Source organism: Mycolicibacterium elephantis DSM 44368 (genome assembly GCF_004014805.1).
In the GTDB taxonomy this organism is placed as follows: Bacteria; Actinomycetota; Actinomycetes; order Mycobacteriales; family Mycobacteriaceae; genus Mycobacterium; species Mycobacterium elephantis.
This window is the reverse complement of record NZ_ATDN01000022.1, coordinates 1-57,671: the sequence shown is the minus strand read 5'-3', so window position 1 is coordinate 57,671 and position 57,671 is coordinate 1. Positions and strand designations below refer to the sequence as shown.

General features: G+C 67.9%; 46 protein-coding genes and 3 pseudogenes (1 of these 49 running past the window's edge). 12 read left to right on the top strand and 37 right to left on the bottom strand.

Features of this window, described 5'->3' with window-relative positions:
• The 4 genes from MELE44368_RS15950 to MELE44368_RS15930 form a co-directional block, all read right to left on the bottom strand.
• A protein-coding gene (locus MELE44368_RS15950; RefSeq protein ID WP_128109371.1) for an NAD(P)/FAD-dependent oxidoreductase crosses the window boundary here: on the bottom strand, positions 1 to 738 show its 5' portion. 435 nt of this gene lie to the left of the window's left edge; the window shows 738 of its 1,173 coding nt (coding positions 1-738); the start codon lies at positions 736 to 738; its stop codon lies beyond the left edge, outside the window.
• A 65-nt stretch (positions 739 to 803) separates the two neighbouring features.
• Complete coding sequence (locus MELE44368_RS15945; RefSeq protein WP_206613781.1) at positions 804 to 1,658, bottom strand: mycofactocin-coupled SDR family oxidoreductase; 855 nt, start codon at positions 1,656 to 1,658, stop codon at positions 804 to 806.
• 76 nt (positions 1,659 to 1,734) lie between these two features.
• Entirely contained in the window at positions 1,735 to 2,895 is a 1,161-nt protein-coding gene (locus MELE44368_RS15940) for an arginine deiminase (RefSeq protein WP_241566649.1), read from the bottom strand.
• Positions 2,896 to 3,435: 540 nt separating this feature from the next.
• On the bottom strand, positions 3,436 to 4,263 hold the full coding sequence (locus MELE44368_RS15930) for an SHOCT domain-containing protein (RefSeq protein ID WP_128109369.1): 828 nt from the start codon (positions 4,261 to 4,263) through the stop codon (positions 3,436 to 3,438).
• 72 nt (positions 4,264 to 4,335) lie between these two features.
• Here MELE44368_RS15930 and MELE44368_RS15925 point away from each other — a divergent pair, with 72 nt between their 5' ends.
• Complete coding sequence (locus MELE44368_RS15925) at positions 4,336 to 5,727, top strand: MFS transporter (RefSeq protein ID WP_046750831.1); 1,392 nt, start codon at positions 4,336 to 4,338, stop codon at positions 5,725 to 5,727.
• Here MELE44368_RS15925 and MELE44368_RS15920 read toward each other — a convergent pair.
• The 8 genes from MELE44368_RS15920 to MELE44368_RS15885 all read right to left on the bottom strand — a co-directional run bounded on the left by MELE44368_RS15920 (position 5,693) and on the right by MELE44368_RS15885 (position 13,086).
• Positions 5,693 to 6,538 (bottom strand): cutinase family protein, encoded by an 846-nt coding sequence (locus MELE44368_RS15920; RefSeq protein ID WP_046750832.1) that lies wholly within the window; start codon positions 6,536 to 6,538, stop codon positions 5,693 to 5,695. The two genes, MELE44368_RS15925 and MELE44368_RS15920, sit on opposite strands and share 35 nt — an antisense overlap.
• Positions 6,539 to 6,686: 148 nt before the next feature.
• On the bottom strand, positions 6,687 to 7,877 hold the full coding sequence (gene tuf, locus MELE44368_RS15915; RefSeq protein WP_128109368.1) for an elongation factor Tu: 1,191 nt from the start codon (positions 7,875 to 7,877) through the stop codon (positions 6,687 to 6,689).
• 85 nt (positions 7,878 to 7,962) lie between these two features.
• Positions 7,963 to 10,068, bottom strand: coding sequence for an elongation factor G (fusA, locus tag MELE44368_RS15910; protein WP_128109367.1), 2,106 nt, complete (start codon positions 10,066 to 10,068; stop codon positions 7,963 to 7,965).
• 73 nt (positions 10,069 to 10,141) lie between these two features.
• Complete coding sequence (rpsG, locus tag MELE44368_RS15905; protein ID WP_128109366.1) at positions 10,142 to 10,612, bottom strand: 30S ribosomal protein S7; 471 nt, start codon at positions 10,610 to 10,612, stop codon at positions 10,142 to 10,144.
• Complete coding sequence (rpsL, locus tag MELE44368_RS15900) at positions 10,612 to 10,986, bottom strand: 30S ribosomal protein S12 (protein WP_128109365.1); 375 nt, start codon at positions 10,984 to 10,986, stop codon at positions 10,612 to 10,614. Before rpsL ends, rpsG begins: the two co-directional genes overlap by 1 nt.
• Positions 10,987 to 11,274: 288 nt before the next feature.
• Positions 11,275 to 11,883 carry a TetR/AcrR family transcriptional regulator gene (locus tag MELE44368_RS15895; protein WP_128109364.1) on the bottom strand — a complete coding sequence of 203 codons (609 nt, stop codon included), beginning with the start codon at positions 11,881 to 11,883 and terminating at the stop codon, positions 11,275 to 11,277.
• Positions 11,884 to 11,965: 82 nt separating this feature from the next.
• Positions 11,966 to 12,460, bottom strand: coding sequence for a DUF3558 domain-containing protein (locus MELE44368_RS15890; protein WP_241566647.1), 495 nt, complete (start codon positions 12,458 to 12,460; stop codon positions 11,966 to 11,968).
• Between the two features lie 92 nt (positions 12,461 to 12,552).
• The gene (locus tag MELE44368_RS15885; protein ID WP_128109362.1) at positions 12,553 to 13,086 is read right to left on the bottom strand and encodes a DUF3558 domain-containing protein; all 534 of its coding nucleotides are present in this window, start codon (positions 13,084 to 13,086) and stop codon (positions 12,553 to 12,555) included.
• 88 nt (positions 13,087 to 13,174) lie between these two features.
• Here MELE44368_RS15885 and MELE44368_RS15880 point away from each other — a divergent pair, with 88 nt between their 5' ends.
• A complete protein-coding gene (locus MELE44368_RS15880; RefSeq protein ID WP_128109361.1) occupies positions 13,175 to 13,549 on the top strand; it encodes a DUF3060 domain-containing protein in 375 nt (124 codons plus the stop codon).
• Positions 13,546 to 13,944 carry a DUF3060 domain-containing protein gene (locus tag MELE44368_RS15875; protein ID WP_128109360.1) on the top strand — a complete coding sequence of 133 codons (399 nt, stop codon included), beginning with the start codon at positions 13,546 to 13,548 and terminating at the stop codon, positions 13,942 to 13,944. The genes MELE44368_RS15880 and MELE44368_RS15875 overlap by 4 nt, the downstream gene beginning before the upstream one ends.
• 88 nt (positions 13,945 to 14,032) lie before the next feature.
• Here the strand turns inward: MELE44368_RS15875 and MELE44368_RS15870 are convergent, their stop codons facing one another.
• From MELE44368_RS15870 to MELE44368_RS15845, 6 genes are all read right to left on the bottom strand, one after another.
• Positions 14,033 to 14,797, bottom strand: coding sequence for a crotonase/enoyl-CoA hydratase family protein (locus tag MELE44368_RS15870; protein WP_128109359.1), 765 nt, complete (start codon positions 14,795 to 14,797; stop codon positions 14,033 to 14,035).
• The gene (locus MELE44368_RS15865) at positions 14,794 to 15,507 is read right to left on the bottom strand and encodes a PaaX family transcriptional regulator C-terminal domain-containing protein (protein ID WP_409366130.1); all 714 of its coding nucleotides are present in this window, start codon (positions 15,505 to 15,507) and stop codon (positions 14,794 to 14,796) included. The genes MELE44368_RS15870 and MELE44368_RS15865 overlap by 4 nt, the downstream gene beginning before the upstream one ends.
• 20 nt (positions 15,508 to 15,527) lie before the next feature.
• Positions 15,528 to 16,466, bottom strand: coding sequence for a crotonase/enoyl-CoA hydratase family protein (locus MELE44368_RS15860; protein ID WP_128109357.1), 939 nt, complete (start codon positions 16,464 to 16,466; stop codon positions 15,528 to 15,530).
• Between the two features lie 100 nt (positions 16,467 to 16,566).
• The gene (locus tag MELE44368_RS15855; protein WP_128109356.1) at positions 16,567 to 18,195 is read right to left on the bottom strand and encodes an acyl-CoA dehydrogenase family protein; all 1,629 of its coding nucleotides are present in this window, start codon (positions 18,193 to 18,195) and stop codon (positions 16,567 to 16,569) included.
• A gap of 50 nt (positions 18,196 to 18,245) precedes the next feature.
• Entirely contained in the window at positions 18,246 to 19,493 is a 1,248-nt protein-coding gene (locus MELE44368_RS15850; RefSeq protein WP_128109355.1) for a phosphatase PAP2 family protein, read from the bottom strand.
• Positions 19,494 to 19,565: 72 nt separating this feature from the next.
• On the bottom strand, positions 19,566 to 20,318 hold the full coding sequence (locus tag MELE44368_RS15845) for a deoxyribonuclease IV (RefSeq protein ID WP_128109354.1): 753 nt from the start codon (positions 20,316 to 20,318) through the stop codon (positions 19,566 to 19,568).
• A 182-nt stretch (positions 20,319 to 20,500) separates the two neighbouring features.
• Between MELE44368_RS15845 and MELE44368_RS15840 the strand changes: the two genes are divergently transcribed.
• The 5 genes from MELE44368_RS15840 (at position 20,501) to MELE44368_RS15820 (ending at position 25,032) form a co-directional block, all read left to right on the top strand.
• Positions 20,501 to 21,133, top strand: a complete 633-nt coding sequence (locus MELE44368_RS15840; protein ID WP_128109353.1) for a TetR/AcrR family transcriptional regulator — start codon at positions 20,501 to 20,503, stop codon at positions 21,131 to 21,133.
• A gap of 9 nt (positions 21,134 to 21,142) precedes the next feature.
• A complete protein-coding gene (locus MELE44368_RS15835; RefSeq protein ID WP_128109352.1) occupies positions 21,143 to 22,564 on the top strand; it encodes an FAD-dependent oxidoreductase in 1,422 nt (473 codons plus the stop codon).
• On the top strand, positions 22,561 to 23,517 hold the full coding sequence (locus MELE44368_RS15830) for a quinone oxidoreductase family protein (protein ID WP_128109351.1): 957 nt from the start codon (positions 22,561 to 22,563) through the stop codon (positions 23,515 to 23,517). The genes MELE44368_RS15835 and MELE44368_RS15830 overlap by 4 nt, the downstream gene beginning before the upstream one ends.
• A gap of 27 nt (positions 23,518 to 23,544) precedes the next feature.
• Complete coding sequence (locus MELE44368_RS15825) at positions 23,545 to 23,946, top strand: nitroreductase family deazaflavin-dependent oxidoreductase (RefSeq protein ID WP_128109350.1); 402 nt, start codon at positions 23,545 to 23,547, stop codon at positions 23,944 to 23,946.
• Positions 23,947 to 24,042: 96 nt separating this feature from the next.
• The gene (locus MELE44368_RS15820) at positions 24,043 to 25,032 is read left to right on the top strand and encodes a YihY/virulence factor BrkB family protein (protein WP_128109349.1); all 990 of its coding nucleotides are present in this window, start codon (positions 24,043 to 24,045) and stop codon (positions 25,030 to 25,032) included.
• Positions 25,033 to 25,116: 84 nt separating this feature from the next.
• On the opposite strand, the gene MELE44368_RS15815 is transcribed toward MELE44368_RS15820, so the two are convergent.
• From MELE44368_RS15815 to MELE44368_RS15765, 12 genes and pseudogenes are all read right to left on the bottom strand, one after another.
• A complete protein-coding gene (locus MELE44368_RS15815) occupies positions 25,117 to 26,007 on the bottom strand; it encodes a type IV toxin-antitoxin system AbiEi family antitoxin domain-containing protein (protein WP_128109348.1) in 891 nt (296 codons plus the stop codon).
• Positions 26,008 to 26,179: 172 nt separating this feature from the next.
• Complete coding sequence (locus tag MELE44368_RS15810) at positions 26,180 to 30,133, bottom strand: DNA-directed RNA polymerase subunit beta' (RefSeq protein WP_128109347.1); 3,954 nt, start codon at positions 30,131 to 30,133, stop codon at positions 26,180 to 26,182.
• Positions 30,134 to 30,169: 36 nt separating this feature from the next.
• Positions 30,170 to 33,655, bottom strand: a complete 3,486-nt coding sequence (gene rpoB, locus MELE44368_RS15805; protein WP_409366129.1) for a DNA-directed RNA polymerase subunit beta — start codon at positions 33,653 to 33,655, stop codon at positions 30,170 to 30,172.
• Positions 33,656 to 34,041: 386 nt separating this feature from the next.
• Positions 34,042 to 35,853, bottom strand: coding sequence for an alpha/beta fold hydrolase (locus MELE44368_RS15800; protein ID WP_128109345.1), 1,812 nt, complete (start codon positions 35,851 to 35,853; stop codon positions 34,042 to 34,044).
• A gap of 246 nt (positions 35,854 to 36,099) precedes the next feature.
• A complete protein-coding gene (locus MELE44368_RS15795; protein ID WP_128109344.1) occupies positions 36,100 to 37,890 on the bottom strand; it encodes a prolipoprotein diacylglyceryl transferase in 1,791 nt (596 codons plus the stop codon).
• Between the two features lie 114 nt (positions 37,891 to 38,004).
• Positions 38,005 to 40,197 (bottom strand): molybdopterin-dependent oxidoreductase, encoded by a 2,193-nt coding sequence (locus tag MELE44368_RS15790; RefSeq protein WP_128109343.1) that lies wholly within the window; start codon positions 40,195 to 40,197, stop codon positions 38,005 to 38,007.
• Between the two features lie 36 nt (positions 40,198 to 40,233).
• Positions 40,234 to 41,259 (bottom strand): ABC transporter ATP-binding protein, encoded by a 1,026-nt coding sequence (locus MELE44368_RS15785; RefSeq protein ID WP_128109342.1) that lies wholly within the window; start codon positions 41,257 to 41,259, stop codon positions 40,234 to 40,236.
• Between the two features lie 134 nt (positions 41,260 to 41,393).
• A pseudogene (locus MELE44368_RS27525) lies at positions 41,394 to 41,627 on the bottom strand (ABC transporter ATP-binding protein); the annotation flags it as partial.
• A pseudogene (locus MELE44368_RS15780) lies at positions 41,627 to 42,592 on the bottom strand (ABC transporter ATP-binding protein); the annotation flags it as partial. The pseudogenes MELE44368_RS15780 and MELE44368_RS27525, both read right to left, overlap by 1 nt.
• Before the next feature lie 182 nt (positions 42,593 to 42,774).
• Positions 42,775 to 43,170, bottom strand: coding sequence for a 50S ribosomal protein L7/L12 (gene rplL / locus MELE44368_RS15775; protein ID WP_064889621.1), 396 nt, complete (start codon positions 43,168 to 43,170; stop codon positions 42,775 to 42,777).
• A 44-nt stretch (positions 43,171 to 43,214) separates the two neighbouring features.
• Entirely contained in the window at positions 43,215 to 43,742 is a 528-nt protein-coding gene (rplJ, locus tag MELE44368_RS15770; protein WP_046754813.1) for a 50S ribosomal protein L10, read from the bottom strand.
• 224 nt (positions 43,743 to 43,966) lie between these two features.
• Positions 43,967 to 44,398 (bottom strand): anthrone oxygenase family protein, encoded by a 432-nt coding sequence (locus MELE44368_RS15765; protein WP_064889619.1) that lies wholly within the window; start codon positions 44,396 to 44,398, stop codon positions 43,967 to 43,969.
• Between the two features lie 71 nt (positions 44,399 to 44,469).
• On the opposite strand from MELE44368_RS15765, the gene MELE44368_RS15760 reads away from it, so the two are divergent.
• Positions 44,470 to 44,841: a winged helix-turn-helix transcriptional regulator gene (locus tag MELE44368_RS15760; protein ID WP_064889617.1), complete on the top strand. Its 372-nt coding sequence runs from the start codon at positions 44,470 to 44,472 to the stop codon at positions 44,839 to 44,841.
• 7 nt (positions 44,842 to 44,848) lie between these two features.
• Here the strand turns inward: MELE44368_RS15760 and MELE44368_RS15755 are convergent, their stop codons facing one another.
• From MELE44368_RS15755 to MELE44368_RS15740, 4 genes are all read right to left on the bottom strand, one after another.
• Positions 44,849 to 45,760: an ROK family protein gene (locus tag MELE44368_RS15755; protein ID WP_164890123.1), complete on the bottom strand. Its 912-nt coding sequence runs from the start codon at positions 45,758 to 45,760 to the stop codon at positions 44,849 to 44,851.
• Complete coding sequence (locus tag MELE44368_RS15750; RefSeq protein ID WP_128109341.1) at positions 45,760 to 46,305, bottom strand: DUF7158 domain-containing protein; 546 nt, start codon at positions 46,303 to 46,305, stop codon at positions 45,760 to 45,762. The genes MELE44368_RS15755 and MELE44368_RS15750 overlap by 1 nt, the downstream gene beginning before the upstream one ends.
• Positions 46,302 to 50,531, bottom strand: a complete 4,230-nt coding sequence (locus MELE44368_RS15745; RefSeq protein WP_128109340.1) for a glycoside hydrolase family 38 N-terminal domain-containing protein — start codon at positions 50,529 to 50,531, stop codon at positions 46,302 to 46,304. Before MELE44368_RS15745 ends, MELE44368_RS15750 begins: the two co-directional genes overlap by 4 nt.
• Positions 50,532 to 50,661: 130 nt before the next feature.
• Entirely contained in the window at positions 50,662 to 51,429 is a 768-nt protein-coding gene (locus MELE44368_RS15740) for an endonuclease/exonuclease/phosphatase family protein (protein WP_128109339.1), read from the bottom strand.
• 45 nt (positions 51,430 to 51,474) lie between these two features.
• Between MELE44368_RS15740 and MELE44368_RS15735 the strand changes: the two genes are divergently transcribed.
• Positions 51,475 to 52,029, top strand: a complete 555-nt coding sequence (locus MELE44368_RS15735; RefSeq protein WP_128109338.1) for a nucleotidyltransferase — start codon at positions 51,475 to 51,477, stop codon at positions 52,027 to 52,029.
• Between the two features lie 88 nt (positions 52,030 to 52,117).
• On the opposite strand, the gene MELE44368_RS15730 is transcribed toward MELE44368_RS15735, so the two are convergent.
• Together MELE44368_RS15730 and MELE44368_RS15725 are read right to left on the bottom strand one after the other, a co-directional pair.
• The gene (locus MELE44368_RS15730; protein ID WP_128109337.1) at positions 52,118 to 53,074 is read right to left on the bottom strand and encodes a helix-turn-helix transcriptional regulator; all 957 of its coding nucleotides are present in this window, start codon (positions 53,072 to 53,074) and stop codon (positions 52,118 to 52,120) included.
• Positions 53,075 to 53,094: 20 nt separating this feature from the next.
• Entirely contained in the window at positions 53,095 to 55,896 is a 2,802-nt protein-coding gene (locus MELE44368_RS15725; RefSeq protein WP_409366128.1) for a cation-translocating P-type ATPase, read from the bottom strand.
• Positions 55,897 to 55,974: 78 nt separating this feature from the next.
• Here MELE44368_RS15725 and MELE44368_RS15720 point away from each other — a divergent pair.
• Together MELE44368_RS15720 and MELE44368_RS15715 are read left to right on the top strand one after the other, a co-directional pair.
• Positions 55,975 to 56,489 (top strand): annotated as a pseudogene (locus tag MELE44368_RS15720) (DinB family protein).
• A gap of 6 nt (positions 56,490 to 56,495) precedes the next feature.
• The gene (locus tag MELE44368_RS15715; protein WP_128109335.1) at positions 56,496 to 57,092 is read left to right on the top strand and encodes a DinB family protein; all 597 of its coding nucleotides are present in this window, start codon (positions 56,496 to 56,498) and stop codon (positions 57,090 to 57,092) included.
• Here the strand turns inward: MELE44368_RS15715 and MELE44368_RS15710 are convergent.
• A complete protein-coding gene (locus MELE44368_RS15710; protein WP_128109334.1) occupies positions 57,089 to 57,442 on the bottom strand; it encodes a hypothetical protein in 354 nt (117 codons plus the stop codon). The two genes, MELE44368_RS15715 and MELE44368_RS15710, sit on opposite strands and share 4 nt — an antisense overlap.
• Positions 57,443 to 57,671 lie beyond the last annotated feature (229 nt).

Here is a 57,671-nt window from a genome sequence, read left to right as displayed (position 1 = left end):
CAGCCAGTCGGTGGCCGGACGTGAGCCGATGCCGACGACGACGAGGTCGGCGCGCAGCTCGGTGCCGTCGCTGAGCACCACCTTCTCGACCCGATCGGTCCCGCGCACCTCGGCGACCCCGGCGCCGCAGTACACGTCGACGCCCTCGGCGCGGTGCAGCCGGGCCACCAGCTCGCCGATCTGCTGACCGAGCACCGACGCCAGCGGCGCGGGCTGCGGTTCGACCAGCGAAACCGCGACGCCCAGCTTGCGCAGGCTGGCCGCGACCTCGCAGCCGATGAAACCGGCGCCGACGACGACCGCGCGCTGCGCCGAAGCCGCCTCCTTGCGCAGCGCCAGGCTCTCGTCGAAGTTGCGCAGCACGTGGATGCCCGCCAGATCCGGGAACGACGGAATCCGCTTGGGCACCAGGCCGGTGGCGACGATCAGCTCGTCGTAGCCCAGCTCGGTGCCGTCGGCCAGTGTCAGCGTCTTGGCGGCGGTGTCCACCGAGCGGGCCCCGTTGGAGAGGAGCACGGTGATGTCGTTCTCCTCGTAGAACTCCGCGGGCTTGAGCGTGACGTCGTCGATCTCGGCGCGCAGGACTTCCTTGGACAGCGGCGGACGGTCATAGGGCAGGTGGTCCTCGTCGCTGACGATGGTCACCGGGCCGGTGTATTCCGAACGACGCAGCTGTTCGGCTGTGCGGGCAGCCGCCAGCCCGCCACCGACGATCACGATGCCCCTAGAAGTGGTCATGCGCAGTTTTTACACGATCCGCGCGGGGATTTGTCCGCCACCCCCTCGATGAGGCCGGCGAACGGTCAGTACTTCATCGTGCCGCGGTCCACGGCGATCTGGCTGCCTGAGATCGTCGCGGACGCGTCGCTGGCCAGCCACGCCACCACGTCCGAAACCTCCTCGGCCGTCATGAATTCCTGCAGCCCCTTCTTGCCCTGGTGGTTGACCGGCTGATACGGCATCGGCGCGAAGCTGTGGATGAACGACGGATGCTTGGCGAACAGCGCCATCATCGCGTCCTTCTCCACCATCGGCGTGTCGATCGAATACGGGTGGATGGAGTTGACCCGGATGCCGAATTCGCCGGCTTCCAACGCAAGTGAGTTCGTCAGCGCGGTCAGGCCGTGTTTGGAGGCGGCGTAGTGGGCGTTGCCCGGCGTGGCCTTCAGCCCGGCCGAGGAGCTGACGATGACGATCGAGCCGCCGTTGCCTGCCTCGATCATCGCGGGCACCGCGGCCCGCAGGGTGCGCCAGGTGCCGTTGAGGTTGACGTCGATGACGGTGTTCCACTGCTCTTCGGACATCTCCCAGATCCGGCCCCAGCTCAGCACCCCGGCGTTGGCGACCACGATGTCGAGCCGGCCGAACTGCTCGACGGCGTCGGCCACCACCTGCTGCAGCGCGGCCAGGTCGCGCACGTCGACCTGGCGGGCCAGCACCTTGCGGCCGGTGGCCTCCACCGCCCGCACCGTCTCGGCCAGTTCTTCCGGGGTGGCCAGCGGATAGGTGATGGTCTCGGAGATCGGGCCGCAGATGTCGATCGCGATGATGTCGGCGCCGTCGTTGGCCAGCCGGATCGCATGCGCGCGGCCCTGACCGCGGGCGGCGCCCGTGATGAATGCCACTCGCCCGGTCAGGGGACCGTCAGCTGCCGTCACCGCTGCTCCTTTCGGGATGCTGCGGACCAGGCTAACAGCCGAACTGAAACGTGTTCTAGTCCCTGCCAGACCCCCACTAGTCCAGGGGGTCGCGGGCGATCGGGCACGTCATGCAGTGCCCGCCGCCGCGGCCACGGCCGAGCTCGGCCCCCACGATCGTGATCACCTCGACGCCGGCGCGGCGCAGCAGCGTGTTGGTGTGGGTGTTGCGGTCGTAGGCGAACACCACACCCGGTTCGACGGCGACGAGGTTGTTGCCGCTGTCCCACTGTTGACGCTCGGAGTCGTAGGCCGTGCCGCCGGTCTCCACCACCCGCAGCTCGCTGAGCCCGAGCGCGGCGGCCACCACCTCCAGGAACGGCTTGGTCGCCTCCACCACCTCCACACCGGGTTCCCTATCGCTGGGATAGAGGGTGAACGTCTGCATGTTGTCGACGATCTCGGGATAGATGGTCACCACGTCGCGGTCGGCGAAGGTGAAGATCGTGTCCAGGTGCATCGCCGACCGCAGCTTGGGCATACCCGCCACGATCACCTGTGTCGCAGCGCCTTCGGCGAACAGCTGGGCGGCCACCTGGGTGATGGCCTGGCGCGACGTGCGTTCGCTCATGCCGATGATCACCACGCCCTGCCCGGGAACCAGCACGTCGCTGCCCTCGAATGTGGCTGAGCCCCAAGCCTGTCCGGGATCACCCCACAAGATCTGCGATCCGACGAAGTCGGGATGGAACAGGTAGATTGCCTTCATCAACAAAGTCTCGTCGTGACGCGCGGGCCAGTACAACGGGTTGAGCGTCAGCCCACCGTAGATCCAGCAGGTGGTGTCGCGGGTGTAGAGGGTGTTCGGCAGCGGCGGCATCAGATACTCTGCGACGCCGGTGCTTTCGCGTGCCAGCGCGCGGTAGCCGGACTGCATGTCCTTGGGCAGGTCGCGGGTGGACATCCCGCCGATGAGCAGCTCGGCCAGCCGCCGCGGCTGCAGCGAGTCGAGGTAGCTGCGGGTCTCGTTGATGAGTCCCAGCCCCACCTCGTTGGCCACGATCTTGCGGTCCAGCAGCCACGCCTTCGCCTCGGGGTCACTCATCGTCTCGGTCAGCACGTCGTGCAGTTCGACCACCTCGACGTCGCGGTCGCGCATCTTGTCGATGAAGTCGAAGTGGTCCCGGCGGGCGTTCTGCACCCAGAGCACGTCGACGATGTTGAGTCCGATGCCGCTGAGGAAAACCGACAGGTACAACCGTCCCGTCGACTTCGCGGCGTCGATCAGCGGCCGCACCAGCCGGTCGATCAGACCGAAATGCTCCAGCAGCGCGACGCCCGCAGATGACCGCGGTGGCGACGTAGAAGTAACCCGGCGAGAGCACCTGGATCCCGTAGTAGACGAGCGTCGGGATGGTTCCGGACAGATTCCAGGTGCCGATCAACGCGCCGACGGCCAGCAGGATGAACAACGCGCTGGTGATGGACGACAGCGCGCCCTGACCGGCTTCTTGAACCTGAGTCCAGGGGTGCCCGTTCTTCAGCGCGATGAGTGCCGCGACCGCGCAACACAATACGAGCGCCACCTGGACTGGGCCGTCGAGGGCGTCGATGCCGAACAACGCGATCGCGCCGCCGATGAGGACCGCGAGAGCGATGAGCGGGATGAGCGCGTCGCTCAGCGACGGAGCGCGAACCTGCCGGTTCTCCAGCGGATCCGTCATCACCGCGCGCCCTGACTGCCGTGACACGGCACGGCGGGACGTCATCAGCTCGACAAGCGCTGCGCTGAACGAATTTACAGATCAGCCAGAATTTGCTGTCGCTTGGCGGTGTATTCGTCTTCGGTGATCGCGCCGGTGGCGCGTAACGTCTCGAGCTCCTGCAGGCGTTGCGCGGTTGACGGTTCCGGCGGGGTCAGCACGGGGCCCGGGGCGGGCGCGGCCTGTTGCGCCGGTGCCGGCTTGGCCACGGTACGCCGCACCACATCCTGAACCTGTTGACGTGCAACAGGATTGGAGCGCAGATCGATCATGTTGTTCAGAGCGATGTTGTGAGCCTTGAGTATCTGCAGGATCTCCATCAGCGGTTCGACTTGCCCGCTGAGGTCGTAGGTCGTGTTGTCGTCGGCCATGGTGAAGTTGGCGGGCATCATGCCGCTGACCAAACTGCTTCGTTCCCAATCGATTTGATACTCGTTGGTCATCGGGTCCACGATCGCGACCAGCTTGCGGCTGGTGATCATCGGCAACCGGGAAACCGAGGCGAGCACCCGATCCTGGCTGGCGAAGGGAGCGATGCCCGGCCCCGAAATCTGCAGATCCAGCTTGACCAGCGGCTGTTCGTTGATGCGGGTGCCGGTCTCGTGGATGCCGACGACTTGCGCGAGCGCCAACACGCCGGCCTGCTCGAGCGCGGCGGTCTTGGCCTTCGCGGTCGCCCCGGCCGCCGTGATCCCCAGGGCGATCAGCACATCGAGGGCGGTGATGAGCAGGCCGATCCAGAACATCCACTGCAGCATCGGGTCGGCGCCCATCGCGAAGTAGACGACCAGGAAGATCGGCCCGACGATGCCGCACAGCAGGACGAACGCCTGGATTCGGAGGTAACGCCAGAATGTGGACATGGCCGGCTCCCGTCGTCGCAGGGATGCCTAGATTATCGCCATTCGAGCGGATGTGAGCCGTATCGTCGATCGGTGACGTCGACCGGACCCTCTCAGGCGCGCTGGACCTTGGCCGCCGTCTCGATCGCTCTGTTCTGCGTGCAGATCGACTACTTCGCGATGAACCTCGCGCTCCCGCGGATGGCGGCCGAGTTCGGCAGCACCGCGACCGACCTGCAGTGGATCATCAGCGTGTACATGCTGACGCTGGGGGCGTTCATGGTGCCCGCAGGCCGGATCGGCGACATCTACGGGCGCCGTCGGGCGTTGTTGGCCGGGGTGGCGCTGTTCGGCTTGGCATCGGCCGCATGCGCGCTGGCGCCGACGGTGACCGTGCTCATCGTCTTTCGCGCCATACAGGGTCTGGGTGCGGCGCTGATCTTCCCGGTCTCGATCAGCGTGCTGACCAACGCTTTTCCCGCGGCGAAGGCCGGCCCTGCCATCGGATTGGCTTACGGCATAGCGGCTTTGGGAAACGCCGGCGGCCCGCTGATCGGCGGCCTGCTCACCGACACCGTCGGCTGGCGGTGGATCTTCTGGCTGAACCTTCCACTTGTCCTCGCCTGCCTCGTGATCGGCGCGTGGAGCATCGCCGAGTCGCACGACCACACGGTGCCCCGACGTCTCGACATCACCGGCCTGGCTCTGATCACGGCCGCAATCGGATTGTTCACGTTGACGTTTGACCGCGCGCCGAGTTGGGGATGGCTCTCGGGGTCCACGCTGCTGTTGTTCGCCGGCGCCCTGGCGGCAATGGCCGGGTTCGTTGTCGCGGAGAACAGAATCCGCTGGCCCCTGGTCGACCTGTCGCTGGCCAGAAACCCGAAGTTCGTGATTCTCGTGGTCGCGGGGACCATTTCGAACATCGCGTACGCCGTGACGATCTTTCTGTCCACGCTCTACCTGCAGCAGGCGCGCGGCCTCGACCCGCTGACCGCCGGGCTGGTGTTTCTCGGCCCGTCGGCAGGCGCGGCGCTCGGCGGGGTGTTGTCGGGCAGGCTGGGCGCCACCCGCCCGCCCGTTGCGGTCATGGGTGCGACGACCGTGATCGCCGCGCTGTGCCTGGCCACGTTGGCCGTTTCCGATGGTTGGCTGCTCTACCTGCCTGCGCTCACGGCGTGCGGTTTCACGCTCGGCCTGGTGTACGCGTTCACCACGGTGGCGACTCAGGCGGCGGTTCGCCCCGAGCGGGCCGGCGAGGCCGCCGGCGTGACGCTGACCGCGATGGTGACGATCGGCGGCGTCGGCGTCGCGGTCTCGGCGACCGTACTGGAGATGCTGCAGCGCAGTGGAATGACGACGGCGGGTGCCGTCGACGTCATCCTCGTCGTGCTGGCGATGTTGCTGCTGCCGGCCGGATCAGCGGTCCTGCTGTCTGCCCGTCGGACCGCTACGGAGTCTGCGTCGTCGCGGCCAGCGGCGTGACCGGTTGGGCCTGCGACGGGCTGGGCGCGGGGCCGAGAAGCTCGTACAGCGGCTGCGTCCACCGGTATCCGCCTGCGGAGGTGGTGTAGCTGGTGTGGATCACCATCGAGACCTTCGACACCTCGTCGGCGTCGGGGTCGTAGTCGCAGACCGCGTCGCCGAGTTCGCACACGCTGATGGTGCGGCTGCCGATGGCGGGAGGCAGCGGCGCGGGAGCACCAGCGAGGATGGGCCAGTCCTGCGCGACGCCCTTTCCGGCGCCGGGAACCGATGTGACGGAACCGATGTTGAGCGTGGGGTCGGCGGGCAGGCGGTCACCGTCGGCGATGAGCAACGCGGCCGCCACATTCGGGTTGGCGCCGAGGGTGTGCAGGTTGCGGTGCACCACCATCGCGCCCTGTGAGTAACCCGCGAGCACGACCTTGGTGCCGGGGCAACGCTGGGTGAAGGCCGCGTACTGCGCGTCGAGTGCCTCGGCGCCGACGTCGACGCTGTCCATGAAGCCGAGCCAGTCACCGACGCCGGCGTCCTCGTCGGGCACGGCGATGGCGGGGTATACGACGGCCTCGGCCGTCATCGTGCGCCCGTCACGCTGCACCAGCCGCTGCAGATCGAGGTAGGACTGGTAGATGTCGTCGCCCATGCCCGCGTTGGCGCTCATGTGCCCGTCGCGCTGGCCGGAGCCCGCGGCGCCGAACCAGTGCACGTCGGGGCACCCGGGATCGGCGGGTGCGACGCCTGCGGACAGTCCAACGACAGCTGCGCTCGCGACCGCGGCGGCGCCGACGAGCGTGGTGATACGGCGGAACACCTAACCCCAACCCTTCCATCCCCCGAACGGGACATTCGGGTGGTTAATCGGTTCGGCGGTCCCACGCGTTACGCCTGCACGCTCGCGAAACTCAAGATACGAAAACGGCGCCCACCCGAAAGGTGAGCGCCGTTTCGCGCAGGCGAACCTACTTGATGATCTTCGTGACCCGGCCGGCGCCGACGGTACGACCACCCTCGCGGATGGCGAACCGCAGACCCTCGTCCATGGCGACGGGCTGGATCAGCTTGACGGAGATGTCGGTGTTGTCACCGGGCATCACCATCTCGGTGCCCTCCGGCAGTGTCACCACACCGGTCACGTCGGTGGTGCGGAAGTAGAACTGCGGACGGTAGTTGTTGAAGAACGGCGTGTGCCGGCCACCCTCGTCCTTGGACAGGATGTAGACCTGGCCCTCGAACTCGGTGTGCGGCGTGGTGGTGCCGGGCTTGGTCACAACCTGACCGCGCTCGACGTCCTCACGCTTGATGCCGCGCAGCAGCAGGCCGACGTTGTCACCGGCCTGACCCTGGTCGAGCAGCTTGCGGAACATCTCGACGCCGGTGACCGTGGTCTTGGTGGTCTCCGGGCGGATGCCGACGATCTCGACTTCCTCGTTCACGTTGATCACACCGCGCTCGACACGACCGGTGACCACGGTGCCGCGGCCGGTGATCGTGAAGACGTCCTCGACGGGCATCAGGAACGGCTTGTCGGTCTCGCGGACCGGGTCCGGGATCGACTCGTCGACCGCATCCATCAGCTCCTCGATGGACTTGACCCACTTCGGGTCGCCCTCGAGCGCCTTGAGCGCCGACACACGGATGACCGGGGCGTCCTCGTCGAAGTCCTGGGCGGCCAGCAGCTCGCGGACCTCCATCTCGACGAGCTCGATGAGCTCCTCGTCGTCGACCGCGTCGGCCTTGTTCAGCGCCACCAGGATGTAGGGGACGCCGACCTGGCGGGCCAGCAGCACGTGCTCGCGGGTCTGCGGCATCGGGCCGTCGGTCGCGGCGACCACCAGGATCGCGCCGTCCATCTGGGCGGCGCCGGTGATCATGTTCTTGATGTAGTCGGCGTGACCCGGCGCGTCGACGTGCGCGTAGTGGCGCTTCTCGGTCTGGTACTCCACGTGGGAGATGTTGATCGTGATACCGCGCTGCCGCTCCTCAGGCGCATTGTCGATCTGGTCGAACGCGCGCGACTCGTTCAAATCGGGCCACTTGTCGTGCAGAACCTTGGTGATTGCTGCGGTGAGCGTGGTCTTGCCGTGGTCAACGTGACCGATGGTCCCGATGTTGACGTGCGGCTTCGTCCGCTCGAACTTCGCCTTCGCCACTGTGGTGTCCTCCTGGACTGTGTTGGTGCTTGGTAAGCAGTGATCTTTACAGTTATGCGGTCCCGCCAAGTCGGCAGGTCAGAAATTACTGACCTGTCGCCTTCGCGATGATCTCCTTCGACACGTTCGCCGGAACCTCGGCATACGAATCGAACACCATGGAGTAGTTCGCCCGGCCCTGGGTCTTCGACCGAAGGTCTCCGACATAACCGAACATCTCCGACAACGGCACCAGCGCCTTGACGACGCGAGCGCCGCTCCGCTCCTCCATGGCCTGGATCTGACCACGGCGGGAGTTCAGGTCACCGATCACGTCACCCATGTATTCCTCGGGTGTGGTCACTTCGACCGCCATGATCGGCTCGAGGATCACCGGCTGAGCAGCCTGTGCGGCTTTCTTCAGCGCCTGTGAACCTGCAATCTTGAACGCCATCTCCGACGAGTCCACCTCGTGGTAGGCGCCGTCGAGCAGGGTGACCTTCAAGTTCACCAGCGGATAGCCGGCCAGCACGCCGTACTGCATGGCGTCCTGGGCGCCGGCGTCCACCGACGGGATGTACTCCCGCGGGATGCGGCCGCCGGTGACCTTGTTCTCGAACTCGTAGGTCGCCCCGTCCTCACCGACGAACGGCTCGACGGTGATGATGACCTTCGCGAACTGACCCGAGCCACCCGTCTGCTTCTTGTGGGTGTACTCGACGTTCTCGACCTTGCGCTTGATCGTCTCGCGGTAGGCCACCTGCGGCTTGCCGACGTTGGCCTCGACCTTGAATTCGCGCTTCATCCGGTCGACCAGGATGTCGAGGTGCAACTCGCCCATGCCGCCGATGACGGTCTGGCCGGTCTCCTGATCCAGGTGCACCTTGAAGGTCGGGTCCTCTTCGGCGAGCTTCTGGATCGCCATGCCGAGCTTCTCCTGATCGCTCTTGGTCTTGGGCTCGATGGCCACCTCGATCACCGGATCCGGGAACGTCATCGACTCCAGCACGATCTGCTCGTTCGGATCGCACAGGGTGTCGCCGGTGGTGGTGTCCTTCAGGCCGATCACCGCATAGATATGCCCAGCGGAGGCCCGGTCAACCGGGTTCTCCTTGTTGGCGTGCATCTGGAACAGCTTGCCGATCCGCTCCTTCTTGCCCTTGGTGGCGTTGATCACCTGGGATCCGGACTCGACCGTGCCGGAGTACACCCGCACGTAGGTCAGCTTGCCGAAGAACGGGTGCACCGCGATCTTGAACGCCAGCGCCGAGAACGGCTCGTCCACCGACGGCTTGCGGAGGATCTCTTCGTCCTCCTTGCCGGGCACGTGGCCGCGCACGGACTCGACGTCCAGCGGCGACGGCAGATAGTCGATGACGGCGTCGAGCATCGGCTGCACGCCCTTGTTCTTGAACGCGCTGCCGCACAGCACCGGATAGACCTCGCTGGCCACCGTCAACTTGCGGATGGCGGCTTTGATCTCGGCGACGGTCAGCTCCTCGCCGCCGAGGTACTTCTCGAGCAGCTCCTCGTCGGTCTCGGCGACGGCCTCGAGCAGCTCGTTACGGTACTGCTCGGCCTTCTCGGCCAGCTCGGCCGGGATGTCGACGGTCTCATACGTCTCGCCGAGCTTGGTCTCCCCGCGCCAGATCTTGGCGTTCATCTCGACCAGGTCGACGATGCCCTCGAAGTCGGCCTCGGCGCCGATCGGCAGCTGGATCACCAGCGGCTTGGCACCCAGCCGGTCCTTGATGGTCTGCACGGTGAAGTAGAAGTCCGCGCCGATCTTGTCCATCTTGTTGACGAAGCAGATGCGCGGCACGTCGTACTTGTCGGCCTGGCGCCACACCTGCTCGGACTGCGGCTCCACGCCTTCCTTGCCGTCGAACACCGCGACGGCGCCGTCGAGCACGCGCAGGCTGCGCTCCACCTCGACGGTGAAGTCGACGTGGCCGGGGGTGTCGATGATGTTGATCTGGTGGTCGTTCCAGAAGCAGGTCACCGCGGCAGACGTGATCGTGATGCCGCGCTCCTGCTCCTGCTCCATCCAGTCGGTGGTCGACGCGCCATCGTGCGTCTCACCGATCTTGTAGTTGACACCGGTGTAGTACAGGATGCGCTCGGTGGTCGTGGTCTTACCGGCATCGATGTGCGCCATGATGCCGATATTGCGGACCTTGTTGAGGTCGGTCAGCACGTCCTTCTGTGCCACAGAAGTCTTCTCTTTCGCTTAGTTCGCTTTGCTTGCTGTCAGTACCCCGCCGGCCGCACCGCCGAGGGTTCGATCACCAGCGGTAGTGCGCGAAGGCGCGGTTCGCCTCGGCCATCTTGTGGGTGTCCTCACGCCGCTTGACGGAGGCGCCGAGACCGTTGCTGGCGTCGAGGATCTCGTTCGCCAGACGCTCGACCATGGTCTTCTCCCGGCGCTGCCGCGAGAAGCTCACCAGCCAGCGCAGGGCCAAAGTGGTGGACCGGTCCGGACGCACCTCGACGGGAACCTGGTAGGTCGCACCACCGACGCGGCGGCTGCGGACCTCGAGGGACGGTTTGACGTTGTCGAGGGCGCGCTTGAGGGTGATCACCGGATCGGTGCCGGTCTTGTCCCTGGCTTGTTCGAGCGCACCATAAACAATGCGCTCGGCCAGCGATTTCTTCCCGCGCACGAGAACTTTGTTCACCAGTTGGGTGACCAGCTGCGACCCGTAGACCGGGTCGTTCACCAACGGACGCTTGGGCGCGGGTCCCTTCCGCGGCATCAGCTCTTCTCCTTCTTGGCGCCGTAGCGACTGCGTGCCTGCTTGCGGTTCTTCACACCCTGGGTGTCGAGCGAGCCGCGGATGATCTTGTAGCGCACACCCGGCAGGTCCTTCACACGACCGCCGCGCACCAGCACCATGGAGTGTTCCTGCAGGTTGTGGCCCTCGCCCGGGATGTAGGCGGTGACCTCGACCTGGCTGGTCAGCTTCACGCGTGCGACCTTGCGAAGCGCCGAGTTCGGCTTCTTCGGGGTGGTGGTGTACACGCGGGTGCACACGCCGCGGCGCTGCGGGCTGCCCTTGAGGGCGGCGACCCGCACCTTGCCCGGCTTGTCACGGCGCCCTTTGCGGACCAGCTGCTGGATGGTTGGCATCTACCGGCTTTCTGTGTTTCTCTGCTGTTGTCTAAGTCTCTGTACTGCAGTTATGTCCCGTTCACGTACCCCGCGATCGGGTGTGTCGCGCACGCCCGCCTGACAATCCGAAGGCATTGCCGAATTCTCAGGGCTGGCGACGCGCGAATTCGCCCAGCATCAGGCTGCTACGGAATTTGGCTCCGCCGCACGCGCCTTATCTGCCAGGCACGATCGTCCACAATACCAGGGCAGCCCGCGCCGAACCAAACTCGTCGGGCAGGGCCTTCCCGCAGGTCAGACCATAGCTCAGCGACGCTCCATACCGGCAGCCAACCGCATCACCATGTCGGTGAACACCGCGTCGGTGTCGATGCCCTCCATCGCCCCGGTCATTTCCAGCAGCACGAAGCCGTGCATCGCCGACCAGAACTCCAGCGCCGCGTAGAACGCGTCCTCGCCGTCCAGCCCGTAGGACGCCAGCACGTTGATCACGGGTGCGGCGGCCTCCCGGGTGGCCGCGCTGAACTCGGGGTCGTCGCCGCCGAGCGGCATCCGGGTGAACGCCGAGTACCGGCCGGGATGGTGGTGGGCGTAGCTGCGGTAGACGCTGGCCATCACCATCACCGCGTCGTCGCGGGTGCGCCCCTGCCCGGCGGTGTTGAGCATCTCGATGATGTCGCCGACCACCCGCATCCGCACCGTGCGCCGCAGGTCGTCGAGGCTGTGCACGTGGTTGTACAGCGACGGGCCCTTGGTGCCGAGTTGGTTGGCCAAGGCGTTGATGGTCAGCGCGTCCCAGCCCTCCCGGTCCAGAAAGGTCAGGGCGGCGTTGACGATGGAGTCGCGGCTCAGCCTCGCAGGTCGTCGTCCCGCGCTGCGGGCAGGTGGAGACTGCGACTCCGGCTGAGCTGCCATGCGCTTCTCCTCGATCGACGCGGAACCCCGCAGACGGGGCAGCGCAAAATTAACACCTCTAGTTTTACCTGGTCGCGGGACGTCAGTTCACGCGCTTCTGGCTGAGTTGCGCGAGTTGTTCGGTGATCGAACACAGATCGGGCAGCATGGCCGGGTTCATCGTCTGGATCGACCAGGTGATGACGTCCTCGCCCTTGGCCACATAGATGCTGCACGCGTTGCCGTCGTACGCCTTGAAGCCCTTGTTGCCGTCGACCGACAGTTCCTTGAGGGTGCGCCCGGTCTGCTGCTCCAGCGACCGCTCGGTGTCCATGTCGCTGCCGCGGTACCACCACGTCGAGATGCCCATGCCGGCGCCGATCGTGCCGAACGCCGAGTTCTCCTGCCAGAAGCAGCCGGTGTTGCTGACGACCGTCTTGGTGAACATCGCCGGGCCGGCGGCCTCGGCGATGTCGGCGTCGGTGACCCCGTTGCAGTCGACGCTTTCGAAGCCGGATTCGGATCCGGGCGCCGCGTGCGTCGGCGCCGACGGCGGCTCGGTCGCGCAACCGGCCAGCAGGACCGCCACCGCGGCCACCGCCGAGAGAATCTTCCGGCGAGCAGACGCGAACTCCCCCTGAAATGGGCTTTTTTGGGGGTTTTCGCGTCTGCTCGTGAGAGACGGCATGGTCACATTTCCGCCTGCAGGGTCGCCGCAAGCAGCTTCTTGGCGTCGACGCACGGGTCGCCGCCGGCGGGGTCGCGCAGCTGGACCCACCAGCTCAGCACCCCGGTGCCGGCCGCGGCGGTGGCCGAACACGCCGCGCCGGTGACGTCGCGCCGGGCGAGAAACGCCTGGTGTCGTTCGACGACGGTGTCGGTGATCGTGGCGCCGCGGTCGTGGGCCAGCGCGCGTTCGCGGTCCAGGCTGCCGCTCTCGAACCAGGAGAAGGTGACGTCGACCGGCCCGTCGCCGCGCATCAGCACGTACTGGCAGACGGCGCCGCTGTAGGGCCGCACGATGTGGTCAGCGGCCATGGTCTTCTGCACGGCGTCGTCGGCGAGCAGCCCGCAGCGGTCCTGGTCGTAACCGTAGCTGCGGTCGGGATCGGGTACGCCGGGCTGGGCCCGCTGCGCGGTCCCGCTAACGATCTGAGAACAGCCCGCAACGGTCATAGCCGCCGTGACCGCTACGACAGCAACCTGATTGACACGCCATCGCATTGCATCTCACGCTACCCAGCGTCGTGGCCCCTGGCGACTCGTGCGAACCGTCGTCGTCGCTTCGGCCCGCCACGTAGTCTTAGCTCCCATGATGTCGACTGTTGTGGCCAGGACGCTGGCGGCGACGCTGCTGACCGTGCCTGCGCTGGCCGTCGGGCCGCCCGCGGCGACCGCGGAGTTCGGCGACACCCACGTGACGGGGTTGGGCGTCACCAAGACCATCGACTGCCAGAACGCCACGTTGTTCGTCAACGGCGCCAACAACCGGATCACCGCGCTGGGCAGCTGCTGGGCGGTCACCGTGCAGGGCAGCTCGAACTTCGTCGTGGCCGACAACATCGTCAACGACGTGACGGTCTACGGCTGGGATCAGACCGTGCTCTACAAGAACGGCGCCCCGGTGGTGTGGGACCGCGGACGAGAACTGGGAATGACCAACCACGTCGATCGGCTAGTCGCATGAGCATCCGTTTCCTCGCCGTCACAGCAGCCGTCGCGGCCGTCGTCCTCGCGGGCTGCGGCTCGGAGAGCGACGACACCAACACCCCCACCGCCACCGCGGGCACGTCGGGTGCTCAGGTCGAGATCGGCAACACGATCAACTACGGCTCGTTCGGCACCACCGCCGACATCGATTGCGCCGACGGGAAATCGCTCAACATCGGCGGGTCGAACAACACGCTGACCGTCAAGGGCACGTGCGCGAACGTCAACATCGGCGGCGCCGACAACAAGGTCACGTTCGAGCGGATCGAGAAGGAGCTCAGCGTCGTCGGGCTGAACAACACCGTCACTTACACCGACGGCGACCCCAAGATCAACGACACGGGCCGCGACAACCGCATCAACAAGTCGTAAGCCCTGCCCCGCGAGCGTGCGTGTCAGAGGGCGACACGCCGTGCTCCAGCCCAACTTTGCGCACGCTCGCGCACCCGACGGACAGCGGTCAAGCGCTGGCGCCGTGGCGTCCGGCACCAGCCGCGAAACGCGCGGCGCCTTCCAGAGACTCCGCGGCGACGCGCGACAGGCTGCCGAACTCGAAGTCCATCGCCTCGGCCTCCGGCATGCCCCACTGGGTCAGCGCGGACATCCGGTCGGCGCGCATGCACTGCTGCGGCAGCTTCGCCAGTTCGGCCGCGAGTTCTTCTGCCCGCTGGCGGGATTCACCTTTGGGGACAACCTGATTGGCCAGCCCCATCGCCAACGCCTCCGACGCGTCCACGGCACGGCCGGTGAGGATCAGATCCATCGCGCGGCTGTGGCCGATCAGCCGCGGTAGCCGCACGGTGCCGCCGTCGATCAGCGGCACTCCCCACCGGCGGCAGAACACGCCCATGACCGCGTCCTCCTCGACCACGCGCAGGTCGCACCACAGCGCCAGCTCGAGCCCACCCGCGACCGCGTACCCGCTGACCGCCGCGATCACCGGTTTGGACAGCACCATCCGGCTCGGCCCCATCGGACCCGGGCCGGTGCGGTGCACGGGGTTGGCGTCTGGGGTGCCGAACGCCTTGAGATCGGCTCCCGCGCAGAATGTTCCGTTGTCGCCCCACAACACGGCCACGGCCGCCGAGTCGTCCTTGTCGAACGCGTCGAACGCCTCGTACAGCTCCGCGGCGGCGGGACCGTTGACGGCGTTGCGCGCCTCCGGGCGGTTCATGATTACCGTCGTCACCGCGCCGTCCCGCTCGACCCGCACTCCACCGGTCATGTCGCCTCCATCAGTTGTTCGGGTTCGCGCCGCGAACTCAGCTCCGCGGCGAAGGTCGTGTACACCTCGCGCAGCGCCGCACCGGGCCAGTCGTCGGGCAGCAACTCGGCGGGCAGTACGGGATCGGTGAGCAGGTGACGCACGATACCGGCCGCCGCGACGAACCGACCGGGAATATCTGGCGCCGAGTCGATTTCGTCCAGCAGTTCACGGCCCGTCGCCGCCCATTCCGACAGATCCCACAGTTGGGCGGCGAGACCGACCGGGTCGTCGTCGCGGGCGCGCATCACCCGGACGTGGGTCAGCACGTCGGCGGGCGAGACCATGTCGAGGTTGTCCGGACGCAGCCACACACCTTCGCGCAGTTCGGCGAACCTGTTCTGCTGCAACGCCGTCCGCAGCCCGGATCGGGTGCGGGCGTCGGTGCCGACGCTGGTGATCACCAGCATGGTCCAGTCACCGTTCCACTCGCGCAGACGCGGGTTGAGCGCGTCGTCCTGGCGGCGCTGACGGGCCAGTAGCCGGTCCGACAGCCGGTAGCCGTCCCGGTCCCGCACCAGGTCTCCCGCGCTGACCATCCTGGTCAATGCCACCCGGACCGCCGACTCCTTGAGCCCGAAATCGGCTGTGAGCCTGACGAGTTCGCTTGCGGTGGCGCACGCGGGATGCGCGCCGAGCAACACGCTCAGCACCACCGAGCGCGCCGTCATCCGCGAGAGCCTCGGCATCGCTAGACGCCCGACGCCGTCCGGCCGTGATCGCCGAACGGCTCGTCGCGCTGCCGGACCGCCTCACGGAAGCCGTGTTCACGCGACTGCGCGACGAACGCGTGCCCTTCCGGGGTGTGGCGGGCGATGCCGTCGAACACCGTCGAGATCATGGCGCTGTTCGCGGTGCCCTGCGCGTACAGCGCGGAGTTCATCGCCAGCTTGACCATGATGAGCTGGTTGACCGGGACGGCGGCGATCCGCTCGACCAGCCGTTCGGTGCGTTCGTCGAGCTCGTCGGGAGGCGGCGCCTCCACCGCCAGACCCCATTCGGCCGCCTGCGCCCCGGTGATCGAATCCCCGGTCAGCAGCAGTCGTTTCGCGCGCTGATCACCGAGACGATGTGCCCACATCCCGGCCGCCGGGATGCCCCACACCCGGGTGGGCGGATAGCCGATCTTGGCGTCGGCGGCGGCGATCACCTGATCCGCGTGCAACGCGATGTCGGTGCCGCCGGCCACGCAATAGCCGTGGATCTTGACCACCGTCGGCTTGTCGGCGTGCATGAGGCTGGCGAACCCGCGCACGAACCGGCTCATCATCTGGTAGTCGATCATCGGGTCCCACGGCCGATCGGGCAGGTGGTTGATCGCCTGGGTCTTACCGGACAGCACGGTGTCGCGATACGGGCTGCCGCCGCCCGCCGACGACGACCCCTCCGCGTAGGCCGACAGGTCGAAGCCCGCGCAAAAGCCTTCGCCCCGACCGGAAACCAGGATGACGTGCACGTTGGGGTCGAGGTCGGCCCGTTCGACGAGCGCCGATAGTTCCAGTGGCGTGTCCGCGACGATCGCGTTGCCCTTCTCGGGCCTGTTGAACGTGATGCGGGCAACCCGGCCTGTCACCTCGTAGGTCATCGTCTTCAGGTTGTCGAAGTCGACGGGTCTGATCGCGTGCGTCATGAGCAGCCCCACCTCTTCGGCGAGCAGACGTGAAAACCCCTCATTTCACCCTTTTTAGGGGGTTTTCGCGTCTGCTCGCGCAATAGACGGAATAGAGAGGTCATCCCTTGACCAGTGCCCGCTCGAGGATCGGCCCGAGATCCAGTCCGGTGGGCAGGGTTCCGAACGCACCGCCCCACGCGCCGCCCATGCGCGTCGCGAGGAACGCCTCGGCGACCGCGGGGTGGCCGTGGCGCACCAGCAGCGACCCCTGCAGCGCCAGGCAGATGTCCTCGGCGACCTTGCGCGCCCGGTACTGGATCGTCTCGCCGTCACCCAGCGCCGGACGCAGCGCCTGCACGTGCTGGTCCAGCCGCGGGTCGGCGCCCGCCGTCGTGCCGAGTTCGTCGAACAGCACGTCGACGCACTCCGGGCGAGTCACCATGGCGCGCAACGTATCCAACGCGCTGACGTTCCCGGAGCCTTCCCAGATGCCCATCAGCGGCGCTTCGCGGTACAGCCGCGGCATGCCGGAGTCCTCGACGTAGCCGTTGCCGCCCAGACATTCCATCGCCTCGGCGGCATGGGGGGTGGCGCGCTTGCACACCCAGTACTTGCTGGCGGCAAGCCCGATTCGGCGCAGCAGCGTCTCGCGTTCGTCGCCGCGCACGGCGGCGTCGGTGGCGCCGGCCATGCGCATCGCGACGATCGTCGCGGCTTCGGCCTCGACGGCCAAATCGGCCAGCACGTTACGCATCAGCGGCTGATCGATCAGGTACTCGCCGAACGCTTTTCGATGCTGGGCATGGTGGATCGCGCGGGCCAAACCGTTGCGCATGCTGGTCGCGCTGCCCAGGGTGCAGTCCAGCCGGGTGAGGTTGACCATCTCGATGATGGTCTTCACGCCGTTGCCCTCCTCGCCGACCAACCAGGCGATCGCGCCGTCGTATTCGACCTCGCTGGACGCGTTCGCGTGGTTGCCGAGCTTGTCCTTGAGCCGCTGCAGGTACATCCGGTTGCGGCTGCCGTCGGGCAGCACGCGGGGCAGCAGGAAGCAGCTGAGCCCGCCGGGCGCCTGCGCGAGCACGAGGAAGATGTCGCTCATCGGCGCGGACGTGAACCACTTGTGCCCGGTCAGGCTGTAGCTGCCGAAGCCGTTGGGGGTGGCCTGGGTGGTGCCGACGCGCACGTCGGAGCCGCCCTGCTTCTCCGTCATCGACATGCCCGCGGTGATGCCGACCTTGGTGGCGGGCACCTTGAGTTCGGGGTCGTATTCACGACTGGCCAGCAGCGGTTCGTAGACCGCGGCGAGTTCGGGATTGTGACGCAGTGCCGGCACGACGGCGTACGTCATCGAGATCGGGCAGATGTGGCCGGGTTCGGGCGTCCACACCGACGTCTTGGCGGCGCGCACGACGTGCGAGCCGGGCCGGTCGTCGGCCCACGGCGCCGCGTGCAGGCCATGGCCGACGGCGACCTTCATGAGCTCGTGATAGGCGGGGTCGTACTCGACCTCGTCGATGCGATGCCCGTAGCGGTCGTGGGTGTGCAGGATGGGCCGGTTGCGGTCGGCGAGCTCACCCCAGCGCTGCGCCTGCCGCGAACCCGCGAGCGCACCGAGCTCGGTGACCTCCTCGAGGCCCCATTCGCCGCCTTCGCGGATCAGCGCCTCGGTGAGCACCGGCGAGGTGGCGGGGTTGTAGTTCTCCAGGGGCGGGACCTGGTTGGTGACGACGTGCGTGTCTGGCATAGCGCCACTATTACACTTTTTCGACAACCGCACAATGCACGTAACAGCGGTTAGGCCGGCCGGCCGCAGGCGTCCGCGTCGAGCTCGGGGGTGTCGTCGAACCCGTCGGTCTCGGGCTCGGCGGGAGGCGGCCCTTCGGCGTCGCGCGTCCCGCCGGGATCGAGCCGCGCTTCAGGTTCGAGCGGCACCGGCGCCACGTCGGGCTCCCGGGCCTTACGGGCGGCCAACCGCCACCGGAGGCCGACAGCGCCGGCGGATCGTCGCGCCTCGAACCGGTTGAGGCCGGTGACGACGACGAGGGCCAGCACCCAGCCCAACAGGATGTCGACGACGTAGTGCTCGGCGGTGTACACCAGGGTGAACGCCATCACCAACACATAGGTGACCAGCACCGGGCGCCAGCGTCGTTGCACCCGGTTCCACAGGAACATCGCCAGCGCCAGGGACAGCCCGGCATGCAGCGACGGGATCGCCGCCACCAGGTTGACGCTGGCCTGGCCCTGGTCGATCAGCGCGCTGGCCGAGTGCAGGTTGAGCTTGCCCCAGCCGCGCCCGACGATGCGCTCGATCCACGCGTTGGCGCCGTCCTGAGTGGTCTGCAGCGCGCCGAGCAAGCCGCCGTCGGGCGCGTCGCGCGCGGATCTGAACATGCACCGGGGTCCGGCCGGGCCGCCCTCGACGTCGGCGGCGGTGCAGCGCGCGGCCGCCCAGGGCGGAGCGGCGGGCAGCAGCGCGTAGATGACCAGCGCCGCGAAGGACAGGCCGACGAACAACCGCACGAACGACTTCCACTCGTCGCGGTTGCGCAGCCACAGCACCGCCGCGATCGCGTACGGCAGGATGAAGAACGACATGTAGACCGAGCTGATGAAGATCTCCCACCAGGGCGGATGCGGGAGTTTGAGCCGCTCCTGCAGCCATACCGTCGGTACGGTGCCGAAGAACAGCCATCGGTCCGCGTCGATCTGCCAGTGCCACAGCGTCGGGCGCCCGACCAGATCGGCCGCTCCCCTGCTCAGGTCATAGGCGACGAGGACCAACGCGAACGGCAGCCAGTCGCGGATGACGTAGAGCATCCGACGGGCCTGACCGATGCTCGCGGCCAGCAGCCCGGTGGAGATGTAGAGCAGCAACAGTTCCCGGTTGAATGCGAAACCGTCTGTCGCGGTTCGATACACGATGACGACGGCCCAGATCGCGACCGCGAGCCGGCGCACGTACCTGAGTCGGCGTTCACGCGTCTGTTGCGCCTCGAGGGCATGCTGCGACGCGACTGACGCCTCGTCAACCGCAGACACTCCGTTGAATCTAGTTCACCGGACCGTATCGCGTGTTCGACTGCGGTTCGGTTAGCAATTCGTAATCAGCCGCTAGCCGACGTGTTCGCGCAGGAAGGCGATGTCATCCTTGCGGCCTTCGTCGGCCGTTTCGCAGATGACGGGGGCGCCGGCGGCCTCGACCACGGCGACCAGCAACTGCGGGTCGATCTGGCCGGTGCCGAAGTTCGCGTGCCGGTCGGCGCCGGATCCGGCGGCATCACGCGAGTCGTTGCAGTGCACGAGGTCGATGCGGCCGGTGATGGCCTTGATCCGGTCGACGGCGTCGATCAGCGCTTCGCCGGCCGCCCAGGCGTGGCAGGTGTCCAGGCAGAAGCCGATGCCCTTGTCGCCGATGTGTTCCCACAGCCGGGCGATGGTGTCGAAATGGCGGGCCATCGCGTGGTCACCGCCCGCGGTGTTCTCCAGGTAGACGGGCACGTCGGTCTCGAGGTAGTCCAGCGCCTTGACCCAGCGCTCGAAGCCGGCCTCCCAGTCCTTGTCGTCGGCGTGGCCCCCGTGCACGATGACCGCCGTCGCGTTGATCTCCGCGGCCGCGTCGCAGGTGTCCTGCAGGATCTTGCGCGACGGGATCCGCACCCGGTTGTTGGCCGACGCGACGTTGATGAGGTACGGCGCGTGGACGTAGAGCGGTATGCCCGACGCCTTGAGCACCTCGGAGTCCTCGCGTGGCTTGGGTTTCTTCCAGCTCTGCGGGTTACCCAGGAAGAACTGCACGACGTCGGCGCCGTCAGCCCCTGCGGCGGCCAGGGGATCGTCTGAGCGCACGTGCGAACCGATGAGCACGACGCCAGTCTAGGCAAGCCGTCCGACAACCCGCCGAGGGTCGCGAACGTGGGTTACCCGCACGCGATCGTCGAGGTTCGCGTGACACGACCCCACACTCGGCGCCCTTGATATTGCGCCCGGCCCACTCGCGCCCTATTGTCGAACCGTACCGTTCGGTTCGGCTCGTTGAGAGGGGCGAGATGGCGGCAAACGCGCACGACGACGTCAAGGTCCAGCAGATCCGCCGGGCCGCGCACACCTTGTTCCTGCGTCACGGCTTCGCGGGTGTGAGCACCGCGGCGCTGGCCAAAGAGGCCGGCGTATCCAAGGAGACCTTGTACTCCCGCTTCCCCAACAAGGACGCCGTGCTCGCCGACGTGCTGGAACATCTCATCGCCCTGGGTGACAGCGACGACGACGCCGACGTTCCCGCCCCGAAAACCCTCGCGGACCTCCGGCAGGCATTCCGGTCGCTTGCGCACGAGCTCGGCGGCCAGCTCATTCAGCGCGACTACATCGAGCTGGTGCGCATCGTCGTCGCCGAAACACCGCGGCTCCCCCACGTCGGCGAGATCTTCCGGCGTTCGGTGCCCCAACGCGCATTTCAACGCACCGGTCAACTTCTCGCCGCCGGCAAGCAGGCCGGTCTCGTCGGCGACGTCGACGTGACGACCGCGGCGCGAATGTTCCTGGGCCCGTTGGTCTTGCACACCCTGCTCAACCTGCTATTGGTCGCGCCCAGCGAGAACGAATCCCCCGTACCGCCCATCGACGTCGATGAGCACGTCGACCTGTTCCTCGCGGCCATCACCGCGCCGAAGCCGAACCCGTAAGGAGGACACATGAATTCCGATGCACTGGTGGTCGGCGCCGGCCCGACCGGCCTGACGATGGCCGTCGAACTGGCACGCCGCGGGGTCGACGTGCGCGTCATCGACGCCGCGCCCGCACCCACCGCCGAGACCAGAGCCCTTGGCGTGCAACCCCGGACACTCGAGCTCTTCGAACGTCTCGGCATCGCCGACGCCGCAGCCGCCGAGGGCGTTGGAGTCACCGACTTCAAGGTGTTCAGCGAGGGAAAGCAGTTCCTGCACCTCGACTTACGCGGTTTGGACAGTCCATACCCCTATCTGCTGATGCTGCAGCAGCCGCGGGTCGAAGCACTGCTGAAAGCCAGCCTCGAGAGCCTCGGCGTCACGGTGGAGCGCCCCGTTGAATTGGTCACGCTGAGACAGGAATCCGATGCGGTCGAGGTGCAACTGCGACACGGCGACGGCAGCGTAGAACACGCGTGGACGTCGTGGCTGATTGGTTGCGACGGGGCGCACAGCACGGTCCGGCATCAGTTGGGGGTGCCGTTCGTCGGCGCAGCGTTCGAAGAGAACTTCGCGGTCGCCGATGTGGAGATGGACTGGTCATTGCCGCACAACGTATTTCACGCGTTCCTCAACCGGGGCACCTTCGTCGCCTACTTCCCGATGCCGGGTGGGCTGCATCGGCTCACCATCGCCTACCGACCGGGCCAGACCCCCACCGGCGACGTCACCTACGACGAGTTGCAAGTCGCCGTCGACCGCGCCGCACCCCCAGGGGCGCGCATCGCAAAAGTCCACTACGCCGGACGCTTCCAGATTCACCAACGCAAAGTCGCCCGCCACTCCGTCGGTCGGGTGTTCCTCGCGGGCGACGCGGCACACGTGCACTCCGTGGTGGGCGGACAGGGCATGAACACCGGCATCCAGGACGCGTTCAACCTCGGTTGGAAACTCGCCGCGGTGGTCAACGGGCACGCAGACCCGCGTCTTCTGGATTCCTACGCCGGTGAGCGCGCGCCCGTCGCGCACAGGCTGGTCAAGGGGACGCGCCGCGCGACTCGGATGACGCTGTTGCGCAACCCGATTGCGACAGTGGCGCGGCGTCACATCGCCCCGCACATCACCCCGCGACCGGGCATCCAGCGGGTGTTGAGGCGCGCGTTGACACAGCTTGACGTCTCCTACCGTGACGGCACCGGCGGCACCAACGACGACCGGCTCGCCGTCGGTGACCGGTTCCCCGACACCGGGCTGCTCCACCCGACGAAGTACACCCTGCTGGTGAACCGTGCCGAGGCGTCGTGCCACCCGGATCTGGTCGACGTGCGTCACGTCGAAAACGGCACCGGGCTGACCCTGGTCCGGCCCGACGGCTACATCGCGGCCCTGGATTCAGACGCCGCGGCTGTCTACTTCGAAACGACTTTCGGGCAAAGGAAATTGGTATGAAAGCGATCCGGATGCACGGTATCGGCGGGCCGGAGGTCCTGCGCCTCGACGACGTCGACCAGCCCAGCCCCCGCGCGGGACAGGTCCTGGTGAAGGTTGAGGCCGCTGGCGTGGCATACGGCGACGTCATGAAACGCCAGGGCGCCTTCGGCCAGGACCTGCCGCTGCCCGCGGGACTCGGACTTCAAATCGCCGGCGTCGTCGCAGATCTCGGCGCTGGTGTGCCTCAACCGGTTCCGGGCACGCGGGTGATCGCGTGGGTGGAGGACGGGTATGCGGAGTACGCCGTCGCACCGCACACCGCCGTCGTCGCGATCCCGGACGGTGTCGACTCCTCGGTGGCCGCGGTGTTGCCGGTGCAGGGCCTGACCGCGTATCAGACGTTGGTGGATGCCGGAAACCTGCAAGCGGGCGAGTCGGTTCTCGTGCACGCCGGCGCCGGTGGTGTGGGCGGTCTCAGCGTGCAGCTGGCGCGACTATCGGGCGCGGACGTCGTGATCGGAACAGCAAGCAGACCCGAAAAACTGGCGCACATCGTGGGACTCGGTGCTTTCGCCGTCGACTACACCCGCGACGACTGGCCACTTCGCGTCCGTGAAGCCGCCGCCGGGTGCGGCGTGGACCTCGTGCTCGACTCCGTCGGCGGAACGGTGGCGTCGCGCAGCCTGGACTGCCTGGCACCGTTCGGCCGAATGGTCAGTTTCGGCGCCGCGAGCGGTACGCCCGCCGACATCGCAACCACGGCGCTGATGCCCAACAACCTGTCGGTCATTGGATACTCGCTCGGCGTTCGGCCGGACCGCATAACCGGCGTCGAAACCCTTCTCAGGCACGTCGCCTCCGGCCAGCTCACTATTTCGGTGACACAACAGCTTTCGCTCAAGAACGCCTCGGAGGCCCATCGCGCCATCGCCGAGCGTCGCACCGTCGGCGCCACCGTGCTGGTGCCCTGAACCAGTTCTCAACGAAGGAGGTTCGCAATGCCTGCACCACGATGGGTTGCCCGCGCCAACAAGAAGGTGCTCAACCGGGTGACCAAGTTCATCGCGCCGTGGGCCCCCGGATGGGCGGTCGTGATTCACCGCGGCCGCAAGTCCCAGCGCCTCTACCGGACGCCGCTGTGGGCGTTTCGGCGTGGAGACGGCTTCGTCATCGCCTTGACGTATGGCTCCCAAGCCGACTGGGTTCGCAACGTGCTCGCCGCCGACGGCTGTGAAATCGAGAGCCGACGCCGGCGCTACCAGGTCGGCTCGCCGCGTGTCTTCTACGACGAGGACGCCACGGACATGGCGGCGTTCATCCGGTTCATGCTGCGCAAGGTGATCAAGGCGCCGGACTTCCTGCGCGTCGACGTGGTGCAGGAGCTGCCGGTCGCCACCTAGCCCACGCGCGCCGAGTGTGGGGTTCTGTAACGCCATCCGCGCGATGGGCGTGCGGGTAACCCACGTTCGGCAGCCGCGGCCGCCTACCCTCGAAGCGTGGCATCTGGAGGCGACCGGCCGCCCTTCTCGTCGTGGCTCGATACCGTCGCCTCCGCCGGTACGACGCTGCGGCGACGTGCGCTGTCCACACTGAACCGTGCTCCCTGGCCGGTACGACAGGCGGGCCGGCTGATCGTTCGCACCGTCGACGACACCTTTCGCGACCGCGTGCCCGGGCTGGCCGCGGAGGTCGCGCTGTTCTCGTTGATATCGCTGCCGTCGCTGCTGATTGCGGTCCTCGGCTCGCTCGGGTTCATCGCCGAAGCGCTCGGCCCCGAAGGCAGCGCCGAACTGCATCGCCTGCTGCTCGAGGCGCCCAGCTCGTTTCTGAGCGAGCGAACCTTCCAGTCCTACAGCCGCGTCGTCGAAGCCGGGCTCGCGCAAAGCCGCGGCAGCGTGATCTCGATCGGCATCGTACTCAGCCTGTGGACCGGGTCGCGGGCGGTGAACCGGTACCTGGAGACCATCACCATCGCCTACGGCGTCGAGCCCAGGCCGGCGTGGCGACGACGGCTGCTGGCGCTGACACTGACCGTCGCAGGGCTCATCGGGGCGGCGGCAATCCTGCCGCCGCTGGTGTTCGGACCCGACCTCGTGACGTGGGTGACGCCAGATCCGTTGACGGCCACCACATTACGGGCACTGGATCTGCTGTTCTGGCCGGTGATCGCGCTGCTGATCCTGATCGGACTGGTCACGCTGTATCACTTCGGCGTGCCCTGGCGAACGCCCTGGCGCCGCGACATCCCCGGGGCGCTGCTGGCGATGGCGCTCTGGCTGATCGCGTCGGCGGGGCTGCGGGCGTACCTGTCGGTCAGCGCGCGCGACGACGCGGTGTACGGCCAGCTCGCCGTGCCGATCGCGGTGGTCCTCTGGCTCTACATCACCGCATTCGCGGTGCTGCTCGGCGCGGAGTTCAACGCCGAGATCGAGAAGATGTGGCCGCACGAGAAGCACCCCTGGCGCCTGCGCCGACGGGCACGCTAGTACAGCCAGCCGACGAGCGCGCTAGCCCGCGAGCAGACGCGTACACCCCCATTTTGGGCGGAAATTGGGGGTGTACGCGTCTGCTCACCCAGCGAGTCGAGCCCGCTCCAGATGTCCGCCGATGCGCCGCACCAACTCATACGGGTGTTTACGGACGTCGTCGACGACCATCGGTACGGCGGTCCACCCGCATTCGGCCAACCGGGCGGCCTTCATGCGGTCGTGTTTCCACCCGTCCGGGTTGGCGTGCCACTCGATGCTGTCATACTCGGCGACTACTTTCGCGTCGAGCCAGGCGAAGTCGACTCGCCACAGTCTGCCGTGCAGGTCGACGATCTCGAACTGCAGTTCCGGCCGCGGCAGACCCCCATCGATGAAGACAAGCCGCGCTTCGCTCTCCATCGGCGACTCGCTCCGGCCATCCGCAAGCTGCACAAGTTCGCGGACTTGAACGATGCCGCGTCGTCCCTTCTGTTCGTCGACTGCCGCTACCAGTTCCGGCTGTGTGCAGCATCCGGAATGCAGTGCGGCGTCGAGTGCAGCGAGCGCCCGCGGGCGGCGCAAGGTTCGCGCGATCTCTACCGCCGTCCAGGCCGGCGCCGTTGCCACCCGACCGCCAACGATACTCAGAGGGGCGCCAAGTCGCTGATGAACCATGACGTCGGCCGACGGCCGCATACGAATTCCGGGGTCGAGAACATGTATCCGTTCATCGGGTTCGGTGTCGAAGCCGTACATCTCGGCGGCCGTCTGCATGCAGACAACAACGCGTTTACCGCACGCCAAGTCGAGTGCGGCGAGCCTGCCGGCCACACCGGGCGGCGTCATCGTGTACACACCACGCCGGACGCGGATCAACCTGCCCGCTCGGACGGCGCACTCGAGCGTCTTGGGTGAGACCACCGCGAGCAGTTGTCGAGTGGTGGCCACGCCCCCGTTGGCGGCGAGTACACCTTCCACAGCGTCCAGCGACATGCCATGCATATTCGCGGGCAACCGCCCGCGACGGAAGGCCGCATGCCGAAAGCCTGTGGATAACCCTCCGGACTACGCGGCGAACAGACGCAAAAACCCCCAAAACCGTGGGATTTTGGGGGTTTTCGCGTCTGCTCGCGCCAAGGGGCGCAGAAAGGGGTTAGCGGTAGTCCTACCGATAATCCGAGTAGCCGTAGTCGTCCAGCGGCACCGCGGGACCGGTGGCCTGGCCGAAGTCCGGGCTGTAGTACTGATCCTCGTAGGACGGGATCGTGTACGCCGCAGCGCGGGCTTCCTCGGTCGGCTGCACCTGGATGTTGCGGTAGCGGTTGATACCGGTACCGGCCGGGATCAGCTTGCCGATAATCACGTTCTCCTTCAGACCATTCAGCTTGTCGCTGCGGCAGTTGATCGCCGCATCGGTCAGCACGCGAGTGGTCTCCTGGAACGACGCCGCCGACAGCCACGAATCGGTGGCCAGCGACGCCTTGGTGATACCCATCAGCACCGGGCGACCGGCCGCGGGCTCGCCGCCCTCGGCAACCACCCGACGGTTCTCGGCCTCGAACTCCGCACGCTCGGTCAACGAGCCAGGCAGGAACTCCGTGCTGCCCGAGTCGATGATCGTGACGCGCCGCAGCATCTGCCGGACGATCACCTCGATGTGCTTGTCGTGGATCGACACGCCCTGAGCGCGGTAGACCTCCTGGACCTCCTTGACGAGGTGGATCTGCACCTCGCGGGGGCCCTGGACACGCAGCACCTCGTGCGGATCGGCGGAGCCTTCCATCAGCTGCTGGCCCACCTCGACGTGGTCGCCGTCGGACAGCAGCCGCTCGGTGCCGTCCTCGTGCTTGAACACCTTCAGGCGCTGACGACGAGACAGCTTGTCGTACACCACTTCCTCGCCACCATCGTCGGGGATGATGGTGATCTTGTAGAAGCGGTCGCCCTCTTCGAGCTGCACGCGACCGGAGACGTCGGCGATCGGCGCCTTGTCCCGCGGCACGCGCGCCTCGAACAGCTCCTGCACGCGAGGCAGACCACCGGTGATGTCGCTGCCGCCGGTGACGCCGCCCTGGTGGAACGTGCGCATGGTCAGCTGCGTGCCGGGCTCGCCGATGGACTGCGCGGCGACGATGCCGACGGCCTCGCCGATGTCGACGAGCTTGCCCGTCGCCATCGAACGGCCATAGCACAGCGCGCACACACCGGTGCCGGTGGCGCAGGTCAGCACGGAGCGGACCTTCACCTCGATGATACCGGCCGCCAGCAGCGCCTCGATCGCCGGGTCGCCCAGGTCGTGACCGCGCTCGACGATGACGTTGCCGTCCGCGTCGACCGCGTCGGTCGCCAACGTCCGGGCGTACGCCGAGGTCTCGATGTGCTGGTCGCGCACCCACGTGCCGTCCGGCTGCTGCTCGGCGAGCGTGACGTTGATGCCGCGCTCGGTCTCGCAGTCGTGCTCGCGCACGATGACGTCCTGGCTGACGTCCACCAGACGACGGGTCAGGTAACCCGAGTCGGCGGTACGAAGAGCGGTGTCCGCCAGGCCCTTTCGGGCGCCGTGGGTGTTGATGAAGTACTCCAGCACGGTCAGGCCCTCGCGGAACGAGGACTTGATCGGACGCGGGATGAACTCACCCTTCGGGTTGGTCACCAGACCCTTCATGCCGGCCAGCGTCCGGGTCTGCGTGAAGTTACCCGTGGCGCCGGAGTCGACGATCGTGATGATCGGGTTGTCCGACGGGTAGTGCTTGCGCAGCGCCTCGCCGACCTCTTCGGTCGCCGTCTGCCAGATCTTGACCAGCTCGCCGTTGCGCTCCTCGTGGTTGAGCTTGCCGCGCTGGTACTGCTTTTCGATCGCGTCGGCTTCCTTCTCGTAGCGCTCGAGGATCTCCTGCTTCTCCGGCGGCACCAGCACGTCGGCCATCGACACGGTGACACCCGAGCGGGTGGCCCAGTAGAAGCCGGCGTCCTTGAGCTTGTCGACGGTCTGCGCCACCACGATCATCGGGTAGCGCTCGGCCAGATCGTTGACGATGCGCGCCTGCACCTTCTTGTGCATCTGCTCGTTGACGAACGGATACTGAACCGGCAGAAGCTCGTTGAACATCACCCGGCCCAGCGTCGTCTCGGTCGTCCACGCGTCGCCGGGCTTCCAGCCGTCCGGGAACAGCTCGGCCTCGACCTCGGCGGGCGGCCGCAGGTCGGTCAGCCGCACCCGGATCTTGGCGCGCACACTCAAGGCACCGCGGTCCATCGCCATGATGGCCTCGGCGGGCGAGCTGTACACGCCGCGCTCCGGGGAATCCTTGGAAGCGGGCTGGTATTCGCCGACCTCGCCCTCGATCATGGTGGTCAGGTAGTACAACCCGGTCACCATGTCCAGACGCGGCATGGCCAGCGGACGGCCCGACGCCGGCGACAGGATGTTGTTCGACGACAGCATCAGGATGCGCGCCTCGGCCTGCGCCTCCGCCGACAGCGGCAGGTGCACGGCCATCTGGTCGCCGTCGAAGTCGGCGTTGAACGCCTCACACACCAGCGGGTGCAGCTGAATCGCCTTGCCCTCCACCAGCATCGGCTCGAAGGCCTGGATGCCGAGGCGGTGCAGCGTGGGTGCGCGGTTCAGCAGAACCGGGTGCTCGGCGATGACCTCTTCGAGCACGTCCCACACCTGCGGACGCTGACGCTCCACCATCCGCTTGGCGCTCTTGATGTTCTGCGCATGGTTCAGGTCGACCAGACGCTTCATCACGAACGGCTTGAACAGCTCCAGCGCCATCAGCTTGGGCAGACCGCACTGGTGCAGCTTGAGCTGCGGGCCGACCACGATGACCGAACGGCCCGAGTAGTCGACGCGCTTGCCGAGCAGGTTCTGACGGAACCGGCCCTGCTTGCCCTTCAACAGATCTGACAGCGACTTGAGCGGACGGTTGCCCGGCCCCGTGACCGGACGGCCGCGACGGCCGTTGTCGAACAGCGCGTCCACCGACTCCTGAAGCATGCGCTTCTCGTTGTTCACGATGATCTCGGGCGCGCCCAGATCGATCAGCCTCTTGAGCCGGTTGTTGCGGTTGATGACGCGCCGGTACAGATCGTTCAGGTCCGACGTGGCGAACCGGCCACCGTCGAGCTGCACCATCGGGCGCAGTTCCGGCGGAATCACCGGAACGGCGTCGAGCACCATGCCCATCGGCGAGTTCGACGACTGCTGGAACGCAGCCACCACCTTGAGCCGCTTCAGCGCACGAAGTTTCTTCTGCCCCTTGCCGCTACGGATGGTCTCGCGCAGCGACTCGGCCTCGGCGTCGATGTCGAAGTTCTCGATCAGCCGCTTGATGGCCTCCGCGCCCATGGCGCCGGTGAAGTACTCGCCGTAGCGGTCCTGCAGCTCGCGGTAGAGCACCTCGTCGACGATCAGCTGCTTGGGGGCCAGCTTGGTGAAGGTGTTCCAGATCTCCTCGAGCCGGTCCAGCTCACGCTGGGCGCGGTCACGGATCTGGCGCATCTCACGCTCGCCGCCGTCGCGCACCTTGCGGCGCACGTCGGACTTGGCACCCTCGGCCTCCAACTCGGCCAGGTCGGCCTCGAGCTTCTGCGCGCGGGCCTCCAGGTCGGAATCACGCTGGTCCTCAACGGCTTTGCGCTCGACGGCCATCTCGGCCTCCAGCGTCGACAGCTCGTTGTGGCGCATCTCCTCGTCGACCTCGGTGATGACGTAGGCGGCGAAGTAGATGATCTTCTCGAGATCCTTGGGCGCCAGGTCGAGCAGGTACCCGAGCCGGCTCGGCACACCCTTGAAGTACCAGATGTGCGTGACGGGCGCGGCCAGCTCGATGTGGCCCATCCGCTCACGACGCACCTTGGCGCGGGTCACCTCGACGCCGCAGCGCTCACAGATGATGCCCTTGAAGCGGACGCGCTTGTACTTGCCGCAGTAGCACTCCCAGTCGCGAGTCGGTCCGAAGATCTTCTCGCAGAACAGGCCGTCCTTCTCCGGCTTCAGCGTGCGGTAGTTGATGGTCTCCGGCTTCTTGACCTCACCGAAGGACCAGTTCCGGATGTCCTCCGCAGTGGCAAGGCCAATCCGGAGCTCATCGAAGAAGTTGACGTCTAGCACGTAACTCCCTTTCCCCTTTCGGGACTAGAAAACTAATTAGGCCAAATCCTCTACGGACGCAGATTCGTTGCGCGACAGGTTGATTCCCAGGTTCGCCGCGGCGCGCTCCAGGTCCTCGTCGTCTCCGTCGCGCATCTCGATCGCGGCGCCGTCCGAAGACAGCACCTCGACGTTGAGGCACAACGACTGCAGTTCCTTGAGCAACACCTTGAACGACTCCGGAATACCGGGCTCGGGGATGTTCTCGCCCTTGACGATCGCCTCGTACACCTTGACCCGGCCGACGGTGTCGTCGGACTTGATGGTCAACAGCTCCTGCAGCGTGTACGCCGCGCCGTAGGCCTGCATGGCCCAACATTCCATCTCGCCGAACCGCTGGCCACCGAACTGCGCCTTACCGCCCAGCGGCTGCTGGGTGATCATCGAGTACGGGCCGGTGGAGCGGGCGTGGATCTTGTCGTCTACCAGGTGGTGCAGCTTGAGGATGTACATGTAGCCGACCGTCACCGGGTACGGGAACGGTTCGCCGCTGCGGCCGTCGTACAGCATGGCCTTGCCGTCGCCGTCGACCAGCTTCTCGCCGTCGCGGTTGGGCAACGTCGAGCCCAGCAGACCCTGCAGCTCGTCGCCGGTGGCGCCGTCGAACACCGGGGTCGAGACGATGGTGTTCGGCTCGGCCTCCAGCAGATCGTCGGGCAACTGGTTGGCCCACTCCGGCTTGCCCTCGACCTTCCAGCCGCTGTGCGCGGCCCAGCCCAGGTGCGTCTCGAGGATCTGGCCGATGTTCATCCGTCGCGGCACACCGTGGGTGTTCAGGATGATGTCGACCGGGGTGCCGTCCGGCAGGAACGGCATGTCCTCGACCGGCAGGATCTTGCCGATGACGCCCTTGTTGCCGTGGCGCCCGGCCAGCTTGTCGCCGTCGGAGATCTTGCGCTTCTGCGCGACGTAGACGCGGACCAGCTCGTTGACGCCGGCGGGCAGCTCGTCGTCGTCCTCGCGGGAGAACACGCGGATGCCAATCACCTTGCCGGACTCACCGTGCGGCACCTTCAGCGACGTGTCGCGGACCTCGCGCGCCTTCTCACCGAAGATCGCACGCAGCAGCCGCTCCTCCGGGGTCAGCTCGGTCTCACCCTTCGGGGTGACCTTGCCGACCAGGATGTCGCCGTCGCGGACCTCGGCGCCGATGCGGACGATGCCGCGCTCGTCGAGGTCGGCCAGCACCTCATCGGAGACGTTCGGGATGTCCCGGGTGATCTCCTCGGCGCCCAGCTTGGTGTCGCGGGCGTCGATCTCGTGCTCCTCGATGTGGATCGAGGTGAGTACGTCCTCTTCGACCAGACGGTTGGAGAGGATGATCGCGTCCTCGTAGTTGTGGCCCTCCCACGGCATGATCGCGACGAGCAGGTTCTTGCCCAGCGCCATCTCGCCGTTCTCGGTGCACGGCCCGTCGGCGATGACCTGGCCGGCCTCCACCCGGTCGCCGGCGTCGACGATCGGGCGCTGGTTGGCGCAGGTGCCGTGGTTGGACCGGGCGAACTTGCGCATCCGGTAGGTCTGCCGGGTGCCGTCGTCGGCCATCACGGTGATGTAGTCGGCGGAGACCTCCTCGATCACCCCGGCGTTGTCGGCGACGACGACGTCACCGGCGTCGATCGCGGCACGCAACTCCATGCCGGTCCCGACCAGCGGGGCCTCGCTGCGCACCAGCGGAACCGCCTGACGCTGCATGTTGGCACCCATCAGGGCGCGGTTGGCGTCGTCGTGCTCGAGGAACGGGATCATCGCGGTCGCGACCGACACCATCTGGCGCGGCGAGACGTCCATGTAGTCGACCTGGCTCGACGAGATCTGCTCGACCTCGCCGCCTTTGCGGCGCACCAGCACGCGGTCCTGCAGGAAGCGGCCGTCGTCGCCGATCGGCGAGTTGGCCTGCGCCACGACGTAGCGGTCCTCCTCGTCGGCGGTCAGGTAGACGATCTCGTCAGTGACCACGCCGTCGACGACCTTGCGGTACGGCGTCTCGATGAACCCGAACGGGTTGACCCGGGCGTACACCGACAGCGAGCCGATCAGACCGATGTTCGGACCCTCGGGGGTCTCGATCGGGCACATCCGGCCGTAGTGGCTGGCGTGCACGTCGCGCACCTCGAGGCCGGCGCGCTCACGGGACAGACCGCCCGGGCCCAGCGCCGAGAGGCGACGCTTGTGGGTGAGCCCAGACAGCGGGTTGTTCTGGTCCATGAACTGCGACAGCTGCGACGTGCCGAAGAACTCCTTGATCGCCGCCACGACGGGACGGATGTTGATCAGGGTCTGCGGCGTGATCGCCTCGACGTCCTGGGTGGTCATGCGCTCGCGCACGACGCGCTCCATGCGGGACAGGCCGACGCGGATCTGGTTCTGGATCAGCTCGCCGACCGTGCGCAGGCGACGGTTGCCGAAGTGGTCGATGTCGTCGACCTCAACAGGAACCTCGACTCCGCCGGGAACGGTCATGGTCGGCTGACCGTCATGCAGCCGCACCAGGTACTCGATGGTGGCGACGATGTCCTCTTCGGTGAGCGTGGTCGTCTCGATCGGCTCACCGGGATGCAGGCCCAGCTTCTTGTTGACCTTGTAGCGGCCGACGCGGGCCAGGTCGTAGCGCTTCTCCTTGAAGAACAGGTTCTCCAACAGGGTCTGCGCCGACTCTTTGGTCGGCGGCTCGCCCGGGCGCAGCTTGCGGTAGATGTCCAGCAGCGCCTCGTCGGTGCCCGCGGTGTTGTCCTTCTCCAGCGTGCTCATCATGATCTCGCTGAAGCCGAACCGCTCGGTGATCTGCTCGTTGGTCCAGCCCAGCGCCTTCAGCAGCACGGTGACGGGCTGGCGACGCTTGCGGTCGATGCGCACGCCGACGGTGTCGCGCTTGTCGACGTCGAACTCCAGCCACGCGCCGCGGCCGGGGATCACCTTGACGCTGTGCAGCGTCTTGTCGGTGGACTTGTCGATGGTCTCGTCGAAGTACACGCCGGGCGAGCGCACCAGCTGGGACACCACGACACGCTCGGTGCCGTTGATGATGAAGGTGCCCTTCTCGGTCATCATCGGGAAGTCGCCCATGAAGACCGTCTGGCTCTTGATCTCGCCGCTCTCGGCGTTCATGAACTCGGCCGTGACGAACAGCGGAGCCGCGTACGTCATGTCCTTGTCTTTGCACTCATCGACGGACGCCTTGACGTCGTCGAAGCGCGGATCGGAGAAGGTCAGCGACAGGTTGCCGGCGAAGTCCTCGATCGGCGAGAGCTCGGTGAGCACCTCTTCGAGGCCGCCGATCGGGTTCGCGTCGCCGCGGGCCTTGGCCTTTTCTTTCCACTCATCGGAGCCGATCAGCCACTGAAACGACTCGGTCTGTACGTCAAGAAGCCCCGGAACCTCGAGCGGTTCACGGAGCTTTGCGAAAGTAATCCGGTTAGGTGCTCCTGGGACGGAGTTATTGGGGTTAGCTACAGCTGTCTTGTTTGGGCGGGACCCTGCCAAGATGCATCCTTCCAGCACCTCATGCGACTATCTGGAACCGGTGAGCCGGTTTTCCAGAAACGGCCGCGATATCTGCATCGGTTCGGCTGGCCTTTCCACGACCACAGCCTCCCGGCCAAGCGGCACGCGAATAGTTCACTGAGCGGGGCTCAGGCTAGAACATCGGTGTCAGGTGCGGGTTTAGGTGGGCAGGATGCAGCCAGCGCAACGTCCAACAATAGCGCAGGACGGCGCATTCCTCAACCACCGTGTGCGGAGTCACAGGGGCGCTGGCTGGCGTCTTCAACCCTTGCACACATGCTGACCAACAGACTGGCGTGTCGCGGCCCTTCCGTCAAGGGATAACGCGGTGTTGGTGTGGAGTTTTGTTCCCGAATCCCGGCGGATCACACCGCGGTCGCGCCCGTGCACGACCCGGCCGCGGTGGGTTCGGCCGAGCAATTGACGTAGTCGTTGGCGTTGATCGAATGCAGCAGCCCGGCGAAGAACCACTCGATCGGCGACAGGGACGCCGGCGGGCCGGGCAGCACATAGCCGCGGGCCAGACCGGCCTCGGTGGGAATGTCGATGATGGTCTGGCCGGGTTCGCCGGGTTCGCCGTAGATGCCGGTGCGCGTCGCCGGGTCATACACCCGACCGGCGTACATGTCGGTCAGCCAGCCCTGCGAGAGGACCTGGACGGCCGCGACGTTCTGCGGCTCCGACCGGCCGAACACCAGTCCGACGAACCCCTGCACCAGGCCGAAGTAGGCGTCGCTCTGGAAGGCGTCCGAATGCGCGCCGCCGATCAGCTGCACCCCGTTGAACTGGCCGGGGCGCTTCTCGGCGAGCACGTTGTTCGCGCCGCCGCCGTAGTTCATCACCGACGGGGTCGCGGCGACCTGCAGGACCGGCACCGACGACGGCAGCTTGTCTAGCGCCCGCCCCAGTGCACCGTTGGCCGCCGAGCCGTCGTAGAGCAGGACGCCGACCAGATCGTCCTTGCGGTCCGCCGGCGCCGAGTCGTAGTAGTAGCCGGCGGCGCCCGCGGCCAACATGCTGCCCGCGGACTGGCCGGCGAACACGAACTTCTCGGGCAGCGTCCCCTGGAATCCGGCGGCCCTCGCGCTGGCCAGCAGCGCGTCGCGGTCGTCCTCGAACAGCCGCGCCACCGCGGCGTGCATCGGGTCGGCGGTGAGGCTGCAGCCGTCGCAGGCGAAGTAGTTCGACGTGATCGTCGGCGCCACCACGATCGCGTTGTTGCGCTCCGCGAGCGCGGCCAACGTGAGGTTGTAGATCCCCGCGTGCGCCATGAACCCGTGCTGGAAGTAGATGAACTTGTCGGGCTGGCCCTCCTTCGGGTAGTACCAGTCGGCGTCGGCGCGGTAGCCGTCGCCGCAGTCGATCAGCAGCGTGGAGCCTCGTGCGGTCACGGTGCTGCCCGGCGGCACGGCGGGCGGGCCCACGACCAGCTTCACCATGAAGTCGATGACGCTCCAGGCCAGCGTGCCGATGATGTTGATCAGGTTCGGTCCCCGCGGGGCGGCCGGCTGAGCCGCGGGCGCGGACATCGCGACCTGCGTGATCGTGGGTTTCAGTTTCGATTCGAAGGCCGCGATGGCTTGGTCGACGACGGCCTTGTTGGCGGCGGCCTCGCTGTCGGCGGTCACGGTGTCGACGGTCGGCTCGGCCGGCTCGGCCGGCTCGGTCGGCTGCGTCGGCTCGTCGGACGGCTCCGGCGTTTCGACCTCGTTGACGACCGCCGAAAGGTTGCTCGTCGGCTCGGTCTCGGTGGTCGCGTCGTGACCGGAGCCCGACGGGGTCTCGCCGGCGACGACGGCCTCTTCCTCGGTGGCCTGTTCCTCGGCGGGCTCTTCCTCGGTGGCGTCGTCTTCGTCGACGACGACGTCCTCTTCGTCGGTGGCGTTCTCGTCGGTGGCGTCCTCTTCGTCGACGACTTCTTCCTCGGGGGCCTCCTCTTCGTCGATGACCTCTTCGTCCTCGGTGACGTCCTCATCATCGGTGACCGCGTCTTCGGCGTCGACCTTCGCGCCGGCCGCACCGCCCGGCTCGGACTCCGACTGCGACGAACCCGGCTGACCGGCGCCGGTGCCCGAATCCGGTTCGGCGACCGCGATTCCCGCGCCGACGAGCACGACGCACGACAACCCCGCGGTGAGGACACCTGCGCTCACGCAGCGCAGCAGCCGGTCATTCATCGACGCATCCTTTCGCCGTGGTTCGCCACCGAAGCTGACCGGGCTTGTTTGCCTGCCCTGCACCCCGCGACACTGCCAGCGACGGAAACCTCGGGGCCCGCAATAACGCGCCGCAGCGTCCAGCAGCGTGCACACCTGCACTTACCCACACCGAGGCCCGGTCGCCCATGCCGTCTCCCGTCAGCCTCAGCAAACGTTACCGGGATCGACGGGGCGTCGGAAGCGATTAACCGAAGCGCTTAGAAATCACGCCGCGATCGAGTCCGAGCAGGACTCCCCCGCGGCCGCGCCGACGGATGCGCTCACACACGCCGGGTCGAACCGGAAGATCCCGTCACCGAGGGCGACGAGCGGTTGCAGCAGGTTGAACAGGAACAGCTTGGTCAACGGGTTGGGCAGCGCGACCAAAACCGCAACGCCGCCAGGGGTTCTCAGGTTCAAACGCTCGCCGGGCGCCAGGTCGTAGACGCCGGTGGCCTGATTGCCCGCGAACATGTCGTTGGCCCACGTGACCATCAGATGCCGCGCCGCGGCGACGTTGCGCGGCTGGGAGAACCCGGCCACCACCTGTTGCGAGAACTGGATGAGCGGGTTGCCGCCGCGCATCGCGTCGACGTGGGAGCCGCCCTCCAACGTGACGCCGACGAACTGGCCCGGCCGCGCCGCCATCAGCGCCGCGCTGCCGACGCCGAACTGGTTCCAGAAGTAGCGCGGCGCGGCGATCTGGTAGATCGGGATGTCCAGCGGCACCTTGCGCAGCGCGTCGGTCATCGAGTCGTCGAGGCCGACGCCGTCGAGCAGCACCACCCCGGCCAACCGGTCGGCGGTGCCGTTGTCGACCATGTAGCCGGCCGCTCCCGACACCGCGCCGCCGCCCAGCGAGTGGCCCATCAGCACGACCCGGTCCGGAATCGGCCCGTCGTAGCCGGCCCGCGCGGCGCTGTCGGCGAGCGCGTCGTTGTCCTCGTTGAACAGATCGGCGATGGCCTTGTGCATCGGCGGCGCGCCGAGCCAGCAGGCGTCGGCGGCCAGGAAGTTCGACGTGATCGACGGCGTGAGCACGATGCTGTTGGTCTGGGTCGCCAACGCCGCGGCGGTGTAGCTGTACCACGGGCCGGAGGCCAGGAAGCCGTGCTGCAGGTAGATCATCCGGTCCGGCGGGTTCTCCTCATAGCCGGCGGGGAGATACCAGTCGGCGGGCACGTGGAATCCCTCGCCGGGCGCGCAGCCGCAGTCGAGCCGCAGCGTGGAACTGCGCACGGTCACCGTGCTGCCCAGCGGCAACATCGCCGGTCCGCCGACCAGGCGGGTCACCGCGTGATACAGACCGAAGACAACCGTTCCGACGAAGTCGAGCAGGGTGGTCAGCGGGTCGGTGAAGAAGGAGGTGCTGGCCACGGGCGCCGCGGCCGCGAACGTGATGGCCTCGACCGTTCCGGCGTCCTTGGTCTTGGCGGCGATGTCCTCGACGATGTTGTCGACGACGACCATGGCGCGCTGCTGGGCCAGGGGCGCGACGTCCGGTTCGGTGGGCTCCTCGGCGTCGTCCTCGGCGACGACGGTGTCCTCGGGCTCGGTCTCGGCGGCGAGATCCTCGACTTGCTCGACGCCAGGCTGCTCGACTTGCGCGGTGGGGGTCGTGTCGACGAGATCGCTGTCCGAGCGGTCCTCGACGACGTCGACGGCGGCTTGCTCCTCAGCTTCGGCGTCGGTGTCCGTGTCCGCATCGACGTCGGGTTCGTCGGCGGGCTCTTCCTCGTCAAGGTCGACGACCGGTTCCTCGGCGGGCTCTTCCTCGTCGACATCGACGTCGGGCTCGGTGACGTCGGTTTCCTCGGGGTCCGTCGTGTCGGGCTCGCCGGCGGCCGAATCCTCAGCGCTTTCAGCGGATTTCGAGGTCTCCGAGGTGCTCGCGGTGTTCGACGTCGAACCCGAGCCGTCGTCGGCGATCGCGACACCCGCTCCGGCGAACATCGCCGCCGTCACACCGGCAGCGACCACACCCGCGCTGAACCATTTCAAGATCTCGTCGCCCATGACGGTCGAATCTATTGCCCCGAGCACCGCCCAAAGGGACAAACGGGCGCAAAAGTGCGAGTAGTTTTCGCCATTTCGCCGATCTCGGCGACCGGATAGGCGAGACGCCGAGCCCTAACGCGCGGGTTCTGCGCGAGCCACCCGCACCGGCACACCGGTCAACCGCGCCATCCCGGCAAGGCGCTCGATGTCGTCGGGGTGGCTGGACATCAGCTTGTTGACGTTGGCGCCGCCGGCGTGGTTGGCCAGCCGCCACCCGGCCGTGCCCTTGTGCCCCCAACCGTGCGGAACGGCGACCACCCCGGCGACGATGTCCTTGGTGACGATCACGGGCAGTTCGATCTCGCCGTTGACCGACGCGATCCGCACGACGTCACCGTCGGCGATGTCGGCCGCGGCCGCGTCGTCGACGTGCATGCGGGCGTGCTGGGTGCGCTCTCCGCGCATCAGCAGCGGCGAGTTGTGCATCCACGAGTTCTCCGACCGGGCCTCGCGCATGCCGATCAACCGCAGCGGATAGCCGTCGGGCGCGCTGCGGCGGGCCAGCTTGTCGACCTCGGCGCGGATCTCGCCGTGGCGCAACCGGACTCGCCGACCGCGATACACCACGACGTCGCGCAGCACCCCGGCGCGCAGGTTGGCCGCCAGCACCTTGCCGTGCGGATACTCCCTCGTCAGCCGCGCGAAGCTCAACCCGCCGCGGCGCAGCCCGAACCGGTCCCCGCCCTCCCCCAGCCGGATCAGCGCGTCGACCAGCAGCCGCGGCGACAATCGAACACCGAATACCCCCAACATCTTTCGCAAGACAGCCTGCATCGCCAGGCCGGGCGTGCGCCGCCACAGCCGGCGGGTGAGGTCGTCGATGATCTCCCACTCCGCGCGCGCCTGGCCCACCGGCGCGATGACGGCCTCGGTGGCCTGGCGGAACGGCGTGGGTTGCAGCGTCTGGAACGGAAGCGGGAAGTCGTCGCGCTCGTACATGCTGGCCGCGGGCAGCACGTAGTCGCAGTGCGCCAGCGTCTCGTTGACGTAGAGGTCGATGCCGACCATCAAATCCAGTTGGCCCAAGGCGGATTCGAGTTCGTCGCCGTTGGGCACCGACAGCACCGGGTTGCCCGCGCTGACGAACAGCGCCTTGACCTGGCCGCGCCCGGGGGTGGTGATCTCCTTGGCCATCACGCCGGCGGGTTCGGACCCGAGCACCGACGGGAACCCGCCGATCCGCGAGCGCCGCCGCGAGTACACGCCCCGCAGCAGCGCCGCACCCGCCTTGTTCAGCCACCGCTCGGCAGGCAACCCATACCGGCCGAACATGGCACCGCCCGCGACGTCGAGATTGCCCGCGACCAGGTTCACCGCGTCGAGCAGATAGGTTGTGAGCGTGCCGTTTTCGCCGGTGCTGGTGCCGACGCGGCCGTACACCGCGGCGCGGGGGGTGCGAACCAGGTCGCGGGCCAGGTTGCGCACGGTGTCCGGGTCGATCCCGGTGCGCGCCGCGGTGGCCTCGGGAGAGAACGCCCGGGCGAGCTGCTCGAGCCAGTCGACGCCGTCGGCTTGACGGGCCAGGACAGCGCGGTCGACGAGGTTCTCGGCGAACATCACCTGCAGCAGCGACAGCAGCAGATACGCGTCGCCGTCGGGGACGATGCCCAGCCATTCGAACTGCGCGGCGGTCTCGGTCTTGCGCGGATCGATGACCAGCACCCGGCCGCCGCGCCTGACGATGTCGTGCATGCGGTCCTTGATCCGCGGCTGGGTCAGCACACTGCCGTGCGACACAACGGGATTGGCGCCGATGGCGACGAGCAAATCGGTGCGCAGCACGTCGGGCACGGGCAGCGCCAGCGGCGTGCCGTACAGCAGCTGGCTGGCCACGAACCGGTTGTTGACGTCCTGGCTGCCCGCGGTGAACAGGTGCATGCGCGGACCCACGCCGGCCATCAACATGTTGAGGCTCAGCGTGTGCGAGTAGCTGAACGCACCGGGGTTGCCGAAGTACCAGCCGATCGCGCCCGGCCCGTGCGCCCGGTGAATCGCCGTCAGCCGTCGCGCGATGTCCGACATCGCCTCATCCCACGACACCGGCGAGAAGCGGCCGTCGGCGCCCTTGCGCAGCGGAGTCGTCACCCGGTCGGGGTCGTTGACGACCTCGGCGAACGCGATGCCCTTCTGACAGGCGAACCCCGTCGAGATCGGATGGGCCTTATCGGGGCGCAGTTCGATCAGGCGGCCGTCCTCGACGGTCGCGATCATGCCGCACAGCGGTTCGCAGATCCGGCAGAACGTCGGCTTGTGCTCGCGGGTCATCACGAACAGCATGCGCTCACGGCGCGGCCAAGTCGACTACCGTCCGGCGGTACGAAGCGGCCCCGTCGTCGCCTCGAGGCTGTCGGCGCGCTCGAGATCCTCGCGGATCGCGGCCTGCGCGGCCGGCGGCAGGGTGTGCAGGATCTCGCGCACCCGGGCCTGGCGACGCGCCACCGCCTTGCGCTCCGGCATCCCCGGCGTCGGGGTGATCTGGCGCGGCACGCCCTGGATCTCCTCGACCCCGCCGTCGTGGTGGCCGGCGTCGAACATGGCCTGCTCCTCGGCCATCGTCGACTCGTCCTTCTCCTCCGACATACCGATCGGGCCGACCCGCCGGCCGTTGAGGAACTGCTTGACCACGGGCTCGTCGCTGGTCAACAACACCTCGCGGGGTCCGAACATCACCAGTTTCTTGCGGAACAGCATCCCGATGTTGTCCGGCACCGTGCGGGCGATGTTGATGTTGTGCGTGACGATCAGGATCGTGGCGTCGATCTGGGCGTTGATGTCGATCAGCAGCTGCGACAGATACGCCGTGCGGACGGGGTCCAGACCCGAGTCGGGCTCGTCGCAGAGGATGATCTGCGGATCCAGCACCAGCGAGCGGGCCAGCCCCGCACGTTTACGCATACCGCCGGAGATCTCACCGGGGAACTTGTTCTCGTCGCCCGCGAGCCCGACCAGCTCGAGCTTCTCCATCACGATCTGACGGATCTCGCTTTCCTTCTTCTTCGTGTGCTCACGCAGCGGGAAAGCGGTGTTGTCGTAGATGCTCATCGAGCCGAACAGCGCGCCGTCCTGAAACATCACCCCGAACAGCGTGCGGATCTCGTAGAGCTCCTTCGCTGTGCATTCGACGATGTTGGTGCCGTCGACGATGATCTTGCCCCGATCGGGACGCAGCAAACCGATCAGGCACTTCAGGAAGACGGACTTGCCGGTACCCGACGGGCCAAGCAGCACGCTGACCTCACCGGCGGGAATGTCCAGCGTGACGTCTTCCCAGATGCGCTGAGGACCGAAGGACTTGGTCAGCCCTTCCACCTGAATGCCTATGCCCATGCCACCTCACCCTTTACAGCTGACGCATACCTACGCACCCGGTCAAAGGGGTGCTCAAGCACCAGGATGCGTCATCAGCGCGGGTAACGCCGACGACTCGGCGAAACGAGCCGCTACAAGATCGGGAGCCGGGGTTACCTCTCGGCGGTGGGGATGGCGCCCGTCGGGGCGTCGTCGTCCGCCGTGTGATGCCGCGCGGTCGTGGCCTCACCGACCCCGCCGCCCGAGTAGTGCTGCGAGCTCTCGAGGTCCTCGCGGATCGCGGCCTGCGCGGCCGGCGGCAGGGTGTGCAGGATCTCGCGCACCCGGGCCTGGCGACGCGCCACCGCCTTGCGCTCCGGCATCCCCGGCGTCGCCTGGATCTGCGGTCCTCGCGGATCGCGGCCTGCGCGGCCGGCGGCAGGGTGTGCAGGATCTCGCGCACCCGGGCCTGGCGACGCGCCACCGCCTTGCGCTCCGGCATCCCCGGCGTCGCCTGGATCTGCGGCGGCACGCCCTGGATCTCCTCGACCCCGCCGTCGTGGTGGCCGGCGTCGAACATGGCCTGCTCTTCGGCCATCGTCGACTCGTCCTTCTCCTCAGACATGCCGATCGGGCCGATCCGGCGGCCGTTGAGGAACTGCTTGACGACCGGCTCGTCGCTGGTCAGCAGCACTTCGCGGGGTCCGAACATGACCAGGTGCTTGCGGAACAGCATGCCCATGTTGTCCGGCACCGTGCGGGCGATGTTGATGTTGTGCGTGACGATCAGGATCGTGGCGTCGATCTGGGCGTTGATGTCGATCAGCAGCTGCGACAGGTAGGCGGTACGGACGGGGTCCAGACCGGAGTCGGGCTCGTCGCAGAGGATGATCTGCGGGTCGAGCACCAGCGAGCGGGCCAGCCCGGCGCGTTTGCGCATACCGCCGGAGATCTCGCCGGGGAACTTGTTCTCGTCGCCGGCCAGACCCACCAGCTCGAGCTTCTCCATGACGATGTTGCGGATCTCGCTTTCCTTCTTCTTCGTGTGCTCACGCAAGGGGAAAGCGGTGTTGTCGTAGATGCTCATCGAGCCGAACAGCGCGCCGTCCTGAAACATCACGCCGAACAGCGTGCGGATCTCGTAGAGCTCCTTGGCGGTGCACTGAATGACGTCGGTGCCGTCGACGATGATCTTGCCGCGCTCGGGGCGCAACAACCCGATCAGGGACTTCAGGAAGACGGATTTACCGGTACCCGACGGGCCAAGCAGGACGCTGACCTCACCCGGGGGGATGTCCAGCGTGACGTCCTCCCAAATTCGCTGGGGCCCGAAGGACTTGGTCAGCCCTTCAACCTGAATACCAATGCCCACGCGAAATCCTTCCGCCAAGTTTTTTCCGCCACACGTCTCCCACCTGTGGCTTGAGTCACTGTAGCTTATGCGGTCTCGTCACAACACAAGAGTCCGGTCATCCCGATATTGACGTGGCCGGCAGTAAAGACGACTGTGGGGCCGGTCTGTTTGCTAGACCGGCCCCACAGCGTCGAATTCGCCTACTTGACGGTGACCGTCGCGCCGGCGGCCTCGAGCTTGCCCTTGGCCTCCTCGGCGGCCTCCTTGGCGACCTTCTCGAGCAGCGGCTTGGGCGCGCTGTCGACCAGGTCCTTGGCCTCCTTGAGGCCCAGGCCGGAGACGATCTCGCGGACGACCTTGATCACGCCGATCTTCTTGTCGCCGGCGCTCTCCAGGATGACGTCGAACTCCGACTGCTCCTCGCCGGCCTCGGCGGGGGCGCCGGCGGCAGCGGCGCCGGGGGCGGCCGCGACGGCGACCGGAGCGGCGGCGGTGACGTCGAAGGTCTCCTCGAACTTCTTGACGAACTCGGAGAGCTCCAGCAGCGTCAGTTCCTTGAACGCGTCGAGCAGCTCGTCGGTGGACAGCTTGGCCATGGTGGGTCCTTCCTGATTTGTTGCGGTTTGTGCAAGTTGGGTGGTTAGGCGGCTTCTTCGCCGGCTTTCTTCTCTTCCAGAGCAGCGGCCAGTCGAGCGACCTGCGACGCCGGGGCGTTGAACAGCCCGGCGGCCTTGGTCAGATTGGCCTTCATCGCGCCGGCCAGCTTGGCCAGCAGCACCTCGCGCGACTCCAGGTCGGCGATCTGCTCGACCTCGGCGACGCTGAGCGGACGGCCGTCCATGTAGCCGCCCTTGATGACGAGGGCCTTGTTGTCCTTGGCGAACTTCTTGAGCGCCTTGGCAGCGTCGACGGCCTCGCCCTTGACGAACGCAATCGCGGTGGGACCGACGAACAGCTCGTCGAGACCCTCGATGCCGGCCTCCGCCGCGGCACGCTTGACCAGCGTGTTCTTGGCGATCCGATAGCTGGCGGAATCACCGAGCGACCGCCGCAGCTCGGCCAGTTGGGCGACCGAAAGACCGCGGAACTCGGTGACGACCGTGGCCGTCGACGAGTTGAATCGCTCGACGATGTCGGCAATTGCGGCGGCCTTGTCCTCCGTGGCCATGCATGCCTCCTCGTGGTTGGTTGTCGACGTTCCGCCTCAACCGCCCCGAGAATGACGAACGCCCCGACGCAGACAGGTCGGGGCGCACAAATACAGCGTTAGCCTCGTCCTCCTGCGTGGGCCGCCGGGTCAAACCCGGACCTTCGACCGATTTCTCGGTAACCGACGGTCTTCGGTGGAACCGACACAGAATAGCCTGCCGCCCGCCGATCAGCCAAAACGGACTACACCGCCAGACCGGCGATCAGCAGCGCGTACAGCGCGACGAGCAGGAACACCCGCCGCCAGTGCAGCCGGTCCCACAGCCGCGCCTCGTCGCGCGACGCATCGGCGGCCCCTGACCAGCGGCCGATCCGGTTGTTGACCGGCACCATCAGCGTCACGGTCATCAGCACCACGACGGCCATCACCGCCGCCGCGGTGATGATGAACCAGTCGCGGGTGACGACGGCGGTCGCGATCAGCAGCAACAGGGAGCCGATGTACCAGAACGGCATCACCTTGCCCAGCACCCGGCTGCCGTCGCTGCGGGCCCGCGCGAACCCGTCATCGGGCAACCGCGCGAACACCGGGTTGGTGAACGCCGCGACCGCGATCTCGACGCCGACCATCGGGCCGGTGATCAACAGGGCAAGGGATCCCACGATTGCGTCCATGCCCTCGACCCTGACAGCTTATGCTGACAAAAAACAAGGTACTGACACATTTGGCAGCGTAAGGAGTCGCGATGGCGGTGTCGAAGAAGGGACTCAACGAATGCCCGATCGACACCGCGTTGACGGTGATCGACGGCCGATGGAAAGGCACCATTCTGTGGCGGCTGCAGGACGGCCCGATGCGCACCGCCGAGCTGCGTCGCAGCATCCCCGATATCTCCGAGCGCATGCTCATCCGTCACCTTCGCGAGCTGGTCGACGACGGCATTCTCGACCGCCACGATGCCAAGACGGTGCCGCCGTGTGTGCACTACTCCATCTCGGAGTACGGCAGGACGCTGGCGCCGGTGTTGGAGGCGCTGTGCGACTGGGGCCGCAAGCACATGACCCGCGACGCACTTTCGGCGAGCAGACGCGAGAACCCCCAACCTCGGGCTGTTTGAGGGGAGTTCACGTCTGCTCGCCGGTCACCACCAAGGCGGCCGCCCCGATGAGCCCGGCCTCGCTGCCCAGCGCGGCGGGCACCACCCGCAGGCCGTGCAGGAACTCCAGCCCGGCGTAGGACGCCAGCGCCTCACGCACCGGGTCGAAGAGCAGGGCACCGGATTTCGCGACGCCGCCGCCGATGACGACGAGGTCCAGATCGCACACGGCGGCCACCGACGCGATCATGGCGGCGACGGCGGTGGCCCCGCGCCGATACGCCCGCAGCGCGACGGCGTCTCCCGCGTTGGCGGCGTCGGCGAGTTCCTTGGCGTCGGCGTCGACGGGCGCGTCCCAGCCCTGGGTGCGTGCCCACTGCGCCATCCGCGGGCCCGCGGCGATCGTCTCGACGCAGCCACGTCCGCCGCAACTGCACGGCGCGCCGTCGAGGTCGACGACGACGTGGCCGACGTGCCCGGCGTTGCCGGTGCGCCCGCCGTAGGGGGCCCCGTCGAGCACCAGCCCGCCGCCGACGCCGGTGGACACCACCATGCCGAGCATGAACCGCGCACCGCGGCCCGCCCCGACCCAGCGCTCGCCCAGCGCCATGCACAACCCGTCACCGCGCAGCCGCACCGGGGCGTCGACCACCGCCGCGACCCGGTCGACAAGCGGAAAGCGTTGCCACTCAACGATGTTGATGGGGCTGACGGTTCCGGACGACAGGTCGATCGGCCCGCCGCAGCCGATGCCCACACCGCGCACGCGCCCGCCCGCGGCCGTGAGCGCGTCGGCGATCAGCGCCTCGAGGGCCGCCCACACCGTCTCCGCGTCGCCGTCGGGCGTCGGCGCCTTGGTGTTGTGCACCAGCGTGCCGTCGTCGTCGACCAGGCCGACGGCGATCTTCGTGCCGCCGATGTCGATCGCCAGCGTGGTCATCAGTGGCGGTGGGTGTTGTCGGGCTGACGCGGATCGCCGGGGTGCTCGTAGCCCGGGGCGAGTTCGACGACGGCCGCGCAGCGCGCGTCCAGCCACCGCCGGAACGCGCGACGGCGGGCCGCCCCGCGCAGGTGCGCGGCAATCTCGTCGGTGTCGGTGAACCGCAACGGGTTTCGTTGTTGGTACGCCGCGACGTCTTCGGCGGTGACGTCGACGTCGGCGGTGACGCGGGCGAACACCGCGCGTGCCAGCGGGTCGGCGAGCACCGAGGCGGCGACGCTGCCGATCTCCATGCGGGTCACCGTGTCGGGCAGCAGGTCGTCCTCGCTCGGCGCCTCGTCGGCGCTCAGCCCCAGCGCGCGGGCCTCGGCGGCCACCACCCGTTCGGTCACCAGCAGCTGGGTCAGCCAGCGGCGCAACTGTCGTCCCTCGCTGGTGTTCGGCCGCGGCAGCGACGACGCCAGCCGCGACGCCCGCAGCTGCGCCTCCCGGGCGTCGACCTCCTCGACCGTCACGGGCACCCCGTCGACCGTCGCCGCGTTCATCGCACCACCACCTTCACTGCCGGCGAGTACAGCAGGCTGCCCGCACCGCCGACCCGGATCAACGCCCACCACTCCCCGGGGGCGACCCAGACCGGCGGCGCGACGTCGAAGCCCAGTTCGGCCGTGCCGCGGGCCGCCAGCTCGGCGCCGATGGCGTTCGGGCCCAGCCACTCCCATGTGCCCCACGGGCTGATCAGGTGCGCCTCGACCGCGATGTCGGTGTGTGCGTCGGTGCCGACGGTGACGGCGAGGCGCGCGGTTTCACCGGCCGCGACCTCCACCGGCGACGGCTCGGTCACCCACCGCAGCAGCCGGTCGTCGGGCGGCGCGTCGACCGACACCACGCAGACGTCCTCGACCGCCTGCCGCCACGACGGCGGCATCGCGGCATGGCCGCCCAGGGCGAGCTCCGCACGCACGGGGTAGAGGCCCGGCGCGACTGCAGGCGGCGCCGTCACGGTGACCTCGGTGTCGAGGTGCTCGCCGGGCGGCAGCATGAACGACAGCTCGGCCGGTTCGGCGGTCCAGCCGTCCGGGCAGCGCAGCCGCACGTGGCCGTGCAGCACCGCGTCGCTGCAGTCGCTCACCGCGGTCAACCGCAGCGCCACAGGGGAATTCGGCCGCGCGTCGACGGTCTGCGGGTGCAGGTGGGCGATCACGGGCATGCCGCCGAGCGCGGCCGGCCCGCGGTTGTGCAACCAGTAGCGGGCGTAGAGCGGTTGGGCCGCTTCGGCGTCGGGCGCCAGCACCGTGTGGTCGGCGTCGAGTATCTTGGGCAGGTTGAGTAGGGCTCGCACGGTGGCGATCTCGTAGCTGTGCAACGTCAGATCTGCGGTGGTGGCCGCAGGCTCCTCGAGCAGGTTGACGCGCATTCCGGACACGCGCCGCAGCCCGGATTGCACCGTGACTTCTGCTGGCGCACCGCAGGTCTCGACCAGCCGAAGCGTCACGCCGTCCGACGGGTGCACGGTCTTGCTGCTGCCGGACTCCAGCGGGTTGCCCGCGGCTTTCAGCGCAGCGAGCTGGACTTTGCCCGCGGGTTCGATTTCCAGTAGCGAGCCGGTCTGCGGTAATCCCCTTGCGGCATCGTGCTTCTCGGTGACGGCTAGCAGTGGGCGAGAGAATTCCGCGCTGCGGGCGGGCAGGTCGGCGTGGCGCCAGTCGCCGTCGCCGGAGACCAGCGCGTAGTCGAAGGTGTGGGTCCAGTGCTGCAGCTGGAAGTTGGAGCCGTCGGGAGCGGTGCGCCGGGGCGGGTCGATCCAGGTGCCCGACGGCCACCCGGTACACGACCGCATCAGCGACATGTGCAGGGTGCCGTCGGATTCCACGGCGAAGCCCGGCATTCCGCGGTTGAGGACCGCGACGGTGCGCGCGTCGAACGGCTCGAGGCCGGCTGGGGCCGCCTGGTCGACGACGATCTCGAAGTCGCCGAGGTCCTCGACCACCCCCGACACCGCCGCGCCCAGCGCCGAGGCCGCGACGATCAGCACGGGCAGCGCGCGCACGTGGCGCACGTCGGCGCTGGGCACCCAGGTGTCGGCCAGCGGCGCGACGGGCGGCACCCACACCCTGGCCGTCCCGGTGGTGTACAGCTGGCGTTTGAGCTCCTCGGTGTAGCCCGCGTCGGCCTCGGCCAAAACCGCGGCGGTGAAGGCATTTTCGTCGGGCCCGCCGAGCGCGATGCGGGTGTCGGGCAGGTTGGAGTCGACGCTCAGGTCGCCGTAGCGCGGCTTGTCCGCGCTGCTGCACGTCGCGGTGACGCCCGACCGCACCAGCGCGACCACCAACTCACGCGCCAGCTCGGCCGAGCCGGCTTCCGTCGGCGCCACCACCTCGGCCACCGACACCGCGCGCACCCCGTCGCCGACCCGGACCCGCACCGCCGACGACAGCCCGAACCAGCCGTATGCCGGATTGTCCAGTGTCCACGGGTGTTTGGCGGAGTCGACGGCCGTGTCGGATCCGTCGTGCAGCAGGCCGAACCCGCGCCCGATCACCGCGTCGCCGACCTCGCTGACCGGCAGCGCGCCCGGCACCGGGCACGGCCAGCGCACCCGCAGCAGGCGATCGGCGCCGGTGAACCCGTCGATCGTCGTCTGACAGTCCACCCGCGCGACACCGTGCCAGAGCGTCACGGTCTGCGTGTAGCGCAGCAGCGCCGAGACCGACGTTTCGGCGGAATCCACTCGCACTTTTCCGCCCTTTTGTCCCTTTCGGGGCGGGTCCATCTCGCCCGCATCGATCTCGCCCTCGACGACGATCCGCTCCCCCAGCGGACCGCGATAGGCCTGCACACGCGCGGGCGCGGCCGCCGAGGTGATGACGGGGCCCTTCGGAAGCAGATGCCACGGGCCCTCGCCGGCCTCGGGATGCGCGGAATACTCGTCGTAGACGGCCAATTCGTTGCCGACCCGGCCGTCGGCGATCAGCTCACGACCGCCCTCTTGCAACGAGCAGACGCCGCCACCGCGCGACGGGTCCACGGTGAGCCGGTAGTGCCCGTTGCCGATGCTCACGCCGTCGACCGGCTCCCAGCCCGCGGCCGTCTCATCGGGCCGCAGCCGATACGACTGCCATCCCAGCGACGGCACATCACGGGCCAGCCAACTGACACAGCGACCGCCATGGGTGACGTGGGTGGGCAGCTCGGCGCCGTCGGAGTCCAGCACCCGCACCCCACCCGCCTCCGGGAGCCGGGCGGTGACGAGGTCACTGCGCTTGTGCGCCAGCGGATTCCACACGACGACGTCGCCGTCGATCGCACTGGACAACAGCGCCAACGCGTTGTCGCGGGCGGTCCGGCCTTGCTCCCAGGCGTCGCGCCAGCCGGTCAGCAGGTCGAGGTACACCTGATCCGATTCCGAGCCGGTGATCGCGTCGTGGTGGGCGCCGTAGGCCAGCTGCACCCACGCCTTGGCCAGCGCGGCGTGCGGATAGGTCGCGCCGCCGAGCAGGCCGGCGAACACCGCGAACTTCTCCGCGTCCAGCACCGCGTCCTCGGCGGCCCGATTGGCCTGTTTGGTGTCGATGTAGGACACGTGGCAGCCGGTGTAGATCGGGTTCATGTCGCGGGTCTGCGGCGACGCGGCGACGCCACGCTCGCCCAGTTCGCGGCGCACCGCGGCGAAGAACTCCCGCGGCAGCGCGCAGACAAACCGCGGCCAGGTGTAGCGGGCGTTCCAGTCGCGGTGAATGTCGGTGACCCACTTGTTCGGTGGCGTGTAATCGGTGCCCACCGGCAGCAGCACGTTGCGGGTCAGCGCGACCTTCCTCAGCGAGGTGAACAACTCGTACGTCGCGGCCTCGGCGTCGGCGAGCGTGGCCGCGGAGTCCATCCACCAGCCGGCCGAGTAGTGCGCGGGCATGTAGTGCGTCAGCAGCCCGCGCCCGGACGGCGCGATCCACTCGAACTCGCTGCAGAACTGCATCCGCTCCGGATCACCGCCGCCGGCCATCGGGCCCCACTGGTGATGCGGCCCGCGCGCCCAGGAACTCGACGTCAACCCGACGTCGGCGGCCATACCGGGAAACTGCGGATCGTGGCCGAACGCGTCGAGCTGCCAGGCGGTCTCAGGCGAGGCGCCGAGCACCCCGCGTTGAAATCCCATGCCCGCCACGAAGTTCCGGATCGTCGTCTCGGGGCTGGTGAGGTTGGTGTTGGGTTCGTTGTAGGTGCCGCCCATGATCTCGACGCGACCGTCGGCGATGAAGCGGCGCAGGTCGGTGCGGTCCTCGGGATGGGTGTCCCAGTACGGCTTGAGGTAGTCGACCTCGGCGAGCACGAACTTGTATTCCGGTTCGCGGCGGGCCATTTCGAGGTGGGCGCGCACCAGGTCGAAGCCGTTGGTCTGCCGCGCCCGGCCCGGCGGGTCCTCGCTCCACACGCTGGTGTAGGCGGCCTGGGTGTTCCACCAGACCGGGTCGTAGTGGAAGTGGCTGATCATGTACATCGTCCAGCCGGGCTCGGCGACGGTGAACACGAACGGGCTCACGGTCTCGCCTGCGACGACGCGCGCTCGCCGCTGCTGGCCCACGACCGGGTCGGTGACCGTCACCGCGACTTCGACGCTGCCGTCACCGGCGGCGGTCGGCGCGTGCCCGCTCAGCCCGTCGCCGTCGACGCGCACGGTCTCGCCGCCGTCGGTATAGGTGACCCGCACCAGCTGCAGCGGCGCGTGCGGCGGCCCGACGAACAGCTCCGTCGACTCGGCCGAAATCACCCGCACGCCAATACCCTATGTGCGCCGACCCCATTGGGGTGAGCAACACCGCGAGCAGACGCGAAATCCCCTCGATACGCCGGTTTGAGGGCGATTTCGCGTCTGCTCGCCGGGGGACAGGACCGCCGACACCGCCTCACGACCGCGACACGTCGACCAGCAGCGCGCGGTGATCCGACACCGGCAACAGCGGCGCGCAGCACCGCTCGACGCGCAGACTCGAGTCGTCGGTGAGGATGTGGTCGAGCTGGCGGGTCGGCGCCTCGGCGGGAAACGTCATCCCCTGCGCCAGCGCCCGCAACCCGCTCCAGCGTCGCACCGGGCCCGGCGTCAGGTTCAGATCCCCCATCAGCACCGCCGGCGAGGCAAACCCGCGCAGATCGCGCAGCAGGTGGCGCAGTTGCACGCGGTTCCACCCCGGCACGAACGACAGATGCGTGTTCGCGACCGTCAACGGACCCAGCGGCGTGTCCAGCCGACCCACCATCGCCGCGCGCGGCTCCTCGTCCACCACCTTCACCCGGTTCGGCCCCGGCAGATACATCGGAAACCGCATCGGGATCCGCGGCAGCCGCAACACCTGCCAGTTCTCCGCGGGAAACCGCGACAGCAGCGCGATGCCGTAGGCAGCGGTGCCGGGCTGCTCGTCACCGGTCGCGGCCATCCACGTCGCGTCGGGCGTGCCGGAGATCGCGGCGACGAACCGGTGGCTCAGCGCGCCCATCGCCTCCGCGGCGATCGCGGTGAGATCCGTCTTACCCGACCGCGGCTGGTCCAAGTCGACTTCCTGCAGCGCCAGGATGTCGGCGTCGAGCATCTTGACGGCCTCGACGAGCCGGTCCTGCTCGACCACGCCGTCGTGCACGCTGCGTCCGTGCAGGATGTTGAAGGTCGCCATCCGCATGGGTACTCATGTACCCACAATGACCGCCGAGCCCTCAGGAGCGATGTGCCCGCACGAAACGACGATCTGCGCGACGCGCTTCGGCGCGCCGCGTCGGCGCTGCGCGACCACGGGCCCGACTTCGCCCTCGGCGGCAGCTACGCGCTGTGGGTGTTCGGCGGCCCCGAACCGGTGCACGACGTGGATTTCGTCGTCGCCGAACCCGACACCGAAGCCGCCGCGCTGACGCTCGAGAAGGCCGGCTTCACCATCGAGCGCACCCCCGAGGACTGGTTGTTCAAGGCCTGCGTCGAGGACGACTTCGTCATCGACGTGCTGCACCGACTCAACGGCGTGCCGGTCGACGCCGACACCATCAACAGCGCCGAGGAGTATGACGTGCTCGCGATCCGGATGAAGGTGCTGGCGCCGACGTACGTGATGGCGGAAAAGCTCAACTCGCTCAACGAGCACAACTGCGACTTCTCGGCGCTGCTGCCCGCGGTGCGCGCGGTGCGCGAGCGCCTGGACTGGCAGCGGCTCAGCGCCGACACCGCCGACAACCCGTATGCCGCGGCGTTTCTGGTGCTCGCCGAGAAGCTGGGCATCACCTCCCCCTAGCCCCCTAGCCCCCTAGCGCCCTTAGCGCGAGCAGACGCGAAAACCCCCAAAACTACGCGGAAAAGGGGGTTTTCACGTCTGCTCGCGGTCAGTGGGCAACTGCCCGCCTCAGCCGCTGCGCGACGGCCTTCACCGCACGCACCACGTCGGGCGGCTCGAGCACCTCGAAATCGGCGCCGACGGCCGCGAAGTACAGCACCATGCGTTCGGGGTCGTCGGCGCCGGCGGTGACGATGCACGCGTCGGGTCCGTCGGGCTCGATCGTCACCGACGCCGGTGGGAAACGCTGAGCCACAACCTCTTCCGGCGCCTGATAGCGCACCCGGGCGACGTAACGGTAGGGCGAGCTGCTGATCGACCGTCGCACATAGCTGGCTGCATCGGGCGCGTCGCGCGGAACGAACGTCGTCCCCAGCGCGCGCACGTTCGACATCCGGTCCAACCGCAGGCTGCGCCAGTCCTGCCGATCGCGGTCGTAGGCCAGCAGATACCAGCGCCGGCCGGTGGTCACCAATTGGTAGGGCTCGAGCCGACGCTGGGTGGCGTTACCGCGGATGTCGACGTAGGAGGTGCTGACGTGTTCGTGGTCGCGGCTGGCGCGGGCCAACGTCATCAGCACCTCGGGCTCGACGGGCGAATCCGGCGACGGCGACGTGAGCGTGACGGTCGCGTCGTGCACCGCGGACACCTGCGACCGCAGCCGCGACGGCATCACCTGGTCGAGCTTGGACAGCGCCCGCAGCGCCGACTCCCCCACCCCGGCGATCGTCCCGCCCGCGGCCAGCCGCAGACACACCGCCACCGCGACGGCCTCGTCGGGGTCGAGCAGCAACGGCGGCAACGCCGCACCCGCGCCGAGCTGGTATCCGCCGCCGTGGCCCTTGCTGGCGTGCACGGGATAGCCGAGCTCGCGCAGCCGTTCCACGTCGCGACGCACGCTGCGGGTGGTCACCCCGAGCCGTTCGGCGAGCTCCTCGCCCGTCCACACCCGCCGCGACTGCAGCAGCCCGAGCAGCTGCAGCACCCGGCTCGTCGTTTCGGACACATCCGCAGACTGCCACAGTCTTAGGACAAGGCCCGTCCGCTGAGGCGCAGGATCACCTTGCGCACCTCGTCGAACCACAGCACCGCCGAGGCCATCGCGATCGCCGCGGCCCAGTGCGCGAGGTCCAGGCCGGTCGTGCCGAACGCGGCCTGCAGCAACGGCAGGTGCACCACCGCGACCTGCGCCATCGCGCCGACCGCCACCGCCGCCCACAACCACGGGTTGCTGAACAGCCGGTGGAACGCGCTGGTGGTCTCCGAGCGCGAGTTGAACGTGTTGAACAGCTGCGCGAACACCAGCGTCGTGAACCCCGCGGTGCGCGCCACCTCCAGCGAGTCCGACCCCTCGATCAGCCCGCCGGGCAGAAACATGTCCATGGTCAGCAGCGTGACCGCGGCCATCACCAGGCCGATGGACATGATGCCCGCCCACATCTGCCGGTCGATGATGCGGTCGGTCAACCGCCGCGGCGGGCGCCTCATCACGTCGTCGATCTCGGGATCGACCCCCATCGCCAGCGCCGGGGTGGAGTCGGTGACCAGGTTGATCCACAGGATCTGGGTGGCCAGCAGCGGCACCACGACGGCCTCGCCGGGCGCGGCGGTCAACCCGATGAAGCCGGCGAACAGCACCCCGAAGAACACCGTGAAGACCTCGCCCATGTTCGACGAGAGCAGGTAGCGCACGAACTTCTTGATGTTGTCGAAGATGATGCGGCCCTGGCGCACCGCGGCGACGATGGTCGCGAAATTGTCATCGCCCAGAACCATTTTGGCGGCTTCCTTGGTCACCTCGGTTCCGGTGATGCCCATCGCGACGCCGATGTCGGCGGACTTCAGCGCCGGCGCGTCGTTGACGCCGTCTCCGGTCATCGCGACGACGTGGCCCTGCGACTGCAGCGCGTCGACGATGCGCAGCTTGTGCTGCGGCGCCACCCGCGCATAGACCGAGGTCGTGGCGCTCACGTCGACCAACTCGCGCCAGGACAGCTCGTCGAGCTGCTGCCCGGTGATCGCCGACGCGCCGGATTCGACGATGCCCAGGTCCTCGGCGATGCGGGCCGCGGTGCCGGGATGGTCGCCGGTGATCATCAGCACCCGGATGCCCGCGCGGCGCGCGTCGGCGATCGCGTCGGCGGCCTCGTCGCGGGGCGGGTCGATGATGCCCACCACGCCGAGGTAGATCAGGTCGTGTTCGAGCGCCTCGTCGACGCCGTCGTGCACCTCGGTGTCGTCGACGCGGCGGTAGGCGACCGCGAGGGTGCGAAACGCCTGCCGCGACAGCTCGTCGACGTCGCCGAGCGCGCGCTCGCGGCGGGCGTCGTCGAGCGGCACCACGTCGTCGCCGACTTGCATTGCCGCGCAATGGTTCAGCAGCACGTCGGGGGCGCCCTTGGCGATCAGTGTGGGACGGTCGTCGTCGCCGCGGCAGAACACCGACATCATCTTGCGCTGGGAGGTGAACGGGATCTCCCCTTCGCGGTGGTAGCGCTGCGTGCGGTCGGTCGCGTCGGCGAGCTTGTGCGCCGCGACGAGGAACGCCGCCTCGGTCGGGTCGCCCTCGATCTCCCACTGGCCGTCGCGGCAGTACAGCGCGGCGTTGTTGGCCAGCGCGCCGCCGGCGACGACCATGCTCGCCTCGGTGGCCAGCGCCGGGTCGGTGATCTCGCCGCCGTTGTGCAGCGCGGTGCCGTCGGGTTGGTAACCGACGCCGGTGAGTTCGATCTCGCCGGAGGCCGTGCGGATCCGCTGGATGGTCATCTCGTTCTTGGTCAGGGTGCCGGTCTTGTCCGAGGCGATGACGGTGGCCGACCCGAGCGTTTCGACCGAGTGCAGCTTCTTGACGACGGCGTTGCGCGCGGCCATCCGTTGCACGCCGATGGCCAGCACGACCGACAGGATCGCCGGCAGGCCTTCGGGCACGGCGGCGACGGCCAGCGACACGCCGAGCAGCAGCACGGTGACGAACTCCGACACCGTGGACACCTCGTTGATGGCCGCGGTGACGACCATGACGACGACGGCGATGACGACGACGGTGATCCCGAGAAGCCTGCTGACACCGGCCATTTCCTTCTGCAGCGGGCTGGCGTCCTCCTCGGTGGCTTCGAGCAGCCCGGCGATGGCGCCCATCTCGGTGGCCATCCCGGTCGCGGTCACGACCGCGCGGCCGACGCCCTGGGTCACCGCGGTGCCCTTGTAGACCATGTCCTGGCGGTCACCGAGCGGGACGCGACGCGGCAGCGTCGCCGGGTCTTTGGTGACGGCCTCGCTCTCGCCGGTCAGCGACGCCTCCTGCACCCGCAGCGCGGACGCCAACAGCAGCCGGGCGTCGGCGCCGACGGCGTCGCCCTCGTTGAGCACGAGGATGTCGCCGCGGACGAGTTCGTGCGACGGCACCGTGCGCAGCTCGCCGTCGCGCAGCACGGTCGAGGACGCCTCGGTCATCGACTTGAGGGCGGCCACGGCGGTCTCTGCCCGGCTCTCCTGGATCAGGCCGAGCGCGGCGTTCAGGATCACGACGGCGGCGATCACCGTCGCGTCGATCGGCACGCCGACGGCGCCCTCGGCCGCCCAGGCGATCAGCGAGATGGCGACGGCGCCGAGCAGCAGGTAGATCAGCGGATGCTGGAACTGCGAAAGGATTTTGCGCCACAACGGAACCGGGGGCTTGGCGCGCAGCTCGTTGGGCCCGTCCTCCCGGAGTCGGCGCGCGGCCTCGGCGGAGGTGAGCCCGACGGCGGGGTCGACGCCCAGCTCGGCGGCGACGTCGGCGGCGTCCCGCAGCGACGGGTCGGATGCGGCGGTGGCGAGCGAATCCACCCCAACAGTCTGACCCGTGGACGCGCCGCAGACAGTCATAGGACCGTAACTGTCCTAAAACGGTGAAAGCATCGGGGCATGAAGATTCCCGAGTTGTTCGCCGACCAGCTCGACTTTCACTGGACGCATCAGCTGCGCCCCCGCCTCGACGGGCTCAGCGACGACGAGAGGAGCCGGTGCCGGGGTGCTGGACGGTGCGCCGCGACGGGTCGATCGATTTCGCGTATCCACCGCCGGAGCCGGCGCCGTTCACGACGATCGCGTGGCGGCTGGCGCACGTGATCGTCGGTGTGCTCGCGGTGCGCAACTACTCGCACTTCGGCGGGCCGGAGGCGAGCTATGAGACGTGGCCCTACGCGACCGACGCCGCGACGGCGTTGAGCCAGCTCGACGACGCGTATGCCCGCTGGATCGCGGGTGCGCGGGGGCTGTCCGAGGAGGATCTGGACCGTCCGATCGGGCCGGCGGAGGGGCCGTGGGCCGAGTATCCGATGTCGATGCTGGTGTTGCACATCAACCGCGAGGTGATTCACCATGGCGCCGAAATAGCTTGTATCCGAGATCTTTACGTCCACTCGACTCATAGGAGATGAATAGCGATGCCAGGAATGCCGCCACCCGGAGCCGATGAACGAGAAACGCTACTGAGCTTCCTCGCATTTCAGCAGAACGCGTTCTTCGCGGTGGCCTACGGCCTGACGGATGAGCAGGCGCGGTCCACGCCGTCGGTGAGCGCGCTGTCGATCGGCGGGCTGGTCAAGCACGCGGCGGGCGTGCAGAAGGGCTGGACGGACCGCGCGAAGTACGCGCCGGAGTTTCCGCCGAGAGACGAGCGGCCGATGGAAGAGATCATGGCCGAGTACGCCGACCAGTACGTGATGCGTTCAGACGAGACGCTCGCAGGGTTGTTGGAGGGGTTGAAGCAGCAGAACGCGGAGACGCTGCGAGTGTTCGGCTCGGCGGCGCTCGACACGCCGGTGCCGGTGCCGCCCGAGGTGCCGTGGTTTCCCAAGGACATCGGCCACTGGGACGTGCGATGGGTGGGGATGCATCTGATCGAGGAGCTCAGCCGCCACGCCGGGCACGCCGACATCATCCGCGAATCCATCGACGGCGCAACGATGTACGAGTTGATGGCCGCCCACGAGGAGTGGCCGGAGACGGACTTCATCAAGCGCTGGAGGCCGTCGACCTAGGCGGGCAGGGATTTCAACCACGCGTCCATGAAGTGGTCGTCGTCGTCGAAACCCCGCAGTCGCGCGGCCTCGTCGAAGAGGTCGAGCACGCGCTGATGGATGTGGTACGCGGTGGAGCGGGGCATGGCGCCGGGGCCGTAGACGCCGCGGCGGAGCCGACGGACCCGGCCCCGGCGCAGCTCCCACCGCAACGCATCGGAGAGTGCTTTCGACGGGTTGCCGACGACGGCGAAACCCTGAGATTCGAGCAGTTCGAGCATGTCGTAGATGCTGGCTGCACCGTGCACGTCGAGGTTGTGCGTGAGCACGTACCGCAGTTCGATCCCGCGCAGGATTCTCTTGGTTGCCATGACGCCACCCTGGCATCCAGGGGTGACAAGCACTTCTGGGCGCGGCCGGCTCCGGGGGTATGTATGCCCAAGTGCCAAGCTATGAGCGAATCTTTCGCTCAACTACTACCGCGTGCCGGGCCAGCTACCCCGTGTCGCCCTGCCATCTCGCGCCAACGCCGCCATCTCCCGCCAACGCCGCCATCTCGTGCCGACACCCCCTTCTCGTGCCGTCCCCGCCTCGACCCCC

Bases quoted from the DNA above. Each gene is read 5' to 3' on its own strand.
- MELE44368_RS15930 (WP_128109369.1), bottom strand. From the start codon at position 4,263: ATGTCCACATTCTGGCGTTACCTCCGAATCCAGGCGTTCGTCCTGCTG.
- rpsG (WP_128109366.1), bottom strand. From the start codon at position 10,612: ATGCCGCGGAAGGGACCCGCGCCCAAGCGTCCGTTGGTGAACGACCCG.
- rpsL (WP_128109365.1), bottom strand. From the start codon at position 10,986: ATGCCAACCATCCAGCAGCTGGTCCGCAAAGGGCGCCGTGACAAGCCG.
- MELE44368_RS15895 (WP_128109364.1), bottom strand. From the start codon at position 11,883: ATGGCAGCTCAGCCGGAGTCGCAGTCTCCACCTGCCCGCAGCGCGGGA.
- MELE44368_RS15885 (WP_128109362.1), bottom strand. From the start codon at position 13,086: ATGCGATGGCGTGTCAATCAGGTTGCTGTCGTAGCGGTCACGGCGGCT.
- MELE44368_RS15880 (WP_128109361.1), top strand. From the start codon at position 13,175: ATGATGTCGACTGTTGTGGCCAGGACGCTGGCGGCGACGCTGCTGACC.
- MELE44368_RS15875 (WP_128109360.1), top strand. From the start codon at position 13,546: ATGAGCATCCGTTTCCTCGCCGTCACAGCAGCCGTCGCGGCCGTCGTC.
- MELE44368_RS15870 (WP_128109359.1), bottom strand. From the start codon at position 14,797: ATGACCGGTGGAGTGCGGGTCGAGCGGGACGGCGCGGTGACGACGGTA.
- MELE44368_RS15865 (WP_409366130.1), bottom strand. From the start codon at position 15,507: ATGACGGCGCGCTCGGTGGTGCTGAGCGTGTTGCTCGGCGCGCATCCC.
- MELE44368_RS15860 (WP_128109357.1), bottom strand. From the start codon at position 16,466: ATGACGCACGCGATCAGACCCGTCGACTTCGACAACCTGAAGACGATG.
- MELE44368_RS15855 (WP_128109356.1), bottom strand. From the start codon at position 18,195: ATGCCAGACACGCACGTCGTCACCAACCAGGTCCCGCCCCTGGAGAAC.
- MELE44368_RS15840 (WP_128109353.1), top strand. From the start codon at position 20,501: ATGGCGGCAAACGCGCACGACGACGTCAAGGTCCAGCAGATCCGCCGG.
- MELE44368_RS15835 (WP_128109352.1), top strand. From the start codon at position 21,143: ATGAATTCCGATGCACTGGTGGTCGGCGCCGGCCCGACCGGCCTGACG.
- MELE44368_RS15830 (WP_128109351.1), top strand. From the start codon at position 22,561: ATGAAAGCGATCCGGATGCACGGTATCGGCGGGCCGGAGGTCCTGCGC.
- MELE44368_RS15825 (WP_128109350.1), top strand. From the start codon at position 23,545: ATGCCTGCACCACGATGGGTTGCCCGCGCCAACAAGAAGGTGCTCAAC.
- MELE44368_RS15815 (WP_128109348.1), bottom strand. From the start codon at position 26,007: ATGTCGCTGGACGCTGTGGAAGGTGTACTCGCCGCCAACGGGGGCGTG.
- MELE44368_RS15800 (WP_128109345.1), bottom strand. From the start codon at position 35,853: ATGAATGACCGGCTGCTGCGCTGCGTGAGCGCAGGTGTCCTCACCGCG.
- MELE44368_RS15795 (WP_128109344.1), bottom strand. From the start codon at position 37,890: ATGGGCGACGAGATCTTGAAATGGTTCAGCGCGGGTGTGGTCGCTGCC.
- MELE44368_RS15790 (WP_128109343.1), bottom strand. From the start codon at position 40,197: ATGACCCGCGAGCACAAGCCGACGTTCTGCCGGATCTGCGAACCGCTG.
- MELE44368_RS15785 (WP_128109342.1), bottom strand. From the start codon at position 41,259: ATGGGCATAGGCATTCAGGTGGAAGGGCTGACCAAGTCCTTCGGTCCT.
- rplL (WP_064889621.1), bottom strand. From the start codon at position 43,170: ATGGCCAAGCTGTCCACCGACGAGCTGCTCGACGCGTTCAAGGAACTG.
- rplJ (WP_046754813.1), bottom strand. From the start codon at position 43,742: ATGGCCACGGAGGACAAGGCCGCCGCAATTGCCGACATCGTCGAGCGA.
- MELE44368_RS15765 (WP_064889619.1), bottom strand. From the start codon at position 44,398: ATGGACGCAATCGTGGGATCCCTTGCCCTGTTGATCACCGGCCCGATG.
- MELE44368_RS15760 (WP_064889617.1), top strand. From the start codon at position 44,470: ATGGCGGTGTCGAAGAAGGGACTCAACGAATGCCCGATCGACACCGCG.
- MELE44368_RS15755 (WP_164890123.1), bottom strand. From the start codon at position 45,760: ATGACCACGCTGGCGATCGACATCGGCGGCACGAAGATCGCCGTCGGC.
- MELE44368_RS15750 (WP_128109341.1), bottom strand. From the start codon at position 46,305: ATGAACGCGGCGACGGTCGACGGGGTGCCCGTGACGGTCGAGGAGGTC.
- MELE44368_RS15740 (WP_128109339.1), bottom strand. From the start codon at position 51,429: ATGCGGATGGCGACCTTCAACATCCTGCACGGACGCAGCGTGCACGAC.
- MELE44368_RS15715 (WP_128109335.1), top strand. From the start codon at position 56,496: ATGCCAGGAATGCCGCCACCCGGAGCCGATGAACGAGAAACGCTACTG.
- MELE44368_RS15710 (WP_128109334.1), bottom strand. From the start codon at position 57,442: ATGGCAACCAAGAGAATCCTGCGCGGGATCGAACTGCGGTACGTGCTC.